At 53.1% G+C, this 57,671-nt stretch carries 46 protein-coding genes (2 of these 46 running past the window's edge); 22 read left to right on the top strand and 24 right to left on the bottom strand.

What is annotated here, in order from left to right; genetic code table 11:
- A protein-coding gene (locus tag MK110_15085) for a sugar phosphate isomerase/epimerase (GenBank protein MCH2212627.1) crosses the window boundary here: on the bottom strand, positions 1 to 236 show its start. 703 nt of this gene lie to the left of the window's left edge; the window shows 236 of its 939 coding nt (coding positions 1-236); its start codon is at positions 234 to 236; the stop codon falls past the left edge of the window.
- A gap of 36 nt (positions 237 to 272) precedes the next feature.
- The gene (locus MK110_15080) at positions 273 to 1,541 is read right to left on the bottom strand and encodes a PQQ-binding-like beta-propeller repeat protein (GenBank protein MCH2212626.1); all 1,269 of its coding nucleotides are present in this window, start codon (positions 1,539 to 1,541) and stop codon (positions 273 to 275) included.
- 242 nt (positions 1,542 to 1,783) lie between these two features.
- Here MK110_15080 and MK110_15075 point away from each other — a divergent pair, with 242 nt between their 5' ends.
- The gene (locus MK110_15075; protein MCH2212625.1) at positions 1,784 to 2,296 is read left to right on the top strand and encodes an NUDIX domain-containing protein; all 513 of its coding nucleotides are present in this window, start codon (positions 1,784 to 1,786) and stop codon (positions 2,294 to 2,296) included.
- Positions 2,297 to 2,330: 34 nt separating this feature from the next.
- Here MK110_15075 and MK110_15070 read toward each other — a convergent pair whose 3' ends face one another.
- Positions 2,331 to 3,086, bottom strand: coding sequence for a hypothetical protein (locus tag MK110_15070; GenBank protein MCH2212624.1), 756 nt, complete (start codon positions 3,084 to 3,086; stop codon positions 2,331 to 2,333).
- Positions 3,087 to 3,565: 479 nt separating this feature from the next.
- On the opposite strand from MK110_15070, the gene MK110_15065 reads away from it, so the two are divergent.
- A complete protein-coding gene (locus tag MK110_15065; protein MCH2212623.1) occupies positions 3,566 to 4,411 on the top strand; it encodes a DUF6159 family protein in 846 nt (281 codons plus the stop codon).
- A 120-nt stretch (positions 4,412 to 4,531) separates the two neighbouring features.
- Positions 4,532 to 5,575, top strand: coding sequence for a tRNA (adenosine(37)-N6)-threonylcarbamoyltransferase complex transferase subunit TsaD (gene tsaD, locus MK110_15060; protein MCH2212622.1), 1,044 nt, complete (start codon positions 4,532 to 4,534; stop codon positions 5,573 to 5,575).
- Between the two features lie 151 nt (positions 5,576 to 5,726).
- Here tsaD and MK110_15055 read toward each other — a convergent pair whose 3' ends face one another.
- Positions 5,727 to 6,860 carry a mandelate racemase/muconate lactonizing enzyme family protein gene (locus MK110_15055; protein ID MCH2212621.1) on the bottom strand — a complete coding sequence of 378 codons (1,134 nt, stop codon included), beginning with the start codon at positions 6,858 to 6,860 and terminating at the stop codon, positions 5,727 to 5,729.
- 90 nt (positions 6,861 to 6,950) lie between these two features.
- Positions 6,951 to 7,151, bottom strand: coding sequence for a hypothetical protein (locus MK110_15050; protein ID MCH2212620.1), 201 nt, complete (start codon positions 7,149 to 7,151; stop codon positions 6,951 to 6,953).
- Positions 7,152 to 7,484: 333 nt separating this feature from the next.
- Between MK110_15050 and MK110_15045 the strand changes: the two genes are divergently transcribed.
- The 3 genes from MK110_15045 to MK110_15035 all read left to right on the top strand — a co-directional run bounded on the left by MK110_15045 (position 7,485) and on the right by MK110_15035 (position 10,579).
- On the top strand, positions 7,485 to 8,192 hold the full coding sequence (locus MK110_15045; protein ID MCH2212619.1) for a phosphoglycerate mutase family protein: 708 nt from the start codon (positions 7,485 to 7,487) through the stop codon (positions 8,190 to 8,192).
- 135 nt (positions 8,193 to 8,327) lie between these two features.
- Positions 8,328 to 9,521 carry an acyl-CoA dehydrogenase family protein gene (locus MK110_15040; protein ID MCH2212618.1) on the top strand — a complete coding sequence of 398 codons (1,194 nt, stop codon included), beginning with the start codon at positions 8,328 to 8,330 and terminating at the stop codon, positions 9,519 to 9,521.
- Positions 9,518 to 10,579: a phosphotransferase family protein gene (locus MK110_15035; protein MCH2212617.1), complete on the top strand. Its 1,062-nt coding sequence runs from the start codon at positions 9,518 to 9,520 to the stop codon at positions 10,577 to 10,579. Before MK110_15040 ends, MK110_15035 begins: the two co-directional genes overlap by 4 nt.
- A 4-nt stretch (positions 10,580 to 10,583) precedes the next feature.
- Here MK110_15035 and MK110_15030 read toward each other — a convergent pair whose 3' ends face one another.
- Together MK110_15030 and MK110_15025 are read right to left on the bottom strand one after the other, a co-directional pair.
- Entirely contained in the window at positions 10,584 to 13,802 is a 3,219-nt protein-coding gene (locus tag MK110_15030; protein ID MCH2212616.1) for a DUF4332 domain-containing protein, read from the bottom strand.
- 105 nt (positions 13,803 to 13,907) lie between these two features.
- Positions 13,908 to 14,957 carry a hypothetical protein gene (locus MK110_15025; GenBank protein ID MCH2212615.1) on the bottom strand — a complete coding sequence of 350 codons (1,050 nt, stop codon included), beginning with the start codon at positions 14,955 to 14,957 and terminating at the stop codon, positions 13,908 to 13,910.
- Positions 14,958 to 15,441: 484 nt separating this feature from the next.
- Here MK110_15025 and MK110_15020 point away from each other — a divergent pair, with 484 nt between their 5' ends.
- Positions 15,442 to 16,101, top strand: coding sequence for a DUF1080 domain-containing protein (locus tag MK110_15020; GenBank protein ID MCH2212614.1), 660 nt, complete (start codon positions 15,442 to 15,444; stop codon positions 16,099 to 16,101).
- Positions 16,102 to 16,471: 370 nt separating this feature from the next.
- On the opposite strand, the gene rplX is transcribed toward MK110_15020, so the two are convergent.
- The gene (gene rplX / locus MK110_15015) at positions 16,472 to 16,807 is read right to left on the bottom strand and encodes a 50S ribosomal protein L24 (GenBank protein ID MCH2212613.1); all 336 of its coding nucleotides are present in this window, start codon (positions 16,805 to 16,807) and stop codon (positions 16,472 to 16,474) included.
- Positions 16,808 to 17,143: 336 nt separating this feature from the next.
- Between rplX and thrC the strand changes: the two genes are divergently transcribed.
- Both thrC and MK110_15005 read left to right on the top strand, forming a co-directional pair.
- Positions 17,144 to 18,553, top strand: coding sequence for a threonine synthase (thrC, locus tag MK110_15010; protein ID MCH2212612.1), 1,410 nt, complete (start codon positions 17,144 to 17,146; stop codon positions 18,551 to 18,553).
- Positions 18,554 to 18,665: 112 nt separating this feature from the next.
- Entirely contained in the window at positions 18,666 to 21,749 is a 3,084-nt protein-coding gene (locus MK110_15005; protein MCH2212611.1) for a c-type cytochrome, read from the top strand.
- An 88-nt stretch (positions 21,750 to 21,837) separates the two neighbouring features.
- Here MK110_15005 and MK110_15000 read toward each other — a convergent pair whose 3' ends face one another.
- The 4 genes from MK110_15000 to MK110_14985 all read right to left on the bottom strand — a co-directional run bounded on the left by MK110_15000 (position 21,838) and on the right by MK110_14985 (position 25,993).
- Positions 21,838 to 23,391 carry a hypothetical protein gene (locus tag MK110_15000; GenBank protein ID MCH2212610.1) on the bottom strand — a complete coding sequence of 518 codons (1,554 nt, stop codon included), beginning with the start codon at positions 23,389 to 23,391 and terminating at the stop codon, positions 21,838 to 21,840.
- Positions 23,392 to 23,417: 26 nt separating this feature from the next.
- Positions 23,418 to 24,761, bottom strand: coding sequence for an ATP-binding protein (locus MK110_14995; protein ID MCH2212609.1), 1,344 nt, complete (start codon positions 24,759 to 24,761; stop codon positions 23,418 to 23,420).
- Positions 24,761 to 25,036 carry a hypothetical protein gene (locus MK110_14990; GenBank protein ID MCH2212608.1) on the bottom strand — a complete coding sequence of 92 codons (276 nt, stop codon included), beginning with the start codon at positions 25,034 to 25,036 and terminating at the stop codon, positions 24,761 to 24,763. Before MK110_14990 ends, MK110_14995 begins: the two co-directional genes overlap by 1 nt.
- 417 nt (positions 25,037 to 25,453) lie before the next feature.
- Positions 25,454 to 25,993: a hypothetical protein gene (locus MK110_14985; protein MCH2212607.1), complete on the bottom strand. Its 540-nt coding sequence runs from the start codon at positions 25,991 to 25,993 to the stop codon at positions 25,454 to 25,456.
- Between the two features lie 14 nt (positions 25,994 to 26,007).
- Here MK110_14985 and MK110_14980 point away from each other — a divergent pair, with 14 nt between their 5' ends.
- On the top strand, positions 26,008 to 27,681 hold the full coding sequence (locus tag MK110_14980) for an aminotransferase class V-fold PLP-dependent enzyme (GenBank protein MCH2212606.1): 1,674 nt from the start codon (positions 26,008 to 26,010) through the stop codon (positions 27,679 to 27,681).
- A 26-nt stretch (positions 27,682 to 27,707) separates the two neighbouring features.
- On the opposite strand, the gene MK110_14975 is transcribed toward MK110_14980, so the two are convergent.
- Positions 27,708 to 28,073 (bottom strand): hypothetical protein, encoded by a 366-nt coding sequence (locus MK110_14975; protein MCH2212605.1) that lies wholly within the window; start codon positions 28,071 to 28,073, stop codon positions 27,708 to 27,710.
- Positions 28,074 to 28,318: 245 nt separating this feature from the next.
- On the opposite strand from MK110_14975, the gene MK110_14970 reads away from it, so the two are divergent.
- Both MK110_14970 and MK110_14965 read left to right on the top strand, forming a co-directional pair.
- Positions 28,319 to 29,023, top strand: coding sequence for an ABC transporter ATP-binding protein (locus MK110_14970; protein MCH2212604.1), 705 nt, complete (start codon positions 28,319 to 28,321; stop codon positions 29,021 to 29,023).
- The gene (locus MK110_14965; protein ID MCH2212603.1) at positions 28,980 to 30,215 is read left to right on the top strand and encodes a hypothetical protein; all 1,236 of its coding nucleotides are present in this window, start codon (positions 28,980 to 28,982) and stop codon (positions 30,213 to 30,215) included. Before MK110_14970 ends, MK110_14965 begins: the two co-directional genes overlap by 44 nt.
- Positions 30,216 to 30,328: 113 nt before the next feature.
- Here MK110_14965 and MK110_14960 read toward each other — a convergent pair whose 3' ends face one another.
- Together MK110_14960 and MK110_14955 are read right to left on the bottom strand one after the other, a co-directional pair.
- On the bottom strand, positions 30,329 to 30,940 hold the full coding sequence (locus tag MK110_14960) for a DNA-3-methyladenine glycosylase (protein MCH2212602.1): 612 nt from the start codon (positions 30,938 to 30,940) through the stop codon (positions 30,329 to 30,331).
- A 38-nt stretch (positions 30,941 to 30,978) separates the two neighbouring features.
- Positions 30,979 to 31,947 (bottom strand): trypsin-like peptidase domain-containing protein, encoded by a 969-nt coding sequence (locus MK110_14955; protein ID MCH2212601.1) that lies wholly within the window; start codon positions 31,945 to 31,947, stop codon positions 30,979 to 30,981.
- Between the two features lie 139 nt (positions 31,948 to 32,086).
- On the opposite strand from MK110_14955, the gene MK110_14950 reads away from it, so the two are divergent.
- From MK110_14950 to MK110_14930, 5 genes are all read left to right on the top strand, one after another.
- Entirely contained in the window at positions 32,087 to 33,460 is a 1,374-nt protein-coding gene (locus MK110_14950; protein MCH2212600.1) for a hypothetical protein, read from the top strand.
- Between the two features lie 65 nt (positions 33,461 to 33,525).
- Positions 33,526 to 35,004, top strand: a complete 1,479-nt coding sequence (locus MK110_14945; protein ID MCH2212599.1) for a hypothetical protein — start codon at positions 33,526 to 33,528, stop codon at positions 35,002 to 35,004.
- A 126-nt stretch (positions 35,005 to 35,130) separates the two neighbouring features.
- Positions 35,131 to 36,930, top strand: coding sequence for a squalene--hopene cyclase (locus MK110_14940; GenBank protein MCH2212598.1), 1,800 nt, complete (start codon positions 35,131 to 35,133; stop codon positions 36,928 to 36,930).
- Between the two features lie 26 nt (positions 36,931 to 36,956).
- Positions 36,957 to 38,834 carry a polyprenyl synthetase family protein gene (locus tag MK110_14935; GenBank protein MCH2212597.1) on the top strand — a complete coding sequence of 626 codons (1,878 nt, stop codon included), beginning with the start codon at positions 36,957 to 36,959 and terminating at the stop codon, positions 38,832 to 38,834.
- A 329-nt stretch (positions 38,835 to 39,163) separates the two neighbouring features.
- On the top strand, positions 39,164 to 40,222 hold the full coding sequence (locus tag MK110_14930) for a sigma-54 dependent transcriptional regulator (GenBank protein MCH2212596.1): 1,059 nt from the start codon (positions 39,164 to 39,166) through the stop codon (positions 40,220 to 40,222).
- 322 nt (positions 40,223 to 40,544) lie between these two features.
- Here MK110_14930 and MK110_14925 read toward each other — a convergent pair whose 3' ends face one another.
- Positions 40,545 to 41,285 carry a sugar phosphate isomerase/epimerase gene (locus tag MK110_14925; GenBank protein ID MCH2212595.1) on the bottom strand — a complete coding sequence of 247 codons (741 nt, stop codon included), beginning with the start codon at positions 41,283 to 41,285 and terminating at the stop codon, positions 40,545 to 40,547.
- 1,043 nt (positions 41,286 to 42,328) lie between these two features.
- Here MK110_14925 and MK110_14920 point away from each other — a divergent pair.
- Both MK110_14920 and MK110_14915 read left to right on the top strand, forming a co-directional pair.
- Positions 42,329 to 43,147: a DUF1080 domain-containing protein gene (locus tag MK110_14920; GenBank protein MCH2212594.1), complete on the top strand. Its 819-nt coding sequence runs from the start codon at positions 42,329 to 42,331 to the stop codon at positions 43,145 to 43,147.
- 485 nt (positions 43,148 to 43,632) lie between these two features.
- Positions 43,633 to 45,000 (top strand): hypothetical protein, encoded by a 1,368-nt coding sequence (locus MK110_14915; GenBank protein ID MCH2212593.1) that lies wholly within the window; start codon positions 43,633 to 43,635, stop codon positions 44,998 to 45,000.
- A gap of 85 nt (positions 45,001 to 45,085) precedes the next feature.
- Here MK110_14915 and MK110_14910 read toward each other — a convergent pair whose 3' ends face one another.
- Positions 45,086 to 45,769, bottom strand: a complete 684-nt coding sequence (locus MK110_14910) for a CDP-alcohol phosphatidyltransferase family protein (GenBank protein ID MCH2212592.1) — start codon at positions 45,767 to 45,769, stop codon at positions 45,086 to 45,088.
- 954 nt (positions 45,770 to 46,723) lie between these two features.
- Here MK110_14910 and MK110_14905 point away from each other — a divergent pair.
- The gene (locus MK110_14905) at positions 46,724 to 47,674 is read left to right on the top strand and encodes a hypothetical protein (GenBank protein MCH2212591.1); all 951 of its coding nucleotides are present in this window, start codon (positions 46,724 to 46,726) and stop codon (positions 47,672 to 47,674) included.
- Positions 47,675 to 47,710: 36 nt separating this feature from the next.
- Here MK110_14905 and MK110_14900 read toward each other — a convergent pair whose 3' ends face one another.
- A complete protein-coding gene (locus tag MK110_14900) occupies positions 47,711 to 48,829 on the bottom strand; it encodes a M20 family metallopeptidase (GenBank protein MCH2212590.1) in 1,119 nt (372 codons plus the stop codon).
- 285 nt (positions 48,830 to 49,114) lie between these two features.
- Between MK110_14900 and MK110_14895 the strand changes: the two genes are divergently transcribed.
- The gene (locus MK110_14895; GenBank protein MCH2212589.1) at positions 49,115 to 49,600 is read left to right on the top strand and encodes a hypothetical protein; all 486 of its coding nucleotides are present in this window, start codon (positions 49,115 to 49,117) and stop codon (positions 49,598 to 49,600) included.
- Positions 49,601 to 49,653: 53 nt separating this feature from the next.
- Complete coding sequence (locus MK110_14890) at positions 49,654 to 49,866, top strand: hypothetical protein (GenBank protein ID MCH2212588.1); 213 nt, start codon at positions 49,654 to 49,656, stop codon at positions 49,864 to 49,866.
- Positions 49,867 to 50,497: 631 nt separating this feature from the next.
- Here MK110_14890 and MK110_14885 read toward each other — a convergent pair.
- From MK110_14885 to MK110_14860, 6 genes are all read right to left on the bottom strand, one after another.
- The gene (locus tag MK110_14885; protein MCH2212587.1) at positions 50,498 to 50,743 is read right to left on the bottom strand and encodes a hypothetical protein; all 246 of its coding nucleotides are present in this window, start codon (positions 50,741 to 50,743) and stop codon (positions 50,498 to 50,500) included.
- Between the two features lie 358 nt (positions 50,744 to 51,101).
- Positions 51,102 to 52,685 carry an amidophosphoribosyltransferase gene (locus MK110_14880; protein ID MCH2212586.1) on the bottom strand — a complete coding sequence of 528 codons (1,584 nt, stop codon included), beginning with the start codon at positions 52,683 to 52,685 and terminating at the stop codon, positions 51,102 to 51,104.
- A gap of 894 nt (positions 52,686 to 53,579) precedes the next feature.
- On the bottom strand, positions 53,580 to 54,491 hold the full coding sequence (locus MK110_14875) for an SDR family oxidoreductase (GenBank protein MCH2212585.1): 912 nt from the start codon (positions 54,489 to 54,491) through the stop codon (positions 53,580 to 53,582).
- Positions 54,492 to 54,541: 50 nt separating this feature from the next.
- Positions 54,542 to 54,718, bottom strand: coding sequence for a hypothetical protein (locus MK110_14870; GenBank protein ID MCH2212584.1), 177 nt, complete (start codon positions 54,716 to 54,718; stop codon positions 54,542 to 54,544).
- A gap of 248 nt (positions 54,719 to 54,966) precedes the next feature.
- Positions 54,967 to 56,424 (bottom strand): DUF1501 domain-containing protein, encoded by a 1,458-nt coding sequence (locus tag MK110_14865; protein ID MCH2212583.1) that lies wholly within the window; start codon positions 56,422 to 56,424, stop codon positions 54,967 to 54,969.
- Positions 56,421 to 57,671: the 3' portion of a PSD1 and planctomycete cytochrome C domain-containing protein gene (locus MK110_14860; protein MCH2212582.1), read on the bottom strand. Its footprint extends 1,116 nt past the window's final position; 1,251 of the gene's 2,367 nt are visible here — the last part of the coding sequence; its start codon lies off the right edge, out of view; the stop codon is at positions 56,421 to 56,423. The genes MK110_14865 and MK110_14860 overlap by 4 nt, the downstream gene beginning before the upstream one ends.

Genomic DNA, 57,671 nt, shown 5'->3' with positions numbered 1-57,671 from the left:
TGATTTCCATGAACACGGGGCCAGATGTCAATCGCCTGTGCCCCGATCTTCCTGACTTCGGGTGCAATTTCCTGCAGGGCGGTGTATCCGTACATGCAGGAGCCAAGCATATAACGAAGTCTGAATGTTGATTTGTCAGGCTGCAATGCGGCATCAGAGACATTCGTGGCGATGATGCTGCCGGCAACGGCTAAACTGAAATCGCGCCGACTGATGGAAGATAAGGTCTGCTGCATTCCGATTACCTGATATCAAAGTGACTGTTGAAGTGTCTACCTGCCGGATTCGGCAATGCAGTACACGAACTCCTGGCGTTTACCATCGATATGTGTGGCAATACGCGCATAGATGCGGCTGTCGCAGATCACGGGCGTAGCAAACACATCGTCACCCAGCTGATTCTTTGCCAGCAACTCAAAGCCGTTGGTTGAAGTGGAATAGACAAAGGTCAGTCCGGATTCGTTGGTCACGTAGATTCTGTCGCCGACCAAAACAGGAGAGCTGCTGAACGTGCCTCCCAGTCGCGCTTTCCAGAGTTCTTCACCGGTCTCCGCGATCCGGCAGGTTGCGATTCCGGCGTCCATAACGGCGTGCAGGACTCCGTTATGAATCAGCATTGAGGGAACGTAGGTACGAACCGGAATCCGCCACACTTCGTTTCCGGCCCCCGCCGCGTCAACGGCTGCAATATGGTTGTCCGGGTATCCTCCACTGGTGAAGACCCGCTTGCCGTCAGTAACGACTGATGTCACACATTCGGTGGTCGCGCCGGTGATTTCCCACAGGACTTTTCCGGTCGCGGGGTTCAGACTCGTGACCAGGTCACAGCCGGTGAGCAATAACTGATCACGATTGGCGACATGCAGAATAATGGGGGAGGGATAATTGGGTTTCACGGGTCTCTTCCGCGTCCAGACGATCTTGCCCGTCTCTGAATTCAGAGCGGACACGGCTCCTCCTCCTTTGTTATCCGCTGACACAATGACAAGATTGTCGTAAAGTGCCGGTGAGCTCGCATATCCCTGGTGGATGACATAGTCGGTAATTTTCTGCTGCCACAATCGCTGTCCTGAATCCAGTTTGAGTGCCGTGGTTAAGACACTGCCGTCGTTATAAAAATTAACGAACACCCGAGTTCCGTCACACGCCGGAGTTGTTGAGGCCAGAGATGATTTTTCGTTGCCGTGATCAGGAAATCCTCCCTGGTGAATGACTTCCCGCCAGACTTCCGTGCCGTCATCTCGGTTGAGACAAATGACCAGCTGTTGCTGAGTCTCATGATCTGCCGCAGTGACCAGCACACGGTCGCCCAGCACGATAGGTGATCCGTGTCCGCGGCCGGGGACTGGAGTCTGCCAGGCAATGTTGTCCGCATCGTTCCAGCGCAGCGGCGGATTTTGATCGGGATGAGCAGCTCCGTTACGTTCCGGCCCTCTCCACCACGGCCAGTCCCGGGCAGAGATCTCCGTGGCTGACAGCGAACTCCCACAGGCGGCGATTAGGGTGATGACGTTTGCACAAACGGAAGACCAATGCGACATGAAGAACACCTGAAACAGAGACAAGAAGAACGGACGAACCGCTGTGTTCAGCCTGTATAAGCCTGTCGATTTACAGTGCCAGCGTCCAGAGACTGGCCGTACGTTCCTGTAATTTCCTGTCTGTCTGCGACATCTGTGGACAAAATTTGTTGACCACAGTCGTTCGGATGTGTGGTTACGGACCTGCTGTAAAGAATCACGGCCAACTGTTATAAGCTGTCAGCTGCGTTCGGGGGAATACGATGGTCGACGTCAGGGACGAATGGTTTGATGTTGTTGATGAACACGATCATGTGATTTGCCAGAAACAACGCTCTGAAGTTCATGAATCACGGATGCTGCACCGTGCTGTCCACATTTTTGTGTACCGGGCAGATGGACGGCTGCTGATTCATAAGAGACCCCGTTCAAAAGAAGAGTTCCCCGGAGTATGGACCTCATCGGCTTGCGGGCACGTGAGTGCCGGTGAAAACTACACGGCAGCAGCCGTTCGGGAACTTACTGAAGAACTTGGCGTCAGCAGTCCGCTGCGTCGGTGTCAAAAATTCCAGGCCTGTCCCGAAACCAGTATGGAATTTACGGTGTTGTATGAATGCCAGTGGAACCGTGAAATTTCACCGGATCCGGACGAGATTGAGCAGGTCAGGTGGGTTAAGACTGATGAGCTGGTTGCCGAAATTCAGGCAAATCCACATGTGTTTTCACCGGCATTCCGGTTGTTGTTTGGCTGGCACTGTCAAAGTCAAAACAGCTAGTCGTTTGCCGTACATTGGCGGGAAGCGTTGTGTCTCAGTCTTCCGACGGACCGGTTGTCGGGTTTTCCAGTGTTTTGATGATTGCCTGAACAGTCATTTCCAGGGCAATTTGTGGCACGGTGTGTGGCCCTGTGAAGCTGGCGTATTCCACATCGAATCCATTTTCGGAAAGTATATCCCGCAACCAGGTTGACGGTTCAATCGGTAATACCATGTCAGCGTTTCCGTGTGTCTGAATCACCCGACATCCTGGATGTCTGTCGGCGAATTTTGTCCAGTCAGCCCTGCAGAGCAGTGTACCGGACATCAGTACCAGTAAAGCCGGACACAGCCCGGTGCGCAGAACAACATCGGTGCTCACCATTGCTCCCTGTGAAAAACCGCCAACGACCAATTGTTCGTTGGTTAGTCCGGTCTCATCCAGCATTATCTGCACCGCCTGAGAAAGTGCAGATGATGCGTCCCTGAGACCCGGCGGTTCAGCTTCGGTGAGCTGACCATAATCTTTAGTCTGAAAAATGGAGGCCAGTTTTTCCATATTGATCAGCCACCAGGCCCGCCCTCCCGGCATTCCAAAGGGGGTTAAATCAACCGGCGCCTGTGGAAATACGAACTTTACGCTTTCGGCAATTTTTGGACTCGCATTCAGTAACTCGTTTGCCAGAGGGACCAGGTCCGTTCCTGGAGCTCCGAATCCATGTGACAGGACAACCAGCAGCCGTGGTGCCGCGCCATTCAGTTGATCGACCACGGTGCATTGAAGATCACCGAATTGTCTGTTTTGGACCATCACAGGTATTCCGGACTCGGGCTAAAGAAAGGGATTCGATGATGTCTGCTCAAAAATTTGGCCACCAGGTGATTGTAGACTATTACCCGGATTGATGTGCGTGCTCATCTCCGGGCCATGGAATCACTGAGACATCAGTCCACAAAGTCGCAGCGGCAGGCACCTTAGTCATCGCCAATCCGGTAGATTCTCAGATTGCAGCTGTTTTGCAGGAACTTAGAGACGCGATTGAGGAGCGTCCGGCCCGGAACAGACAACAAGTCGTGATGCGCGGCGTCCAACAACCACAGGCGCTAACGAGATGTTATGAAGATTTGTGCTGGTTTTGTCCATTTGTGAAGATCCGATTCAGTTCAGCCGTCGTTCATCGTGGATGACAACATTTTGAGATACACTACTTCTGCATACAGGATGGTTTCGGTTCGACTGATGGGTCGGACTGTTTGTGATGCCGTTACGAAATCAAAGAGGATAGGAAGATGTTTCAACGACTGTCGACTGGCTGGCAGCTGGCGTGCCAAAGCTTCCATGTCCTGAGGCTTGACAAAGAATTGCTGTTGTTTCCACTTCTCAGCGGAATGGCCTGCATGCTGGTGCTGGCCAGTTTTGCGGGGCCATTATGGTACACCGACGGCATGGCTGCTCTTGAAGAAGGAGACGTTACAAAAAATCCAGTCGTCCTCGTTGTGATGTTTGCGTTCTATGCGGTCAACTATTTTGTCATCGTGTTTTTTAACTCGGCACTTGTGGCCTGTGCGATGATCCGGTTCAAGGGTGGCGACCCGACTGTGGGCGACGGATTGCGGGCAGCCTCTCGGCGGTTACCTCAAATCGCAGGCTGGGCTCTTGTGAGTGCGACGGTCGGTTTGATTCTACGCATCATAGAGTCTCGATCAGAGAGAGTCGGTCAGTTCGTTGCTGCATTACTGGGTATGGCATGGACCGTGACCACGTACTTTGTTGTGCCGATCCTGGTGGTTGAAAAGGCTGGACCCGTTGAAGCATGTCGGCGGTCTGTTTCGATCATGAAACGCACCTGGGGCGAATCCTTGTCGGCAAGCTTTAGTGCAGGGCTTATTAATTTTCTGTTAGGTCTTCCAGGGCTGATTCTGATTGTTCCAGGTATGTTTCTGATCGTCAACGGCAGTCCGGCGCCGGGAATCGGATTGATTGTTGCAGGTGTGGTCCTGCTGTTACTGGCTTCGCTGGTTTCCTCTGCCGTCAATACGATTCTGTTGGCAGCTCTGTATTTGTATGCGACCGAAGGAAACGTGCCGGAGTACTTCGATCGTGATTTGATTGCACACTCATTTGAACGCACCTGATGTTCTGCGTTCCGCTGTGTGTGACGTTCGGTAACCGACAGGTGAAACAGAAACACCCTTGGCTATGTGTCCACAGGAACTCCGAGCGGACCTCGGGGCCAACATTCGGAGTCTCTGTTTGTGAACGATCGCAGGCTGCTGGCAATTGAATCCTCCTGTGACGAAACGGCTGCTGCTGTCGTTTCCGAAACGGGTGCCGTGCTTTCCAATGTTGTTGCATCGCAATACGAACTGCATCAGGATTTCGGAGGCGTTGTCCCGGAAATTGCCTCGCGTGCACACGTGCAGCGAATCCTGCCGACCATTCACGCTGCTTTGTCGGAATCAAATACGGAAGCATCTGAACTCGCTGCAGTTGCGGTTACATCCGAACCCGGCCTGGTTGGATCGTTACTGGTGGGACTGACAGCAGCAAAGACAGTTGCCATGAGCCTGGAAATCCCGCTTGTCACCGTAAATCACGTCGATGCCCATATCTATGCCTGCGGCATTGGCAGAGAATCCTCGGTTTTTCCCTGCGTTGGATTCGTCGTCAGTGGGGGACACACCAATCTGTATGAGTGCCGCTCAGCGACGGATTTTTCCATGATCGGCAGTACCACGGATGATGCGGTGGGAGAAGCATTCGACAAAACTGCAAGAATTCTTGGACTGCCCTATCCCGGCGGACCGTCCATTGAACAGGCCGCTCGGGCAGGCGATCCCGGCGCATGGCAAATGCCCCGTCCGATGTTAAAAAAACCTGGACTGGAATTCAGCTTTAGCGGATTGAAGACCGCCGTGCTGTACGCGGCTCGAGGCGTGCCCGGTCCGGATCAACTGTCGACCACACCTCCGGAGCGAGTGGCGGATCTTGCAGCGTCATTTCAGGAAGCTGCCGTGGATGTACTTGCGATTAAAGCCCGGCGTGCACTGGCTCAAACGGGACATCGCCGACTTTGTGTGGGTGGCGGAGTGGCGGCGAATCAACGACTGCGAGAGCGTTTGACAGCAATGTGCAGTGAGGCTCGTGTTGAACTTTGTGTTGCGGCGATGGAATACTGTACGGACAATGCAGCAATGGCTGCGATCGCCTGGGAACATCTGCGTGACGGCAACATCGCACAACTGGATGCCGACGTGCTTCCTGGATTGATCAGACAGCCAGCTCTGCGAAAATCCTGACGGACTGGCAGCAGGCGGCTGTCGTGATTGAACGCCGCCGCGTTTGTTTTTTGAGGGAAGTTCTCCGGATGCGCATGTGTACCTGAAGTGATTCAACGCACACCAGGTTCTGCAAAACTTTGTAAATGTGTGTGTGGGTGGCCTCTCAAACTTAACGAAATTCAATGGGCTCCGGACAAAACACGGCCAGACGAGCCGGATCGATGTTGATACCCAGACCTGGGCGGTCGGGAATCGTCAACAGACCTTCGTCGTCCAGAGTGAACGGCTCAGCAGTGAGCTCTTCGATGTATGCACTCGGAGTCAGATACTCAACGTAACGCGCATTCGGCAGAAACGCGGCAATCTGCAGATCTGCTGCCAGTCCGACTGCGGTATTCCACCCATGGGGCACCACTTCAATGTTCCGGTCTTCGGCCATCTGAGCAATACGTCGGAATTCACTAAGGCCACCACACTTGGTTACGTCGGGTTGCACAATGTCAAACGCACGATGTTGCAGGAATGGCTGAAATGCCTGCCGGCGAGCCAAAACCTCACCGCCGGAAATGGGAATGGGCGACACTCGTGTGAGTTCTGCGAACCCTTCCAGATCGTCCGGTGGCAGCGCCTCTTCGAACCAGACAATTCCGTACTCCGCCAGCATCGACGCTGTATTGCGGGCCCAGCTGGTACCGTGTGGCCAGTGCTGTTCACTCCCGCCGGCATCCACCATCAGCTCCACATTGTCTCCCACAGTCTGCCGAGCCGTCTGGATGAGCTGTTCATCGAACGCCCGATCACGCCGCCCGAACGGCCGCCAACCCATTTTGATTGCCCGAAACCCGCGTTCAGTTGTAGATTCCAGGGTCCTGGCGAGCTTATTTGGCTCATCAAACAAAATGGAGCCATAGGGTTTAATTCGACTGCGGTAGTTGCCTCCCAGCAGCCGCGAGACAGGCTGGCCGCAGATTTTGCCCATGATGTCCCACAACGCGATGTCTATTCCGCTGATCGCATGAGTCACCGAGCCCCCGCGTCCCTGCCAGAAGGTTGCCTGGTGCAGTGCCTCAGAAACACGTTCCGGCTCCACGGCTGACTGGTGTTTTAACAGAGGCCACAACAAATGAACGGCGGCAGAAACCAGACTTCCGGACGTAAAGCAGCTGCCATAGCCGGTGACACCGTCATCGGTGTGAATCACAACGATCGCGTGAAGATCATCCTGTGGTTCGTGTCCCTGAGGCCAGCCACCGTCGACCGTGGCTCCGCTCAGGGGACAGACATCAATTCCTGTGATCTTCACGATGCAGGAACTCCAGGTGTTGGGTTGGTTTTCAAATCGTTGCCGTTGGTTATGGCCGCACTGCGGGTGGTTGACCGGCGCTTCTGCCGTTCAGTCAAATTCACCATCGGCCTGGACAGCGTCATCGGTGGCTAAAGCCAGTTGCACTGCCTCTTTGAGTGAAGTCTTCAGCCACGTTTTTTCATCGCCTTCCGGAACACGACCGGCAGTAGTGTAGCCTGCATAAATCGTCGCGGCTGCTTCAAGAATTGCCTGCTCGGTCGGTTTCAGTGTAATGACATGTTTTGGCACGAAAGCGTCTCCGAAAACGGGTATTCCCCATGAAGTGAACGGTGTTTTCAGTAACAGGTCATGTTAACCAGGTCAGACACAGATTCTGTCCCGTTTGTTTTTTTTTGACCGGATGGCCGCCAGGTTGTTACAGGACGGTTTAAATTCCGAACTGCGGACGAAAGCGTAATACCAAATTCTGCAGATTCCGGGCCTGTCGTCAAACCCCCTGAGATGGTTCTGGCGCCCGTTTTTTGTCACGGTTTGGGTCTGATCGATCGAACGATAGAATACACCGCGAGTTGTGTTTCGCCGGAACGCCGTCCCTTTTGTCTCAATCAATGTTTCAGCAGCATGAGCACTCTTGTTTTCGTCCGCCATGCACAGGCATCGCTGTTTGCCGATGACTATGATCATCTGTCACGTCTCGGTGAACAGCAGTCCGGTGAACTGGGGCGCTACTTCAAACGTTACGGTGTCGGATTTGATGAGATCTGCATTGGGCCGCGAAAGCGGCACCGACACACTGCTGCTCTCGCCGGGCAGGTCTGTGGTGGATTTGCTGAGTTTACAGAGTTCCGGGAATTCGACGAGCATCATGTGGATCAGCTCGTCAGCGGACATCTTGACGAATTGTGCGAACAGATTCCTCATCTGCGTGAACAGCGGAACAGATTCCATGGATCAGAAACGTCTACTCAACGTCAGCGCACTTTTGCAAAACTGTTTGAATCGGTGGCGATACTGTGGATAAGCGGCAGATGCCCGTTGTTTGGACTCGAATCGTGGGATGAATTCAGAACGCGAGTGTGCGCCGGCATCGATCAGATAGTGAAGCGCGGTGGCAGCGGTCGCCGGGTACTGGTTGCGACCTCCGCCGGTACAATCGTCGCTGCGCTTCAGCACGCCCTGCAGTGTCCGGACGAAACTGCACTCGGGCTCGGATGGCGTATCTGGAACTGTTCAATGACATCCTTTGCGTTTACAGAAGATCGGTTTACGCTCGATAGCTTCAACTCGATGACTCATCTGGAAGATCATGCATTGTGGACCTATCGGTGATACAGCCTGCGCTGTTGATTGGCGGTAGAGGTTTCGGCAAAAGAGTCTGCACTGCCGGAATCCGGTGGAGATCTAAAGCGGATCTGTCGTTCCTGTGTGAGTTCCGGCAGCATCCTTTAACCCTCAGAGGCCAAAATGGATTTTTCAATTCCCGAAAAGACTCAGGTCATGCTGACTCGGGTTCGCGATGTAATGGAGACCGAAATTTGTCCTTTAGAACGCAGGTTTCTCGGCAAAAGCTTTCCGGAGGCTCGGCCCGTCCTGGATCGCGTACGGCAGAAAGTTCGAGACGCCGGTCTGTGGCTGCCTCAGATCCCCGGTGAGTATGGTGGGGTTGGTCTGAGCTTTATGGAATATGCCATGGCCTGCGAACAACTGGGACGCAGCCCGTTCGGTAACTACTGCTTCAATTCTCAGGCTCCCGATGCAGGAAATATGGAGATACTCATCGAGTTCGGAACGGAAGAACAGAAGGAGAAATGGCTGAAGCCGTTAATGTCAGGCGAGATTCGCAGTTGTTTTTCGATGACGGAACCCGGTCGTGCCGGGTCCAATCCGGTGCATATGGATACCGTAGCGGTCCGGGACGGAGACGAATACGTGATCAACGGACACAAGTGGTTCACCACTTCCGCTGACGGAGCAGCGTTTGCGATTCTTATGGCCGTTACCAACCCGGATGCCGCTCCACATCAGCGCGCCAGCCAGATCATCGTACCGACCGATTCCCCAGGTTTTGATCGGGTTCGTAACATCAGCTGTATGGGACATGAGGGGCATGACTGGGACAGCCACTCGGAGATACGTTACCACGATGTGAGAGTGCCGGTGTCGAATCTGCTGGGGCAGGAAGGTGCCGGGTTTTCCATCGCGCAGGCACGACTCGGACCGGGAAGGATCCATCACTGCATGCGCTGGGTTGGAATCGCAGAGCGAAGTTTTGAACTGATGTGTCAGCGCGCCGTCAGCCGTGAACTGGCACCCGGAGATCCGTTGGCGAATCGGCAGACTGTTCAAAACTGGATTGCGGAAAGTCGGGCAGCAATCGATGCGGCTCGCCTGATGGTGCTGCATGCGGCGTGGAAGATCGATCAGGACGGGGCAAAGAATGCTCGCGTGGAGATCTCCAGCATCAAATTCTACGTGGCCCGAATGATGATGCAGGTTGTCGATCGGGCAATTCAGACGCATGGAGCACTGGGCATCACTGATGACACAGTGCTGTCAACATTCTACCGCAACGAACGCGCCGCCCGCATTTATGACGGTCCTGATGAAGTCCATCGCCGAGTCGTCGCTCGTCAGGTGTTGAAGGAGTATCAGTTGTGATACTGGATCATGCGGGACCGGTTCGTTCAGGCGAACACCTTGACACTCGGCGGCTCGAATCATGGCTGCAGTCGCGATTTCCGGTGCAGGGACCGGTGCGTGTGGAACAATTTCCCAGTGGTCACTCTAACCTGACGTATCTTATCAGAATTGGTGATAAGGATTTTGTACTGCGTCGACCGCCTTTTGGAAACCAGGTGCAGTCGGCACACGATATGGGGCGAGAATATCGTGTGCTGTCATCATTGTCCGAAGTCTACGCCCCGGCACCGCGTCCATACATCTATTGCCAGGACAAGGATGTCATCGGTGACGAGTTTTATATCATGGAACGACGCCGTGGTTTCATTCTTCGCGGTAACAATACACCAAAACGGCTCTCCACTGATCCTGATGCGATGAACAGACTGGGATTGTCTCTGATCGATAATCTCGCGGCGCTGCATTCTCTTGATTTCGAAGCGGCAGGCATGGGTGATTTGGGAAAGCCGCTTGGTTATACCGAACGACAGGTAATCGGCTGGAACCAACGCTACGAAAGAGCCAAAACGGATGACTGTCCTGAAGTTGAACAACTGGGGCAGTGGCTGAAACAATCGATTCCTGCGGACTCATCTCCCGCCCTGGTTCACAATGACTACAAGTACGACAACGTTATGCTGTCCGACAGTGACCTGACCACAATTGTCGCAGTGTTTGACTGGGAAATGGCCACGATTGGAAATCCGCTGATGGATCTGGGAACGTCACTTTCCTACTGGATCCAGGCAGATGACCCCGAAGATGTCCGCAAGCTCGCATTCGGTCCGACAATGTTGCCGGGCAGTCCCCGTCGTCAGGAACTGGCGACTCGATATGCCGACGTCACCGGCGCTGCGCTGCCGGAGATGCTTTACTATTACTGTTTTGGCATGTTTAAGCTCGCTGTGATTCTGCAGCAAATCTATGCGCGTTTTGCTCGCGGTGTCACCAAAGACGCCCGCTTTGCCGGAATGAACTCAGGAGTGGCCGCCCTGGGGCGATTCGGCATTCGGGCCGTTGAGTCGGGGCAATACTGAAAACTCATGCGGCCTTCAAAGGCCGTGACCGCCGCGCCCACGAAATCCAGTCTGAAACCTCCTGAAGATCCGGCTTTTTGCCATCCTGGATAATCCGAGCCCCTTCTGTTGTCTCACAAAACGACTGAACGACTGAAAACAGCTGTTCGGGAGACAAATTGCCGATTTCGTGTGCATCCGTTTTACCGCAGGCAACAAGAATCCTGGCGTCATGCTCGCGGAGCTTTGGGATGGTACAGACCAGAGTCGACTGAGACTTCCACTGCTCGATAATCGATGCCGTGATCCGGCGGTTATCGAGCAACGTCGCCAGGGTATCGGCATCGCTTTCCAGCAGGTCATGAATCGTCCTGACACCGACACGAACCAGTCGCAAAGCCGTTTTCGAGCCAATGGACGGAGCTGCATCAACATCATTGGAACGATTCAGGCAGAACTTCAGTTCAGTGCCCTGCCCGGTGGAGTTATTGATGTTCACCGGGTTGTTCATTCCCAGCTGCAGTCGTCGTCGTGCACTGCGAATTTCACGCCGGCGACGGGTGTCACGGGAGACTCGGGCTCGCACACGCGATTGTGATTCGGGTTTTCCTGAAACACGATCTCTAAGAGGACCAAAGCCTTTTTGACTGCGTTGTGATGATGACAGGATTCCCACACCGTCCGGGGTCCGTGAATTACGGACGGACGCCGCTGCACACGCCCCCTCGATGGTCCGGGCATGCAAAGCCCAGCGGTTCCAGCTGATTGCCTGCTGCCTGTCAATTGTTTTGCCATTGCGCAGAAAGCGTCTTCCTGACTCCGACTGTTGAAACTGCCGGACCAGATCGAAACTCGCTTCAGGCCTTAGTCGAGCCAGTTGTCGTGTGTTCTCGATCCCGGCAGACACCAGCAGTTCAGCATCACGCTGACGCAGCATCGGCACGCATACCGCCAGCACAGCCTGTTTGCGAAGTTCTTCGACCCGATCCTGGGTGATGAAAAAACCGGCACTTTGGATTCCCTCGGTCACGTCTTTCACGGCACAGGTCAGCAGTTGGTCAATCGTGTCAACTGAAACAGCTGTGAGTCCGTTGAGTTCATTGATCTCAATTCCGGAAAGATCGCTGACTGAGTGTTGGGGTTCCAGGTAAAACAACCAGTGAGAATCATGCTGGTGAGAAATCAGCTGAGCCTGGGTGGGTTGGGAACATTCTTCGGCCGTATCGGAGAATGTCTTGAAATCAAGCGAAGGTGCTGTCACTGCATTGGACAGCGGTTGCGAAGTCGGGAACGGATCAGAATTTTGGACTGCGGTGAAGCTGTAAACTGTCGCTCCGCGAATTGCGAGCCGTTCGCGGACATCCTCCTGGCTTGTCAGGACGATGATCTGCTGGCCTGCTGCGGCGACGTCCCGCAGCAGATCAGCCGCTGCGGCACCTCGTTCATCATCTGGCGCAACAAACACGTCGTCGATAATGAGAGGTAATCGGGAAGAAGTTCCGGAGCGTGCCTGAAGCAGCGCCAGACGCAGCACCATGGCAAGTTGCTGTTGTGTTTGCTGGCTTAACTGCGCGATTCGTAAAGGTTCAGATGATGTTGTCGTGTGAACTATGAATTCAGATCGATCCGAATCAACCAGAATTCGGACGCATTCGCCCAGGGTGATTCGCCGGAGCCATGGTGTGGCAACTTCAGAGACCAAACACTGTTGCTGTCGCGGCAGACATTCCACAATCTGTTGCAGCGTCGTTTCTGTTCGCAGCAATGTTTCTCGCTGGCTGACCAGCAGATCCATACGAGCTTCGACTTCTGCCAGACGGGCTTGCAGATCATCAATTTCTTCAAGAGACGGAATTGTCGTAACTTTCTGACGAAGAATCTCGAGACGAGCAGTCAGACGTTCGCTCTCCTCGAGATTCTGAGTGGATTCCTCAATCAGCAGAGAACGGTGTTCCTTTACGGCTTCCGGCTCTGATTCGAGCGACTGCCGGCTGGAAACCGGAAGGCTGTGATCACAACGATAGTCGCTGTGCCACGAAGACCCGCAGCCGGGAGGATCATGGTGCATCGAATCAGCCAGAATGTTATTCGCTCGAGTCAGTTCTTCCTGCAACGCCAGTATCTGATCCTGCAACTGCGATTCGATGCGGTGGATACTGTTCGATGCCTCAGCGGCATGTTGCGATTCGAACCGTCGCTCGAACGCCTGTGAGGCCTCCTGTTGTTGCGTCACGAATTGACACAAAGCAGCGACTTCCTGTTCCACGTTGCTGTGCCAGTGATCCGAACGACCGGTTCCCTGCTGGCGCATTCTTTCTTCAAGACGGCTCACCAGCGCTCGAACCGAATACGCTGACCGATTGCCCGCCGCAGATCCGAAAGATTGAATTGCCCGAGTTTCCTGATCGATCAGGTCACGAATTTCACCCCACTGGTCACGTCGCGAAGTCAGTTCCGCCTTCAGGGCCCGCAGGTGCTGCTGATTCAGTGCCAGCAGATTCTGAGGATCGGATACTGCTGTACAGGACTCCAGGTCTATCGGTTTCTTACCAGTTCCTTCAAGCTCGTTATCAATCTGGAGACAGCGTGTCTTCAATGCGGAAATTCGATCTTCGATTGAGCAAATTTCAGCGGGCATCGCGGGATCGCACTGCCTGAGGCTGCTGAGTTCATTGTTGAGAGCGTTTCGCTGATGTTCCAGTTCGGAGATTTGCTGATTTAAACCAGGTTTCTGTGCAGTGCCCTGGCGTTCCCCACGGGCCTGTTCCATCGCTTTTTCTGCCCGGCCGATTTCTGTTTGATTCTCCTTCGAACTTCCGGTTTCCAGACAAAGCGCAGTGAGGACCGCAAACTGATCCGCCTGCTGATCTCCCGGGCAAAGGACTTCCTGAAACACCTGGTGAGAGACCCAGTCAGGAAAACACGGTTTTGGGACGGCAGAACGTTCGGAATTTTCATCGCACTGCACGGACGTTTTTTCGTTTCCGTCGGCTGATACAGAACGCAACAGCGTCCAGCTGTGACCAGACTCTGAATCTGAAACGCGGACACTTCCGATCGTTGTTTCGTCCGGTCGCTGTGTTGTTTGTAAATCCGCACAACACAGCATGTCGGCAATAAAACTGACCAGAGTCGTTTTGCCACAGCCATGGCCACCGTGAATAACACTCAACTCCGGAATGCTGTCCACAGAGAACTCCTGCAGAACACCCGACTGATTCACGTGAATCTCGTTCAATCGCATTTCTACATATTCCTTTTGCCGGCAGATCGGGGTCATGTCGACGTCAAGTGGGAGTTACGGTTATCCGATGAACACAGTCCCGCAGAGGATTCGTGTTTGTGTTAGTCAGGCCGCCTGACGCAATAACCTCGTTCCGGTGACCAGTTCCGCAAAAGCAGCGGTTGTTCTTTGATTTGTGTCTCCGGTGTTATCGAACAACAACGAAGCCAGTTCGTGAGCAGCCTGTGAATCGAATGGATCAGCCAGACGTACATCTGAAGCTGTAATCTTGATCCGCCTCGGCCAGACTCCCAGGTGCCCCTTCTGTAACGTGCTGCGCACGGACTTCAGAATATTCTCTTCACGCCACGAATCGATGGCGCCTGTGCATTCGAAGGGGCTGTCGAAAAACCAGTCGACGATAGTCGTCCGGCGCTGCCGACGAGCCATTGCACGTGACTCTTCGATGATCGCATCGGCAATATCCTGACTTGTGATGATCGATGATTTCTGAATTCTTCGGGTTTCGAAACGCAGTGGATCTGTTGGCTCAAAAACCACGTCGATCTGTGCGGTGTCAGGATTGGCTTCTGCCACAAGACAACCGAATTCGCCCTGTTCGTGCGGGCCGTGTGATTGTGGTGCTCCGGCTGAATAGACAGGCGAATGATCGTGTGATGCGCCAATGCTGTATCGGATCCCGGAACGAATCAAATAGCTGCATTTTGCGCGGGAAGAAACACCGGATGACGCAGTCCCGATTGCAAGTTCTGATTCCAAAGGGAGGTCTGCCCTACCCACTGTCAGTTGAACGCGATTGGCATTCCGGGTCGCGTAGAGGCACTCATCCGATTGAATTATATAGTCTGCCGGTAATTTCGATTCCGGGTGTCGCGTTGCAGCGATCACGACCTGAATGCCATGTTCACGCAGTTTCTCAACAGGTGCCTCCAGCCAGCGTATGACGCTTGAATGAAACGCATCTGCCTGACCACAAATGGCGCCGATCAAGACAAAGTCCACATTCTGAGTAATGGCGATATCAAAGATGCGGGAGACTGCTCCCCGGGTGGCATCACGAGCCAGACGCCGGAGCCAGTCCGGGGCCGCTGCCAGTCCGGCGATACTTTCGGCGAGGCGCAAATGATCTGTGTGGACGAAACGTATTCCGTTCATGGTTGCATCCCTGCTGAACGTTGTCCCTGTTGATTGTTGTCACCGATACATCTGGCAGCAGAGTCACTGGAATCGCTTAACACTTCCTGTGGAGCGACAGTGACTCACCGAGCCGACTCACAGAAACCGGCGAGTCAGGTGGGAGGAAGTTATTGGAACGGGAAGGGTTTGGCCATACGGGTTCGGCACAAAATGCCGGCCGGCCTCAGGCCGGGATATTCGCGCCAATTCTCACCAGTCATCCTAAATTAACTAATCCAGGTGCAGTTCTGATTGGCAAACGGGTGAGTGGTGTTGCTATTGTTTGGTAAATGTCCGCGTGGTTTGTCAGGCGACCGGCGGCGAAAAATTGGTCCGGTGAACTGTTGACGTGATTCTCCTGTTTCGACTTGAGACTTTACAGCGGGAATTGACACTCAGCGAACAGCACCGTTTTGTTTCCTATTGAGCGTCTGATCACTGTTTATCTGCGGAAAGACTGAACGTGAACGCTGTTGTTGCAATGACTGTCACCGTTACGGCATGTGTGGTTTACGGTGGTGTCTCAGAAGCCCAGTACACCGACCTGTTACTGAACCGATCCCTCGATCACTGGATGACACAAACGGGTGAAAACGTGCAACAGGGCTGGGTCTTTGATGCGGACGGGACGCTGCACCTCAAAGAAAAGGGCGGCAACATTATTACGCGGAAAAAATATGGTGACTTTGAATTGTGGTTTGAATTCCGCATTTCCGGCGGGGGCAACAGCGGCATCAAATACCGGGTTCAAAAATACGGAACATCTTTGCTGGGCTGTGAATATCAGATACTCGATGACGACGCGTTTTCTCATCTGGACCGGAATAAACTGACAGCGTCGCTTTATGATGTTTTTGCGCCCAGGCCTGATCGAACTCGACGCAGGATGGATGATCAGTTCAATGTTGGCAAAGTTCTTGTTCAGGGCAGTCGGATTCGACACTGGATCAACGGACAGTTAACAATTGATGAGTACACAGGAACTTCCCGCTGGAATGACGCAATTGCGAACAGCAAATTCAGTGAACGTGTGGGCTTCGGACAGAATCGCTGTGGTCACATCATGTTGACGGACCATAACAGCGAAGTTTGGTACCGAAACGTGTTTATTAGACAACGTTAACTGGACAGGGTGTGATGTTCTCCGGGTTTTGAATACGCTCGGGCCGGTCGGAATGCGTTGAGGAAACAAAATTTCAGAACGGTGCAGGACGATTTAAGAAATACACGAACCTTCTTGGGTGTGAAGTGTGCTTCCGACTGCAGACAACCTCCTGTCACGGTCGTAAACCTCCGGGTCCTGTTGGCGAACTTCCGACCCTGGATTGAACGTGGCACTCGATCGCCCTGGCGCTTCGGGGCATTCAGTAGCAACAGAGGAAACTCCGGACCGGACACCCGTCATACACGAGACGACGTCAACGAGACTGCAGGCGAACAGAAACTTCAGTCAAGCCGCGAGGGGGCTGTAAACAGGCAGACCGCGGACTGATTTACTTTGATGCCGGCGAAAGCTGACGAAGTGTGGCTCCGGAACGACGTGCGAACAGTTCCCGACTTCCGTCGTCTGCGACACGCACACCGACGCGAGTGGGTTTGTTCGTTTCCGGACAAATCAGCTGAACTTTTGACACATCAATAGGAAGCTCAACATGCAGACGACCGCCCTGGGGACTCTTCGGATGACCCCGGCGGACATGCTTATAAACGCGGTTTACACCTTCGACGGTAACTTTGCCGCCGGACGGGTCGACATCCAGAACGGAACCGCGACTTCCTTTGCTGCTGCCGCTAATCACTTCAACGGTGTCACCCTTGCGAATTCTCATTGATGTGACTCGTGGCTAAAACCACCCGTAAAACGGGTTCTGGATAGACTATGACTGTAATTCAAGCAGATAACTGACGACAGTTGCCGACAGCAGAGCGAGGCAGAATGACAACTTTGGGGCATTGTTTCAAGGGCTGTATGGGGCAATTGGCACTGCTGACCGGATTCGGGAGGACTTCCAGGCTGAACAGTTCATTCTTAACGTCTGAATCCACAGTAATCGGTGATGAACCGACGCCTCGATCTGCGTATAAGATCATTATCCCGGGTTCCTGTTACTGACAGTCCGTCTGCCGAATTCGGGATTTGAAGTTACCTGCCAGGATTTGAGTTCATGAATCACTCGCATCAGGCCTGCATTCATCCTGAATGTGGAGCAACTTACGATATTGGCGAGATCCTGACCTCGTGCAGAAAGTGTAGCGGGTTGCTGGACATCCGTTACGACTGGGACAAACTCACCGTTCCCAGGTCACTCGCTGAATTTGAATCGCGCTGGAGCACTCGTCGGCAGCCTCTTGATTTCAGTGGCGTCTGGAGGTTTCGGGAACTGCTGCCGTTCGCTCCTGATCACCAGGTCGTAACGATTGGAGAAGGACAGACAATTCTGCAGAAAAATGACCGTCTGGCCGCACAACTTGGAATGAATACAGGTCGTCTGTTTTTGCAGTATGAAGGCCTGAATCCCTCCGGCAGTTTCAAAGATAACGGGATGACTGCTGCATCCACTCATGCGCATATGGTTGGCGCCCGGATAACGGCCTGTGCCTCCACGGGCAATACAAGTGCTTCCCTGGCGATTTATGCAGGTGTTTCCGGCCTCTTTCAATGTGTGGTGTTTGTAGGTAGCGGCCGGATCGCATATGGCAAATTGTCGCAGGCACTGGATTACGGCGCCCGCACGTTGCAGATTCGAGGAGACTTCGACGATGCTCTGGCTCGTGTTCGTGAGATCTGTGAACAGCACCCGATCTATCTGTGTAACAGCGTTAATCCGTTCCGCCTGGAGGGTCAGAAAACGATCATGCTGCGGGTGCTCGAAGGACTCGGCTGGGAGGTTCCGGAGTGGATTGTGGTACCCGGCGGAAACCTTGGCAACTGCAGCGCTTTTGGCAAAGCGTTCATGGAACTCAAACAACTGGGGCTGATTGATCGGGTACCGCGTCTGGCAATCATTAATGCAGCGGGCGCACACACACTGGAACAACTGGTCAATACACATGAATTGGAATGGGATTCGGGTCATCCGGACTCATCAACCATCGGTGATTACTATCAATCCATGAATGACCGCAGTGAACGAGCCCGCACCCTGGCGTCAGCGATTGAGATTAATCGTCCGGTTAACCTTGAAAAGGCACTGCGTGCTATCGATGTCTGCGACGGTGTGGTCCGCAGTGTAACTGATCAGGAAATCGTGGACGCACGAGCTATGATTGCCGGGGCCGGATTCGGCTGCGAGCCGGCCAGCGGAGCCACGCTGGCCGGGGTACGTCATCTCAGGGAGCAGAATCTCATCGGTGCAGACGATCGTGTGGTGTGTGTACTGACCGGTCATCAGCTGAAAGATCCGGATCTTACGGTAGCCTATCATTCTGCAGACCAGGACCTGCGCGCAAAGAAACTCGTTTCCAGCGGTGTTACCGAAACTCCTCACGCCAATCCCCCTGTTGTGGTCGACAACGACGTGGCTTCCATTTTGGAGGCACTGGAACTGCCTGCAGAATCAGCTTCCGGCAATTGAATGCTTTGCCAGCAACAGTGCAACGGGTGCCCCGTACCTCTCGCTTGAAAATCTCTGCTGAAATACGAGTAACAAACCCTGTTTCTGTCTTCTGTTATTTAAGGAACGCCGCATGCGTTCGACCACGATCACAAACAAACTGATAATGGGTGTGATGCTGATCAATGTTTCAGCATTGAATGACGCATTTGCCGACGATTTTCCGGATCCGATCAACAGTCAGGCTTCCGGTGAACATCCTCCGGCCCCAGGGGAAATGCCGGGGCTGTTTGAGCTTCCTGATGGCTTCCGGGTCACATTGTTCGCCGGTGAACCGGACGTCAGACAGCCGATCGCCTTCGAGTTTGATGATCGCGGCCGCATCTGGGTTGCCGAAAATTATACGTACAACAAGCAGGGAAATTTGGATCCCGATCACCGTGACCGGGTGATTATTCTGCACGATCACGATGGTGACGGACGGCACGACTCTCGAAAGGTATTCTGGGATGATGGCAATATGCTGACCGGTCTGACCTGGGGTTTTGGTGGTCTGTGGGTCCTTAACGATGGCACCCTGTCTCTGATTCCGGACAGGAACAATGACGACATCCCTGACAGTGAACCGATCGTCATGATCAACGGCTGGACAAAAACTGCCGCTCACAATTTTGTCAATGGATTGCTGTGGGGCCCGGATGGCTGGCTGTATGGACGTCATGGGATCACCGATTCGTCACTGCCGGGGACACCAGACACGCCGTCAAAAGACCGCAATCCGATGAATGCGGGTATCTGGCGATTTCATCCGACACGACGAATCTTTGAGATTGTTTGCCACGGGACGACCAACCCCTGGGGACTGGACTACGACAAGCACGGCCAGTTGTTCATGACCAATAATGTGATTGCTCATTTGTGGCATGTCATTCCCGGAGCCCACTATGAACGCATGTACGGACAGGACTTCAATCCCTACCTTTACGAACTCATGGGACCCTGCAGCGATCACTATCACTGGGACGACAACGTCCGGTGGACCGAGAGTCGGGACGGTAAAGCCAAAGACTTTGGCGGAGGACACAGCCATTGTGGTGGCATGATTTACCAGGGCACCAACTTTCCGGAGGAATACCGTGGAAAAATATTTATGTGCAATACACACGGTCGATGCATCAATATTGATCGGCTGCAGAGAGACGGGGGCACTTACGTTGCCAGTCACGAGCCGGATTTTTTAAGAGTCAACACTCCGTGGTTCCGGGGTGTTGAATTGAAGTACGGACCGGGTGGCTGTGTCTTTTTGAGCGACTGGTCCGACAATGGTGAATGTCATGACCGCGACGGTGTCCATCGAACCAGTGGGCGAATTTATCGGATTTCTTATGGCTCCGAAGCGCCGATTGTCCCTCGGGTAAATGTTCAGAACGATGATGATCTGCTGGAAACCGCAATCACGGCCGGCACTAATGAGTGGCACAGACGTCGAGCCGCGCGGCAGATCATGGAACGACATGCTGTCGGGTCTTTAGAGGGCGTCAGGACGACGTTGACACAGCGTGCCGTTTCTTCGGAAGGCAGTGATCCTGGGAGACGAACCCGCCTGAACGCGGCATGGCTGCTTCTGTCCCTTAACAGTATGTCCGGCAACGTGATTGACGCTAACGTCGGCGCCCGACTGCTGGGGTCTCCGCACGAACATATCAGAGGGACTGCCATTCGTTTTATCACAGAATCTCCCGGTCTCACGGAAGAGCTTGGTGATTCCCTTTTCGATATGAGCCGACGTGATGGGTCAGCGTTTGTTCAAATGTGCTTTGCAGCTTCGCTGCAAAGGCTTCCGTTCGAATCTGAATCAGCACTGGGCCCTCGTATCGCCACGGCGTTACTCGGCCGGTCACCGGATCCGAAGGCAACGGAGTCCGAGTCGCAGTTGAGACGAATGATCTGGTATGGCATTGAATCCGACTGTGTCAAAATAGCGTCTCATACCGGATTACCGCTTCGGGGAAAGATTCGGGATCCGATTCTGCGAACATGGATTTTGCGACGTCTGGCCAGTGACTGGGATCGAAATCGTGTGCTTGTGGCGAACGTGCTGCATCGAAACAGTATTGACGCATCCGTGCCGTCCACAGATGAACAAAATAATCGTCTGGAAGAAGCGAAACTGATCCTGAATGCGGTACTGACGGGACTGCGAGGACAAACTCATCTGAAGCAGCCCGATAACTGGGAGTCGACAGTTCAACAGTATCAGCAGTTCGACGATCCACAGGTCAGTCAGATGGTCGGGGAACTCGCGGTACTGTTCGGTGACGGAGTCGCCCTCAAAGAACTGCGCGAACTGATTGCCAACCGCAACGGGGATCACACGTCACGCCTCCGTGCCATCGATGCACTCGCAGCAGATGGCGACCCTGAAGCGGTCGACGTGCTTCTGTCAGCACTTGATGATCCTGGCGTCTATGTCCGGGTCGCAGGAGCCCTCGCCGGCTTCGACGATCCTCGTGTTTCACAGGAACTGATCAGACGCTGGGAACGATTGCGGCACGGCAGCAGAGAAGCAGCCACTGACACACTGTGCAGTCACCGGTCTTACGCACTTGATTTCGTTCGGGCGATTGTCGACGGTCGGATTGATGCGACACTCCTCACTGCCTCTCAGGTACGCCAGTTGCTCTCGTTTGGTGACTCTGAAATCAAAGAAGTACTCGAATCTCACTGGGGAACCCTTAACGAATCACCGGAGTCCCGTACGGCGGCCATTTTAAAATGGAAGACCCTGCTGACACCCCAAAACCTGGCAGCGGCAGACACGGACTCCGGTGCCTCCCTGTTCAGGAAATCCTGTGCCGCGTGCCACAAACTTTACGGAGAAGGCGGTGCCATCGGCCCTGACCTAACAGGAGCCAACCGCAACAATCTTGACTACGTGCTGAAGAACATTATCGATCCAGGTTCGGTGGTTCCCAAACAGTTCACAATTTCGGTCATTGCACTGAAATCCGGACGGATTATCACGGGGGTTGTGGTAGCAGAAACTCCAAACACCGTGACTGTTCAGACGGAGAAAGACAAGCTCGTGTTTGGTATCTCAGATATCGAGGAACGCGTGCGTACAGGACGCTCTTTAATGCCCGACGGTCTGCTGGATTCACTGAACAAAGAACAGGTGCGGGACCTGATTGCGTTTGTGATGAAACGTCGAGGCTAATCAGTGTTTGCTCATCGTGTTCTGTATGGCCGGCCGTTCGGGAGTGAGTAACTGACCGGTACGTGACCGGCAGGCCGGAGACAACTACTCACTGGCCGTTGTCGGTCAGCGCAGAAGCTTCGTGTATCGTGACAGCATACGATCCCGTATTTCCGGCACGACTCGCGGCGCTGTCATTGATCTGCAGCCACAGACGACCGGCCTGCGGTGTCGTGAGTTTTGAGTCACTTCCCACGATGATCCGCTGAGAAATCCATTGTGCTTCAGGACTGACAAGTGCCGCAACTACCTGTCCCAGAGGGTGTCCCTGACGGTATTCCAGAGTCACCCCGTCGGGTTCGGAAATCCACGGTGACGTTGTTTCTTCGATGGTACACCGGCCGGTACAGGTGATGGACAGTACGTCGCCGGATAACATGTCCCGACCGCTGTCCTGCCAGCCTCGTTCTGCAAAGAGAACCAGTTGTTTGGGGGCTGCCTGATCCGGATCACGATGTTTGGCAAACGCCCGTCCAGGATCGAATCCTTCACATAAGGACTCAGCAAACAGCAGCCAGTCGGCTGAAAGTCGCAGACCATGTCGTTCGCGGATTTGTGTCATTTTTTGAAAAAATTCGTTCTGTCCCCGGCTGTAACACAATCCTGCCCAGTCGTCTTTGTATTCGGGGTGGTTGCTGAGCATCCAGGACAGTGCCCACCACCAGGCGTAACGCACATCGTCAACGGGCGGGTTGACTGTCGGAAACTGAACCTCCTGCATGGACGGAATCTTCCGGCGTTCGAAAATCGGAGTTGAACGAGCCCGCCGTGGAGGCCGAATCGCCGAAATTCGTCCCCAGCCCCCGAATTCCGTCGTCTCGGACGGCATGACACCGAAAGTCGTCCTGCCATGGAACGTCGAATGAGTTGCAAATACTTCGGCGGCGCCTTCCATAAACCAGCCATCGGGAATATTACTCAGCCCCGTGTCACAGGTCATGTAGACGTGTGCGAATTCATGCAGCAACAAATGCCGGCGGTAGTATTCGTCAGCCTGGTTCCGCATCCAGAATTGATATCCGACCTGCTGACCGTGCCGCATACTGACGACCCGATCCGGAACCAGACCTGCAGACTGAAACAATTCAAAGTCGTTGATCAGGCAGCCGATCGCCCTGAAGTCGACTCCGGACCTTGCCGGTCGGATTTTTCCGCAGACCTGCTCCAGGAACTCAAAATAGTGATCGGCAAGCTGAGGCAGATCCTGAACGATTTCCGGGGGCAGATCTGTCAGCAGGATCAGACGGCGGGATTCGAGAACATGAATTCCCGCAGCAGCGAGTCGCCGATGATTCAGTTCGGGGGAGTTTTGGGGAATTCTGTAGAGCGATTCCCGATTGATTTCTGCACGCTTCGGATCGTTGCCATCTGACCGGGGAACGGTGGCATCAGTGGAAGATTCGGGAGGAGATGCGTCAGATTCCGACACTGTGACCGCAGAATCGGCAGCAGCCACCGGCAAGTCATCTCCTTTAGGCTCATGTGTTATCTGACTTCGCTCAGACGAAGATCCTGGAACAGCAGACTTCGAGCAGCCGCCAACAACGGCTGTGCCCGCCATCAAAAACCAGATCAGTACGAATTGTGCGGGCGACTGTGGCATTCCGTCTTGATCAACAGGGCCAGGCATCACAGCGGAAGCCGAATACGAAAAATGGTGCCGGAGGAATCGGAACGCACCAGATCGATGCTGCCGCCAAGTTCGGTTTCAGCGAGTTGACGGCAGACGAACAGTCCCAGTCCGGTTCCCGTGCTCTTGGTCGTGAAGTAAGCATTAAAAATCTCCTGCTGGACTTCCAGTGGAATCCCGTGCCCCTGATCTGAAATCGTAATAGCAACCTGTTCGTCATCCGCGAGCACGTCCGTAGAAACGGTGATTGTGGCGCCTTCGGCTGTTGCGTCCAGGGCATTCAGAACCAGATTGAGCACCAGTTGGACAAGCTGGTCATAAACAGTGCGCAGGATCGGCATCCCGGGACTGAATTCCGTGACGACCTTTTTCCCCTTCCAGCGTTTGTAGTATTTGGCAATGTTGAGTGCGTCCGAAATCACAGCATGAAGATCCACGGTCGTGACGTCCTGACTGGCCGGCCGACTGAATCCCACCAGTTCCCTCAGAATCTTCTGAATCCGACGAAGTTGAGCGTCCACCATATGCAGTCGGCCGGCTGTGTAGTCGTCCTGCCTGCGACGATTCAGCATCTGGACAATTGAGCTAATGGACGCGAGCGGGTTGCCGACTTCGTGTGCAATTCCGGCAGCCAGCAGTCCAAACGCCGCCTGTTTTTCCTGCTGTACCATCCTCGCCTGGGATTCCTGGAGTGCCTGCGTTCGTTCGGAAATCCGTGACTCCAATGTGGCCTGATTATTACGCAGCTCCAGATTCAGTATCTCCAGACGTTCACCGGCCGACTTCAGAAGGCCGGTGAGAGCGTTGATCGCCCAGGAGGCCCAGCCCAGAAAGAGTACCGTGAGGGCAAGTGTGACCCATGTTTTCGGGGTCATTTGAGTGGCCGTGAGGCCCAGAAAACAATAGCTAACTGCGTGCATGCCGAACGTTGTAAACGTCAGTGACGGCGTATGACGGATAGCACAGACCAGCAGCGACAGAAAATAGTAGAATCGAAACGGACTCGGCACACCATCGTCAAAGAAACACAGCAGCCCGATGAACAGTGCCTCCATTGCAGACACTGCGAGTTGAAATTCTGACAAAAACACCTTGCCTCGGGCGCTCCACCATGTATCAATCACTGCATAAACCGCTCCAAGCGACAGAATGGCATTCAACGCCAACTCGTTTCGGGAATCTGATTCATTGAGAAAACCACCGAAATTGACAAGGATGTAACCGACGCATAATCCGAACCAGCGAATGCGCAGAGTAATCGACTCGGCTCGCAGGTCGGTCGCGATTCCTGTGATCGTGAGGTCGTCAGCAGGAGGAATCGAAAGTGGGTCAGACTGATCCATCAGCGGGATCTCATTGTGTAAACGGACAGAACGTGAATTCGGATGCGGATTCTCCTGCGCCTAAGCCACATGTACTTCCCGTGATTGAGTCGTGCGATGACTGTGGTGCCTGCTGCATGATGACTCCTGTACCGCCCTTCGAGCCCGGAGAAGACATCGCACTCGGTGTCAGCGACCTGCAGCGAAAGCCGATCGACGACCGGATCGCTGCCGATCAGCATTTCGATAATCTTCCATGCGTTTGGTTTGACCTCCGAACCCGACGTTGTCGCCATTATGATCAGCGGCCCTCAGCCTGCAGACGGTTTGAAATTGGTACTGATCTTTGTCGACTGTCTCGTTGTGATATGGGTTTACCTGGTTAGTGCATGTTTCAGGCTTGGTTTCGCGCCGTCGTTGTCAACAAAATCGTTAGACTTTGAAATTCAGGGCGGTTTGGAATTTCAGTCTCAGTGCAGTTCCTGGGGCTGCCCTAAAATTCGGACCGGTTCTGTCCCCGGCGGGCCGACAAACCGGTCAAGGTGATTGACCAGTGGTCCGGCCGCCATGCCGTCCCGGATTCCTGTCACCTGTGATTCGTTCCGAGTGCTGCCGGAGATCCAAAACGGTAAACATCGATTCACATCTGTGTGTTGGCCAAACGTGGGACCGAATCTGAGGGACGCTGTGGCATCTGCGGATGTTGAGAACAGCTAACCTTTGTATTTCTCTTCGGATTTTTCACTGCCGCCAAATGATTTACGAAAAGCTGTTGACTGGGCTTTTACCGTCGCATCTTTGCCGGTCATCTTGAGGAAGTAGACGCCTTTGTTCAGTTGTAAAATTACAGCCAGCATTCGTGAACCTTCAACAGGTCTGGTCTGGCGCCGGATTGGCGGCCCCACTGACTTGTTGTACGTTCCGGACACTTCCACCACGTAATAGTCGTGGTCACCGGCTTTACCTTTGGTGATCTTGTGTTCTCGTCCCTTGCTGTCAAACTGGCCCACCCAGCGACTGATGTTCTGACCAACGCCTCCACCTCCACCGGGAAAGTTAAAAATGGCAAGTTCACCTGACTCTTTGTCACCCTTCACCGCCGGGATCTCATAAGTTGCCAGCCGCATTGAGTTTCGTTTTCCGGTATTGCTCCAGTTTTCCGGGACGTTCAGCGTCAGGTCTTTGTGTTTGACTTCCTCGGTTTTGGCCGGTGCATCAGCTCCGAACACGAATCCCGAAGTCCCGGAAAGCATTACGGCGACTAGAGTTGTTCTTAGCATGTGAAGATCTCGTGGAGGCAGGAATTGAAGAATATGACTGGTGGCAACACCGGACTCAGAGTTTACTGCAGGAACCGCCAATTCGCGAGACTGCCGACGCCAGAAACATCTGCAGCGGGTTCTCCGGATCGCTGGTCCGCTCAACTGGAGCGATTGCAGGATGGAAACCGGTTGTAGTACTCCGTGGTGCCGCTCAGATTTTTCGACAATTTTATGAGTTTTCGAGTGTTGTCCGTATGGCTGACTTACCAAATCATCCGAATTCCCGAAGAGAACGACTTGATCCATCTTCGCAGGAGATGCGTGTACTGGGCTATCGGCTCGTGGATGAAATCATCAGTCATCTTTCTGATCTGCGCCGGCAGCCGGTTGCCAGACGGGGCACTCAGGCTGACTTCAGTTCACTGGTTGATGAGCCGCTCCCGGAACTTCCCTCAACACACGACGAGTGTCTGGAGTTCTTTTTTGAACGTATTCTGCCGGATCTGACGTCCATCAATCATCCGCGATTTCATGCCTATATTCCGGGACCGTCCAGTTTTGCAGGAATGCTTGGGGCAATGCTGGCAGCCGGGACGAATCCGTTCGTTGGCACCTGGCTGGGAGGCGCCACCGTTAGCGCCCTGGAGATCACTGTGATCCGCTGGATCGCTGAGATGCTTGGTTACGATCCTGCAGCAGCCGGCGTCTTGACCAGCGGTGGTTCCATGGCCAACCTGACGGCTCTGGCGGCAGCCCGTACTCGTCGAACAAATCGCGACACACCGGTGTCGATCTATGTGTCCAGTGAAGGACATGCGTCCGTTACGCGAGCTGTATCAATTCTTGGATTTGACGATGACACGGTTCGAACCGTGCCCGTCAATCAGTCGTTTCAGATGGACGTGAATTGGCTGTATTCCGTGTTACGCGATGACATAAACGACGGCCGAGTGCCGCTGTGTCTCATCGCCAACGCGGGGACGACTAATCTCGGAACAATCGATCCTCTTGCTGAACTCGGGGAAATCTGCAGAAAACATAATATCTGGTTTCACGTGGATGCAGCCTATGGTGGATTTGCAGCGTTGACCCCCAATGGACGGCAGCTGCTGGCCGGAATACAGCAGGCGGACTCACTGACCCTGGACCCTCATAAATGGCTGTACTGTCCGATGGGAATCGGCTGTGTGATTGTGCGGGACCGAAATGCACTGACATCGGCTTTTCGCACAGCAGGTGACTATCTTAAAGATCTGCCGACCGACGAAATTAATTTTTACGAATACGGCCCCGAACTGTCACGGCCCGCACGCGTGTTACCCGTATGGATGGTGATCCGCACCTGCGGACGTGCTCAGCTTGCGCATCAAATCAGCGAAGACATGCGACTGGCCAGAATGGCTGCTGTGCTGCTGGCCGAAGACCCGCGACTTGACGTCATTATGCCGACATTATCTGTGGTTGGATTCAGACATCGACCGCGCAGAGGTGAAACAGAACATGAGCGAGCCGCTCGTGATACGAAACTCATGGAGGACAGTCTGGCAAGCGGTGAGTTGATGCTGTCCACGACCCTGATTAACGGTCGCAGCATGCTTCGATTCGTGGTTTTGAACCATCACACCTCGGAGGCCGATATTCATCATTCCGTCAGCCGCATTCGGCTCTACGCGGTCTGAACCTCAGCGGCCACTGACGTTGGTGTTCACATGTTCTGCTGCCGACGAAATTCCTGGAGTGGATATTCAGAAAGGGGCAGGGTTTGAGCCTGCTGTGCTAACTCCTGCAGTCGATACCAGCCGCGAGTAATCAGTTCGGTTTGGGTCTGAACAGATTCTTCGTCCAGTTCGCGTCGCGAGAATGGTCCCTCAGCGATAATCGGATCAAAATCCGGGGAATCGATGAACTGTGCCGTGACAACATTGCAGCGGAGGTGCCGCTCGGGACTACTCATAAGCTCACGAGTCGCGATCCGACCGATCACGTAACGCAGGTAGAGGTCACTTTCACGAATGGAGCTGACCTGTTCACCACAGACATCGCAAAGATAACCCTGATCGCACCGTGCCATGGAAAGATCTCACTGATTAACGTCACACTGTAACCGACCGTCAGGCTGCCTGATGAAGAACAGCAGCACCGGGATCGGGTTCTACACGGATGTTTCCGCAACGGAGTCGCTGGAAACGAAGATATCTCAGTCTTCGCGGGACCGACAGGCCCGGCAGACCGGCAGAACTGGTAAACTGCACCCGATGACACGGCCGGTTGATTGTGTCTGGTATCAGTCGGACAGAAGTCGTCAGGATTACAATAATGCATGAACCCATGATAGCAATTCGTGATCTGCAGTTCTCGTGGCCTTTTGGTGACTTTAAACTACAGATTCCGTTACTTGATGTCGCGCCCAGTTCAGCAGTCGCAGTTACGGGGCCGAGTGGTTCGGGAAAAACAACGTTATTGAACATCATTGCTGGAATTTTGCCGGCTACAGATGGTTCAGTCGTTGTTGCTGACCGGGAACTTTCAAAGCTGACAGCGAACCGACGACGAGCATTCCGTCTAAATACAATCGGACTTGTGTTTCAAAGCTTTGAGCTGATCGATTATCTCAATGTCCTGGATAATGTTTTACTGCCGGCACGAATCAGTCCTGCACTGGAACTGACCTCCGTACTTCGCAACCGAGCACGTGATCTGCTCACACAGGTTGGCTTAAACCAGGCGGGCCACCGTTCTGTGACGCGATTGTCACAGGGGGAACGACAACGTGTCTCAATCTGCCGGGCTTTACTGACAGACCCTTCACTGCTGCTGGCGGATGAACCAACCGGTAATCTTGACCCCGAAAGTACGCAGCAGATCGTGGAATTACTGATTCGTCATGTCCGGGATTCCGGAGCTACGCTACTGATGGTTTCTCACGATCATTCTCTGCTGTCCCGGTTTGACAGGACGATTAACTTCAGCAGTCTGTGTGTCAGCGGGCGAACAGACGCGGGAGGCTCCGGTGCTGCGTAACGCGTTGTTTCTTGCCCTGCGCTCTTTGGCGTGGTATCGGGGTCGTTCTGTCACGATCACTCTGTGTCTGGCCACGACTTTGTGGCTTCCGATCACTGCGCGAATGTTTGTTCATGAGTTCCAGAATGAAATCGTGCTCAGGGCCGCATCGACCCCGTTAATCATCGGAGTTCGTGGCAGTCGGATTGATCTGGTCCTTCACGGACTGTATTTCCAGACTGCGGCACCGGCCCCATTAACAATGGAGGAATCGGATTACATTCGTGACACTGGATTCGCCTCTGCCATTCCGCTGCATATTCGCTTCAGGACGCAGGAGGTGCGGCATGCTCCGGGCGCCCCGATCATAGGAACCTCACTAGAATATTTTGAGTTTCGCGGGTTGAAGATCTGCAGGGGCGATTCTCTGACTCGCCTGGGAGACTGTGTGCTTGGTGCGAGATTTGCCGAACAAAGCGGATTGATACCTGGAGATTATCTACTGTCGGCTCCACAGAATGCGTTTAACCTCGCCGGCGACTATCCGCTGAACATGAGAGTCGTGGGAGTTCTGGAAGAATCGTGGTCCCCGGACGACGATGCCGTTTTTGTGGACATCCACACGGCATGGATCATTGAAGGTATCGGACACGGCCATCAGGCACTGTCCGTGGACGCAGAGGAGCAGTTACTGGAGGCTGATCCTTCGGGACCTCTTCAGGCTAATGCCTCAGTCCTTTCGTACACTGAAATCACCGATGAGAATGAATCATCGTTCCATTTTCATGGTGACGAATCGGAATTTCCCGTTACGGAAATCATTGCCGTACCACAGAATCGTCAGTCACAGACAATGCTTCTGGGACGTTATGCGTCCGCAAGAAGCAGCAGAGCGATCTGTGTCAAACCTGGTCAGGTTGTCGATGAACTGCTGGCGATGGTGTTCAGAATCGAACAGCTTTTCCGAATTGCGGCCATACTTTCCGGCGTAATTACCGGAGTACTTCTGGGGCTGGTGATATTTTTAAGCGTTCGATTGAGGGCGCCCGAGATGAAAACAATGGAACGTATTGGGAGTGCCCGAGGCACCACGGTGATACTGGTGAGTACAGAAGTGTGCCTTCTGCTGGTAACGGCGTTCTGTCTGTCGCTCGGCGCAGCAACAGTCACGAATGTACTCGCCGGCAACTGGCTGCGACACTATCTGTTTTGATCCCGTTATATTAAAGACCCGTTGCCTCACAGACGAACAATCTCTCTGCCACAGCCTGCAGAGTTCACTCCTCGTCTGGTTGTCGGAGCCCGCCGGATTAATTCTTACTGTGGTCAGCATTCGTCGGGCTGGTTATCCAGATATCTCCACAGGTACCAACTGGCGACGCTTCGATGAGGACTCCAGCGGGCAGCCACTGCGTTCAGATCGTCCGATGTTGGATTTGAGAGTGAATAGATGCGGACCATGGCATTGCGCAGGCCAAGGTCATCCGGTGCAAAAACATCCGGACGTCCCAGGCCAAAGATTAAAAACATCTGGGCCGTCCAGCGTCCGATGCCTTTAACCCTGGTGAGTTCACTGATGACTTCTTCGTCGGGAAGTCGAACAAGTCGGCGGAAGTTCAGCTGACCGTCGACAACATGCTGCGACAGATGCCGAAGGTACTCCCGCTTCTGACGGGACACCCCGCAAGCCTGAAAATCGGCGTTTGACAGGCCCAGCAGTTCTTTGGCAGACAATCTTCTGCCAGGCAGCCGGGATTGCAGTTTTCGACGAATCGTTTGGGCGGCAGCGACGGAGATTTGCTGCGAAAGGATCGCACCGGCAATCAGCGAAAATCGTCCGCCTCGCGGTTGCAGGCTGCAGCGTCCAATTCGATCGATCTCTGGTCTGAGCAAACTGTCACGGCGCCGCAAATGCCTGACTGCTTTGAAATGTGACATGGCGGTTCCGTGAAGTGACGATGCGCCGATTCGAATTGTCACCGGATGTCGAATCTGTCCGGAGGCATGTTTGGGTTTCTGCGACGCGGAGGTGTCAGGTAGTGATATCCGGTGTTTGGATTTGTTCGATCGAATGCAAATGCATCACGATTGTTCAGAAAATGTTTCAGATAGGCAACAGGAATGGCAAATCCAAGTCCTTCTCCGAACAGCAGTTTCATATTAATGACGCCGACGACTTCGCCGCGGTTGTTGAACAACGGGCCTCCGCTGTTGCCAGGATTGATCTGCGCCGTCGTCTGTATGTACACAACACCTTCAATGTTCCGATTTCGAGTACTCACGATCCCTTCGGAAACAGACCGTTCCAGTCCCAGTGGACTCCCGATCGCGAACATAGGATCGCCTTCCCGAACGGAATCGTCTTCAGCGAGATACACAGATTGGAACTGCATGTCCTGTTGAAGCGGGATCTCAAGAAGCGCAAGGTCGAAGAAAGGGTTAAGAGCCAGAATCCTGACGTCACGAATCGACCGGCGTTCGAACTCTCCATTATCCCGCCGACGATAAATGGTCACACCGATTCGAGTCTGACCTTCCACCACGTGATAGTTGGTGACACAGAATCCCCGGGAATTAATAATGAATCCGGAACCAAGTCCTGCTGGAGTCTGGATGCGAACTACGCCCTCACCGAATCTGACAACGTTGTCTTTGACCGAACCTTCAGACAGTTCTGCCGATTGAAAGATACCTTCATCGCGTACTGCAACCGGTCTGCCTGCGTCCGAAGTCTCCTGTTGGCGACTTTGAATCTGAACAACAGGAATTCGGATGATGTCGATGCCAATATCAACAAACAGGGTGTCGGGTTGAACTTTCAGTACCTGTCCCACGATTTTTTGGCCGGATTTCAGCACGATGGCGTCACCGGCAGCCAGTCCAGGGAAGGCCCCTGCAGCCGTACATGTTGCCAGAAGGAGCGTTAATCGGAACCTGTTACCCATTTGTAATGACTTTCACGCGAATATCATCGAGGAAACAGCGAAACAAACATGCGTTGTGTACGGGGACGAACGAAAGGTATTCGTTCTGATTTTTCGGGAACATACTGTCTATAATGTCCGTCACCGTCGCAAGATTCGGATGAAAACAGTTGCTGCTTTCCTGCAGATTGCCGGAATACAGCCCCTTGCCGATCTGATCTTCTCTACAATCCTGTTCAAAGTTTTGTACCGGTCTGAATTATTCGTCCGGAGCACACACCACCAGATCAACATGTCCGGGGATATCAGCAAATTCAAACGTGCTCGTGCTCGGTTACGAGGGACCGCAGCTGCGGAGATCCCGGTGCCGTTTGACGTCAGTTGTGAATGTGGCGGTCGCGTTACGGGGATTCGAACTTCGTCGTGGCAGCAAACCAGCTGTCCGTCATGCCATACTTCGTGTTTCCTGCTGCCTGCAAATGTGTATCCGTCCACGGATAGTGTCGAAAGTCACGTGATTGGGGGCACATTCGGACATCGACTTCGGGTGGTTGCCGGCGAAGTGCTGGTTCCACAAAAGCGTCGGCTGCGCAGCCAGGGTGACGTTCTTTCGAAAAACAGATCCCGGACGGAAAATGATTCAGCAGCAGGAAACGAGCCTGCCTCCACTCAGCCGCGGCGATGGCGGTCACCCCGCCGTGTGCTGTCCGGGTTTCATCCTGTCCGTTTTGTGCGTCGTGCCTTTTCGCCTTTCCGGTTACTGCTGGCAGGGATAATCATGATCGTCAGTACGACCGGCTATTGGGTCTACCAGAGCAGGCAGTACGAAGCAGCTCGTACCACATGGCATAAGGAAACGGATGCCATTCCTTCACTCGTTGAGCAGTATCAAATTGAAGAGCTGGAACAGGCACTTGGCAGAGCAGCCAAGGCCGGACGACTTCTCGGTCTGAGTGGTCAAAAATGGAGATATGTGCTCAATCTGCTGGACGAAACACGGGCAGTCAGGTCCATTTACAGAACAACAGTACCCGAACTGATATCAGAAGTGAGGGAACAAATAGAGACTGGCAGTCAGTTGCCTGATTCACTCCGGCTGGAATTAAAGAGAGTTTCATTCGTCGTTGACGGTTACATTGATCCTGTGGACAGCCGCTCGGGCAGTTACCTTCTGGACATTCCGGCCGGCTCCGCCGGACACGCGGTTTCGGTTCAGATGCGACTGCCGCAACTCGGTGATTATCTGAACCAAAATGAAACACATCGGTTCGTGTTCGCATTTCGACTGTCGGATATTGAGTTAAACGGCAACTCTGCACGGCAGACCTGGACCCTGACGGTTGCACCTGAATCATTCGTGTTACTCACAAGCGTGAAATATTGCGAGCAACTGGGATTCCCGGTTTCGGATGATCCATCGCTGACTGATATCCTTTTGAGTCAACGAACATTTATTGAAGAATCTGAGTCATGGGCCGAGCGTCGCAAACAGCACCTCCGGCAGCACATTGCACGCAGGAGCAGTCACCACTGACTTTTCGAATTATTACAATATGTCTGGTTATGGCTTTCCCCGCTTCTGCAACAAGAGCTGAAGTGATGACTGCGATGTCACTGCTGCAGGCAAAAGGACACTGGAAAGACTGGGCGGCTGAAAAGCGTAAAGTTCAGATAACCGGACGCTATTTGGGTCGCAGTGCGTCACAGATTCGAATGCAAAATCTGAACATTGTTTTTTTTCCTGAAAAAGGAGTTCGAGTACCGGAACGAATACGACTGGGAACACCGCTGGCAGTTTCCGGATATTTCGTAGACGGCAAACGCAGGCCGAAGTTTCAAATGACGCGTCTGATCATCGAGCCGTCTGATGTTGAACGAATGAACCAGCAACTGTCAAAGATATCTGAAACGGACGCAAAGGCACGTTATAAACTGGCAGACCAATACGAGGCGATTGCGGGGTTCTATTCCGATCGCGAGCTCGGGGCAGCCATTGAACTTTGTCGCACGACCACATTTGACTTGCAGCTTGAGCGACACCGCCGTGATCCTGCAGCGCTGTGGGCCCTGGTCGAACCAGAGCCTCCGATCGAGATTTCCCGCAAGATTCAGGAGGATATTCGGTTCAGAGTCTTCTGTCTGCGAGCCGCGAATGATGCGGACTGGACGATTCTCGAGGACCTCAAACAGAAAGTGACCGGTTGGAATATGCCAACCGTAAATATCAGTGAGTCATTGTTGTCAGCATTCGAAACGGATCAGTCACGGGCATATGAGAATGCCGATCAATCGGAACGATGGCAACTGGAGCGGCTGCTCTACCGACAGGTGCGGCTTAAGCAACTGCTTGCGGATCTGAAGCCCGATCACAGCAATGCGTTAAACCTGTCATCGTATGTTGATGATGAACTTCCCGAAGAAACGACTGCGATTCGAATGTTAAAATCATTATGGGCTGACTATCGCCTCCGGGACATAAGAGCACTGAAGCGTCGTCAATTGGATGTGGTTATCGGCCTGTTACTCGAAATTCAGCGCGTTAACGATGTGCAGCAGGCGGCAAAAACATGGCTCAGCAAACAGGAATCAGTCGCCGCGACCAGCGGGCTGGACGGTCAGATGCGACTGGCAGGTGACTTTCTGCACGCCTCGACACAATGGAAACTGCCTGCACACCGGGAGCGGGGAATTGAATATCTCAAGCGGGCCTGGACGTCTGCTTCCAGTGAAGCTCCTGCAGTTTCAAAGGAGATTCAACGGAGACTGGAACAGTTGGGGGTCATTCGTATACACGGACGCTGGATGACAAGTGAGGATCTAAAAAAGCTGCCGCAAGGTGATGTTGAACTGGCACAGCGGGAAGAACGTGTCGTCCGGGGAATGTCTTTGGCCCAGGTTCAGGCTATATTGGGGTTTCCGACCCGTCGGATTCGTATGGCATCGTCGAGATCTGTGGAAGATGTCTGGGTATACGGCGAACGGTGGTCCAGCCGAATGATCGTCCGATTTCGTCGCCCTACAGCGAATTCGGATCATTCTGCAAAGGTCATCGAGATTCGACAGGTCAGAGGGCAATAGCAAAAATTGTTTTGGACCGGTGACTGTGTCAATGAAGCGGATAACAGATCATCGTTTCGTGAGTCTGTCCGCTGATACGGCGAATAGGCTTCGAAAATTCTTCCACTCTTCCAGGTGAATTCAAACGTGTCCGAATCTGCGACACATATGTCCGTCATCGAGGCCGCAGATGTTGTGACAGACCTTTTGGTTTCCGCACGCAGTCCACAAGGGGGGTGGACTGGTGAATTGTCAACATCAGCACTGTCAACGGCAACTGCCGTGATGGCACTCGAACTGGCTCGACGTGCAAATCTACGGCAGTGTGACAATCTGATCACGAATGCCGTACAGTGGCTGGCGAATCACCAAAATCCTGATGGCGGCTGGGGTGACACGAATCTGAGTCACAGTAACATTTCGACATCAATGCTGGTCAACGCAGTATTTTGTGCAACGCCCGATGGCAGGCACTACCGCACGGTAATCGAGTCGTCTGATCGTTACATCAAAGAACACGGCGGAGTTGACGCTGTGATTGGTCGTTACGGCAAAGACCGTACGTTTTCGACTCCCATCCTGACTCATTGTGCGCTTGCCGGAGTGGTTGACTGGGAACGCGTCCCGCCCCTGCCGTTCGAACTCGCCTGTATTCCGACCGGGTTCTACCACGCAGTCCGTATGCCGGTCGTGAGCTACGCGCTGCCTGCGCTGATTGCAATTGGTCAGGTCATTTTTCACCATCGTGGCCATTGGAATCCAATTCTGCGCAGCATCCGTCGTCGCGCGGTTAAGCCGTCGCTGAGTGTGCTGGAACGCATTCAGCCGGCGAATGGTGGATTCCTGGAAGCAACTCCGCTGACAGCTTTTGTGTGTATGAGTCTGCTGGGTTGTGGCCTGAACGATTTGACTGTGACACATCGCTGTCTGGATTTCATTGTCTCATCGGTTCGAAAAGATGGCAGCTGGCCGATCGACACAAATCTGACAACCTGGGTGACGTCACTAAGCATCAACGCACTGTCTGATGTGGGAAAGAGTCATTCTTCAGAACAGGTACTCAGTGAACCGGAGCGACAGCAGGTTCGGACCTGGATTCTGGATCAACAGTACCAGGAGCCGCATCCTTATACACATGCTGATCCGGGTGGATGGGCGTGGACGGATCTGCCAGGAGGGGTTCCGGACGCAGACGACACACCGGGAGCGATGTTAGCACTGCTGAACCTGCGTCCGGCGAATGAGGATTTCAGCGATCGGGAAATATCAGCGCTGAGTGCAGCGGCCCGGTGGTTACTTAACCTGCAAAATCGTGACGGTGGCTGGCCAACATTCTGCCGTGGCTGGGGCACACTGCCGTTCGACCGCAGTTCCAGTGATCTGACGGCTCATGTGTTGCGTGCTTTGCATCACTGGCTGTCTCGTGTTCCTGCAGTCCCTGCGTCACTGCGGGAGCGTGCGGTCAGACAGTCTGCCCGGGGGCTCGACTTTCTTCAGAAGCATCAGACATCCGATGGGGCATGGCTGCCACTGTGGTTCGGCAACCAGTGGAATGAAAACGATGACAACCCGCTGTATGGAACGGCTCGAGTTGTCCTGGCGCTCTGTGAAACGGGTCGTCAGGAACTGGATTCGACCCAAAAAGGCCTGCAATGGCTGCTCGACAACCAGAATTCCGATGGTAGCTGGTCCGCTCGAAAAGGTTTACCTGGATCGATTGAGGAGACTTCTCTGGCGATTGAAGCTCTGAGCGGACATTTTCCGGGCCGGCATAGTGTCAGAAGCGGTACAACGTGGCTGATAGAGCAAATTCGGGGCGGACGGATTGCAGAGCCGTCTCCAATCGGTTTCTATTTTGCAAAACTCTGGTATTTTGAACGCCTGTACCCGATCATATTTGCAACGGCCGCCCTGCGGCGAGTCTGCCAAACCAGTCAATTGCAGTGAATTCTGAAGGCCCACGGAGCCATATCGTGTCGATATCGCCTGTTGAGGACATCCTGGCTGAATCCGAGTTCCCACCGGATGACCCAAAGCCCGTTCGTAAAAAGGGACGCCGACGCAGCACCAGTCACCTGAAAGCTGTTCCGGAGACGCTGGAGGAACGTACACGAGTTAAAGAAGCTGCCGAAGAGTTCACGCGCACGCTGGACAGGAGTCGGGCTTTTTCAAAGGATGATCTGGAAACACAGTCGCGTATGCTGATGGATCAGCTGGGGCTCCCCGAAAAATTCCTTGGTTTCACCATGGTGATGATCGGGAATTTCTTTTGGAAAACACAGTTTCTGGCCATTCCTTTCGAACGCCGCATGCTGCTGCTTCCGCATTGCCTGAAACATGCGGAAGGCTGCCCTGCCGAATACACAGAATTCGGTCTCGATTGTGAACGGTGCGGAGCATGTTCAATTGCTGACTACAAGGTCAGAGCCGAACAGCTCGGTTATAAGGTGCTTGTGGCCGAAGGCTCGCCGGTTGTCCTGAAAATTATCGTTTCCGGATATATCGACGGGATTCTGGGGGTGGCGTGCCTGAATGTCCTCGAGAAGGCCATCGACAAAATCCTGATCGCAGGAGTACCTTCCTATGCAGTACCTTTGCATTCAGGTGACTGCATGAATACCACCCTCGACCAGGCGTGGGTCTGGGATGTGCTCGAAAAGTATGAACCGCTGCCTGTACGTCCGACCACAAGCTATGTTCCAATGATGCGCGCATCGAGTCAGGTGTTCGAGGACGACTACCAGAGACTCCTGCCTCCGGTCAGGACCAGGGAACCGCAGCGAGCCAGTCATCCGGTAGCGTTCACTGAAAAGGCTGCATACGACTGGCTGGCAGAGGGAGGCCGTCGATTCCGTCCGTTTATTACAATGGCTGCCTGGTACGCAGCATCGAATGACGAACCGCTTACGGCCGGAGATGATACTCCCCGAATTCCCGATAATGTGGCCCGTGTTGCCATGGCAATCGAAGCATTCCATAAAGCTTCCCTGGTGCACGATGACATCCAGGATGATGATACATGGCGTTACGGTCGCAAAACACTGCACCGTGAATACGGTAGTTCACAGGCAATCAACATCGGAGACTATCTGATTGGCCTGGGATATCGGTTGATTCATTCCGCTCGTCATATTGATCCGGAAATTGCAGCTGACATTCTGGACAGTATGTCAACGGCTCATATTCGACTGTGTGACGGGCAGGGCGCAGAAATGACCTGGCAGCAGTCGCCCGACTGGAGTCTCACTCCCCTGGACGCGATGCAGATTTATGCGTTGAAAACGTCACCGGCCTTTGAAGCAGCGCTCTACGCCGGGTTGCGACTCGCCGGTCACAGACTGGCCGATTCTGAAATGGTCTCACTGTTCTGTCGTCATTTGGGTGTCGGTTTCCAGATCCTGAATGATCTGAAGGACTGGCAGGGTGATGCCCACAATAAACTGGTTGCCGGTCAGGATGCCCTGGCACGAAGACCAACTATTCTGCTGGCCCTGGCGCTCGACAAGGCGAGTGATGCACAGCGAGTTCAGATGGAACATCTTTTGTCAGAAAAAACATCTGATGAACACGATGAGGAATGTATTGCGCAACTGCGTGAAATTTTCGAACGGTGCCAGGTGTTTGAGAGAGCTGAAATACTGGTAGAACGATGCGCAGAACGTGCGTTGACGTTGATTGAGCAAGTGGACCGTCAGCCCCTTCGCGACCTTCTGCATTTCTTCCTGGAAACCGTTCTGGCTGCGGATAGTGGCCCGTCACCGGCGGAGCACCTTGACCCCTCAGAACCGGTTTTCGCAAATCTTCAGGTGCCCGCTCCACCTGTGGTTCAGCTGCAAATCCCTCAAGCTTAGATCAACAACGTGTGAGAACATTCGGGATTCCATTCGGCAAACCCTCTGGAAGTGTTATCAGCAGTTGAGGATAACAGGTACCTGACGGGCAGTGATCATCGCTCTAATCTGAGATCAAACTGGCCTGACAGTCTGATACATGTGGTTGTTGCATTCTGTGTGCCGGGTGGGCAGAATCGCCTGGCGTTGCTGAATAAATCAGCTCCTCGATGTGAGGCACACACGGTGAAGTCACAATCTGAGAATTCCTAGCCTATAATCGCGGGACTGGCTGTCCTTTTCTGTGCAGATGTGTTGCACTTCTTGCGTAAAACTTTGGCACGGGATTCGTGAGCATTCGGCGTACCATGGCCTCAGAGAAGACACTTATCGACGGATTGATCGGACACGGCCCGGCTATGCAGGCTGTATACCGGATCACTCGGAAAGCCGCCCCCTCCAACGCGACGGTGTTGCTGACCGGTGAAACAGGTACAGGAAAGGAGTTGATTGCACGGGCCCTTCACGAATTAAGTCCTCGCGCCACAGGACCGTTTGTACGAGTTAACTGTGGGGCCCTGTCGGAAAGTCTGCTGGAAAGCGAATTGTTCGGACACATCAAAGGAGCTTTTACCAGTGCCCATGAAAATCGGACCGGCCGATTTGAGGCCGCACACGGCGGAACCGTTTTCCTGGATGAGATCAATTCGATCAGTTACCAGTTGCAGGTCAAGCTGCTGCGAGTTCTTCAGGAGCACGAGTTCGAACGTGTCGGTGACACCCGAACAATTCAGGTAGACTGTCGAGTGATTGCGGCAACGAATACTGATTTGCCGGACGAAATTTCAGCCGGTCGGTTTCGGGACGATCTCTATTATCGACTCAATGTCATCCCGATCGATCTGCCTCCACTGAGGGATCGACCGGAAGACGTCGAGGCGTTAGTGAAGTTTTTTTCGGGAAGCTTCGCGGCAGCAAACGGACAGGAACCAGTACAGTTTTCGACGACCGCCCTTGGATTGCTGTCGAGATACAACTGGCCCGGTAACGTCCGTGAACTGCAAAACTATGTGGAACGGGCATTGGTGCTTTCGGACGGAGATTCCGTAATTGTCGATGATCTGCCGGAGCACGTTCGCGGAATACCAAGCGTACGAACAGCTCGCGTTCATGCGGATTCGATTGAGTCACTCTGTACTGAACTGGTCAGTCGCACAGTCACGGAGGCAGGACATGACTCCGGCGAGTTATACAGTGCCGCAGTGAGTCGTGTTGAGCGTGAGGTCATTTTGCAGGTTTTACGACACTGCCAGGGAGTCCAGACACGTACTGCCACCCGTTTGGGAATCAATCGAAACACGCTGCACAAAAAGATTGATGAGTACAAACTGCATGCTGAATCACGTTGAGACACTGATAAGAAACGAATAGCGATCATCACAACGACTGCAGGTGGGACTGTCAGCAATTTGGAATCACCGTCAGCGAATGAGTGATTTGCCGTTTGGTCGAACGACTCTGAAAAAATGTCCGGAACGGAAATGCCGACGGCCAGAAGACGTTAACGTCTGTTTGTTCTGGATCGGGTCGGGGCCGGATAGCCTCCGTTGAGACGTGGTTGACCGCGGACAGCGGATTTCGCACTGTACGTAAAGGATGGTGTGAATTCGGGCGGCACGACAGACTGGTGAAATTCTGCCTCTGCTGCATTCCGTCTGATGGAGCCGCGTGTTACAGCATGGATTCCAGAAGCAGCCGCAGCTTTCGCAACTCCAGCAATCTTTCTTCTCCGGACATCGTTTTCGGCAACAGATCAACGCACAGCGAGCGGTCAAAATCAAGGCTCTCAAGTGTTGCCGTAATGCGATTGAAATCAGCGTCTCCGAGTCCACAGGACACCTGAGCCTGACTACTGGATGAATCCCGCAGATGACAGTGTAGTGTATGGTCGAACACCATATCCCACGAAACCTGGTCGCTACCAAAGATGTAACAGGTTGGATCCAGTGTAATCCCCAGTCCCTTGACGGACTGACACAGCTCTGTTGCGGTCAGTGGGTCCTCCGTGAGTAAGCCACGACGGGTCAGAATCGACAGTCGAATTCCGGCCTGATGACAAATCTGGTGACGTTCACGCAGTCGATCAATTTCAGTGTTGAAAGGGGTCCCAAGAGGTGAAGCCTCAATCGTCATTTGCGCAATTCGCAGGCTGCGGGAAAACTCCACGACCTTGTGGAATTCGTTCAGCGTGACCTCCTGATCCAGGAAGATCGCAACGGGACTGACGCGACTCGACTCGCGCAGTTCAGTAACCACACTGTCTGAGTTGGAAACGACATCGGAAACCTGGAGCTGATCGAAATTGTCATTCAGCCACAGTTCACACTTGTCGAAGCCCAGATCCTGCAACTGTGAGCACGCCTGCCCAGGCGACATCTCCCAGAGACTGCGGGTTGATCCAGCGATCTGCACAGTTTCTTGTCCTTCTATTCACACAGTGGTCTCGGGAAATCGAACACTCCGCCAAACAAAGACGTGACGGTACGCAATATCAATTTAACACCAATTGCCGCAATACATTACGGCACAAGATGCGTCCGATATGTTCAAAGCACACGAAGCGCACTCTAGAATGCTCATCCAGTTTCCGCAAGATCACTCAAACTACCTGTTTCACCATCTGGTTGATTTACAGGGATTATGCATATTTCACAGGTACTTTTGCCGATAACGATAATCAGCGGCTCTCAGCAATGGTTCTCAATCTGTCAGGTCGCCGTTCCGCAGGACTGATTCAAACAGTCCTGACGTTGGGTTTTCAGGAGGATGATATGTCTCAGCGATTCGCAATGCTGCTGCTCTCGGGAGCGCTCGGTTTTTCTGCGGCCGGATGCGTGAATACATCTCCGTTGACACGAGCACAGAGCCCGCAGGTTCACTCAGACAACTGGGGACAGACCGCAGTTGTAAATTCATACTGTCAACAGGGCCACGGACAAAATGTCTTAGGGTGTCCGGCGTGCAGTGACCCCAGTCAGCGGATCAATCTTCCGTTTCACCCGGTTCATCGGAATTCGTTTACCGTCAATGCACCAAAAAATATGATGTACCCGCCTTCTCCTTCACAGGCAGGTGTCGTTCAATATCCTTATTACACTTTCCGCGGTCCGACCGACTTCTTTATGCAGTAATCCCGGGAATTGGTAACAGGTGATTTTAGATTGAGGCCTTGTTGATGCTGAATCGACAAGGCCTTTTTGCTGCGCCTAAAGCGTTGACACGAACTTAGGTAGGTAGATGTACGCGTTGTTGACGGTGTTTGTCATCAGGCCGTGTAATTGGCATGTTCGCACTTGCCGATACACAGTCCGAATTTCGGTAGATAGAGATCCCGGAAGGGAAGATTTACATCTGTCGTCCGCCTGCGGCACGATAGTCTTTTGTTGGAAATCGAATGTCAAACACGATCGGTGTACGGTCGGTCAGGATTCGTTAAATCTTCTGAGGAAAGACGAGTGACAGCCAAATTGATTACAGCAGGTAGTGTCGCAGTATTGTTCAGTGTGATGGCTAATGCTCAGGAATGGAAAAGTGGAGTGGAATGGCAGGAGCCACCAGTCGTTACGCCGGGCGATCGCGACAGCGACGCGCCATCTGATGCGATTGTGTTATTTGACGGTACCAATCTTTCGGCATGGGACAACGGTGATGCGTGGCGAATCGAGGAGGGCGTTGCCATTCCAACAGAAACCAGCATCTCGACTAAACAGCATTTTGGTGACATTCAGATGCACATCGAGTGGTCCGCTCCAAATGCAATTGAAGGAGAAGGCCAGGGGCGGGGGAACAGTGGTGTGTTCCTGATGGGTTTGTATGAAGTGCAGGTTCTGGATTCCTACAGGAATGTAACCTACTTCGACGGCCAGGCGGCGTCTGTATACAAACAGACACCACCGATGGTGAATGCTATGCGCCGACCGGGAGAATGGAATACGTATGACATTTATTTCAAGGCGCCAACGTTTCGTACAAATGGCGAACTTGAAACGCCCGCCTACGTGACAGTAGTGCACAACGGAATACTGGTGCAGCATCATTTCGAACTGCTGGGCCCGACAGCGTACCTGGAGGCACCGCACTATGTTGCGCACGCAGAGACCGGCCCTGTTATGTTGCAGGATCATCACGATGCGGTACGGTATCGCAACATTTGGGTCAGGCCGCTCGTATCACCACAGGGCCGCCGAGTGAGTGCGCCTTTTAAATTGGCCAGGGATACCGACAAGAAACCGGAAATCAAGGTCGACGCCCAGGCAGAAGATAGTGCTAAATAATCTGTATCCCTTAACCGGAATCAATTCTGATGTGGGCCTGTCAGGAACTGATTTCAGGTAACGCAGTAGAGTTCGATGACAACGAACTGCGGACGATTTCAAAGTGAGGGGACGTCCGATAATTCTGTGTGGGTGAAAGTGTGATTTGGAATCATGGCTGCCAAGTGGAATGACAGACGACAGGCAGAAGCGCATACCAAAGATTGGGGCAGGCACAATGGCTGATGCTGTTGGTCAGCATCGTGTGCTAAACGGTTTGAGTCGTGATCTTGTATTCATTACGTTTACCTGGGCAGTGCCTGCAGATGAGAGACAGGAAGTGGTGTTTCCGGTCCATCTGCGACTCCGTTGAGACTAAGCCACCAAAATTAAATTTTGTACATGCTGACGTTATCCATTCAGGGGACGCCGACGAGTGACTGTATTCCCATATTAAAAATTCCCTGGCAACGGTCCAGCGCCGACAGATCATGAGAACCTCTGGAATGAAATTTGTCACTCTCGATATCGGTTCGACATCGATTAAGGGAGTGGTCTGGGATCTGGATCGGATGCAGGTCGTGGGTGAATCGGTTCGAGTCGCCAGCCCGTCTGCACTGACAGGTTTGCCGGCCGGTTATTTCGAGCTTGATCCGCGAGAGGTCACCAGGCGGGTTGGTAAGGTTGTGGAGACGCTGTCGGCAGCATGTGATTGTGACGGAATCGTGAGTTGTACTCAGATGTCCGGAGTCGTGCTCGCTGACACACAAGGAACACCGCGGACCAACTACCTTTCCTGGCGTGACCAGCGTCTGCAGACGGAACACCTCGATGCAGGCGAAAGCTGTTACGAACGTCTGTGCGGCCGGCTTGGTGAGGACGTACTCAGACAACTTGGACAGGAGTGCAAAGTTGGATCGTCTCCGGCACTCCTGTTCTGGCTCCGGCAGAACGGTCAGCTTCCAACCGAAGCAATTCCAATGTCACTGGGTGATTTCGTCGGAATGCAACTGGCTCAGGCAGAGCCGGTTACTGAATATACTAATGCCCTGGGCGCGATGAACCTGGAAACACGGCAGTGGCACAGAGAGGCGTTTTGTGAACTGGGCATCAATGATTTGCGCTGGCCCCGGCTTTGCGATCCGTACAGTCCTGTTGGACATATTATGCTACGAGGCAAAAAGGTTCCGTGGTTTCCATCTGTCGGGGACCACCAGTGTGCCCTGGTCGGCACCCAGCTTGGAGAAAATGAACTTTCAATCAATGCTTCGACCGGTTCTCAGGTCAGCATCCTGAGCGGTGACTACAGTCCTGGTGACTATCAGGTTCGTCCCTATTTCGAAAAACAGTACTTGAATACGCTGACTCACCTGCCCGCCGGTCGATCGCTAAACGTCCTGGTAAATCTGCTGAGCGAACTTGCCGAATCGCAGGGAAGGAAACTCGACGACCCCTGGACATATATTCTTTCGGAGGCAGAGAAAGTCAAAACAGACCTCGACGTGAAGCTGACATTTTTCACAGGGCCTTTAGGTGATCGTGGCAGCATTCAGAACATGTCCCTCGAAAATCTAACGATCGGGCATCTATTTCGGGCAGCTTTTGACAACATGGCTGAAAATTTCGAGACAGCCGCCTGTCGTCTGGGGCTTGAGAAGATCAAAAACCTGGTTGTCTCCGGTGGTCTGGTGCGGCGAAGCCCTCTGCTGCAGGAGAAGATTCTCCGGCGACTCGCATATCCAATTCGGATTGCAGAAGCTGAAGAAGAGACAATGGTTGGCCTGCTGCTTCTGGCGCTCGTCGCCAGTGGCAGACACTCAGAGCTTGCTTCGGCATCAGCATCTCTGCGTCTCCATAATCCGGCTGTGTCATAGGCCGAATACTGCCAGACACAGTATCTATCGCTGGTGCCGGTCTGAACTTGGTACAGGAATGTTCACTTAACACGCTTGGTGCTGCCTAATTATCACGTTTTGTAATCCATTCTGTGGTGTCCGGTGGAGTTGCATGTTTGTTTACTTCCTGCACACTGACCCAAAGTGCGACGAGCAACTGCAGGACACCACACAGAATAAGAATGACAAAAAATCCCTGAGCCCAGTTCTCAGGAGTAACAGACGGAGACGCAGAACTCACCAGGGCTGTCATAAACATTCCGTACAGGATCAGTAATGTCTTAAACTCAGTTGGTCCAAATCTCGCCAATGCAAACTCTCCGATGATTTTTGCTTTAATATTTGTCAGCACAGCGGTGGCATACAGACAGATCACAGCCGCCAGTCCCAGGTCCAGGCGGGAACATGAGACACTGATTCCAACAAGCCAGTAGGCAAATGAAAGTGGATCTGTAAAGTGGTCCAGAAGTTCACCACCATTTCGACACTGTCCGGTAACGCGGGCGTGGGTTCCGTCGAGACAGTCTGCCGTGTGATTTCCGAGGACGCCCAGTCCGGCCAGGAGCCCGCCCCACCAGCACCGGGTTGAATAAGCAAATCCCACTGCCGCCAGAATTGCCAAAAGATGTCCGATCAAAACAATTCCTTCGGGCGGAAAGCGACGGGGGATCGGCAGAATTTTGTAAAGGCTTTTCAGGGGAGGTCCCAGCCACGGGTCCAGGAGGCTGTATGAAATTCGTTTACTCATGATTCTGAGTGTCTCACGTCATTCGAAACTAATGCAGACCTTGATTGTCGAACGGCTTCGAAGGGACTTCCAGTGAACCTTCAACAAAGCACGACGACTGAAGCAATCCCCTATTATATTCAGCAAACAAATCCCTGCGAACTGTGCAAGGACTTTCACGGCGCTCATATACGTGCTTGATTCACAACGAAGCCTGTCTCCGGGGCGTTAAATGTGAACGTTCAGGAACCGATGCCGTTCACCACAAAAGATCCGACCACACATATGGTTGGATTATGTTTCAGGTGGCACAGATATCGATAGGAATGAACGTCCGAAAAAAAAGGTTTGTTTAATTAAACAATACCGTGGTCGCCCTGCCGCGCAGGCCGCGCAACATCGTTGATCGGTTTGCATCCTGAAATTCCTGTTGGCTGTGTTGATTTGTTATCGGGGCTCCGGCGTTAGTCAGTTCAGATAACCGGCCCTTCTCTGCCTGGTGTGCATTCGAGGCATGGATCGTTTCATCGCTAACGATCGCATTCGCTAATTGATATTTCTGTTCAACTCACAGAATCAGTCAAAAACATTACTTCATGAACCGAAGGCGACGGAAAAATCGCTGACGCGCCATGTTTATCTATTGGCGATTTTCTTCTGCAGTGTCTTTTTCGCCGTTACCAGTCGAGGAGACAGCCACTCGACATCCATGACGGGCTTGCAATCCGGCATCTCCACCCAATTTGCCCAGTTGATACAGCGACGCGGGATGAACTGATCCAACTATTACACTTGAGAGTCGCGGAATTAGACGTATCTCCCGGCAGCTGAGACGATCAGAATTGACTTTATGAATTGCGCGGCAAAGTTTTCACGTGTTGGAACTTACCTTCCTGTACAGGACAGATTTATCGTCTGTGCCTGAGATCACAGCAACTCGTACTTATCCGCCCTCTTCTGTTTACACATGATTCCATGAGCCGTTCGTCTTCCCGAAAAACATCAGGCCCTGGTCAGCTGACGACAGCCCGGCGATTCATTCGCTGGGGTTTTCAACCTCGGCGACTGGTAATAGCTGCTGCCGTCTCGCTGGGATTTGTTGTGTGGCCTCATTTTCGGCAAACCTTTTCTGAGGTAAAATTGCTGCCGGAGTACCAAGTGGAAATTGCGGAGATTTCGGTCACACCGCCACCGCGATGGATTCCGGAAAATCTGGTTGCTGAAATTCTGCATCGAGTGGATTTGGATCTTCCGATGTCACTTCAGAACCCAAATTTGAGTGAGCAAATCGCAGCCGCATTTGTTACACACCCGTGGATCAGACAGGTTCATCGTGTCACGAAGTCGTTTCCGCCAAGGGTTCATGTTGATGTTACCTATCGCAGGCCGGTTGCAATTGTCGACGGGGCCGGAGGATATTATGCGATTGACGAATCGGGTTGTGTGCTGCCTGGGAGTGATTTCAGTCGTTCCGATATCGCACGTTATCCGATTATTGAAAACGTCAGCAGCGTGCCGCAGGGTGGTCAGGGGGGAGCCTGGGGGGATTCGGTTGTCACAGGGGCAGCACAACTTGCAGCGCTGCTCACAAAACCTGAGGAATCCGGCAGTTCGCGATGGGAGATCTGGGATCTGAAAGCAATTCAGGCACCGTCAGACGCTGGAAGTCCGGACGAAGGATCCGGTCTGCAATACCTGCTCAGAACAGCGGGAGGATCGATTATTATCTGGGGACGTTCACCTGAGACACAGCATCCAGGCGAATTATCAGCGGACCGAAAGTTGCAGCGTTTGAGCGAATACTATGAAGATTTCAGGGACGACGGAGGATTCGACAACGCTCCGTACGCACGAGTGATCGACGTACGAGGCTGGCGCGGCATAACTTTAAGCGACAAACGTGACGGCGATACAATGTCCCGGTAGTCGCACGCTTTGTAATTTTCTGCGATCTTCGATCAATCAGACGCACCAGTGCCGAATCAGTTTCTCGTAAACGTCAACTCCCTGGGCAAGCTGGTCCAGCGAAATCCACTCGTCGTCCGTATGTGCCTGATGGATATCACCTGGTCCCAGTACCGCCAAATTTTGTATTTCTCCGAACAACGATCCATCGGTGCCATACGTCACTGTGGTGGTGTTACTTCCAGTCAGGTCACACAGTTCACGAATAAACGCAGAATCCGGGTCAGTGAACAGACCATTGGCTGACATCACGACTTCAAATTCCAGGCCGTGACGATCAACAAGGCCACGAATCTCATCGATCAGACGATCACCGTCCTGGCCCGGCATCGGACGAAAGTAGAAAGTGCAGACGCTCTGCGGCGGTGTGATATTCACGGCACGCGTATGGTCATTGACACCTATATTCATGGAAATCACCGGCGGATCAAATCGCTCATCTCGCCACTCCGGAGCATTTTCACATTCCAGACTCAGTAACCGCAGATCGTGTAGAAACGGAATCATCGCCATATTGGCATTGAGTCCGCGGGAGGTCGAGGAATGAGCGGCAACTCCTCGCGACACTATTCGTCCGACCCGCCCCCCCTTGTGTCCGTGGACAACACCCAGTCGTGTGGGCTCGCCAATCAGACCACAGGATCGGCTATCGACAATTTCACGATAAATTTTCGATTCAGCAGCGACTTTGGCAGCACCGTGATAACCAATTTCCTCGTCTGCAGTGCAGACGACAAACACAGGTAAAGACGTAGTTTCAACTCTTTCGATAGCGTTGAGCACACATGCCAGAGATCCCTTCATATCACAGGATCCCCGACCATAGATCCTGCCATTCGACTGAAATGCCGTCCAGGGTCCACTTTCCGAAAATGACCAGCTGTCAGCGGGCACGACATCAGTATGGCAAAAGTATGCCAGCCCTCTGCCCGCCGGACCACGTCGCCCACAGATGCAGACTTTCACAACCCCTGCCGGGTCTGTATATGTCAGCCGCTCGGTTTCGAATCCGAGTCGCTGCAGCTGCGACTCAGCGAATGCGCTGACCGGTTCATTCGTGGCCGTGCTTACAGATGGAAACTCGATCAGTTGTTTCAGTAGATTAACAGCAGACATAGACCGGCAAATTTCGTGTTAGCAGTTGAGTAGGTAATGTTGTCAACTGTGTACTGACAGTCATCTTTGTTCATGTTGTCAATTCGCACTGAAAGGCACAAAGCCCCCGAACAGGCGTGTTGACAAACAGTGTTCTCATCTGGACTAAAACTCAGGAACTTGTTGAATTCGAACGACTGATGAATGAACAGAGACAGTAGATTATCCGGAAACTTGTCTCGTCCCAAGCCAGGGCAGCCGTAATTGCGATGAGAGGGCTGCCGATTCGTGACGTGGAAACAGAACATGAACCAAAACCCGAATCGAAGTCATCGAACCGTTTCGGGACGCGCTGTTGTAATCACGCTGTTTACTTTTGGCTCTTTGGCAACTGCGTTTCTTTGGGCCTACTGGACAGTTCGGATGACACCGTTTATGCCGCTGCAACAGGCGTTGGAGCGTGAATTCCCGAAGTCTAAACCGTATGCAAGCGGAGGGACACTCAGGAAATCGGACGAATCTGTCCTGCTGGTCGTACTGAAGACAGACTTTGATCCCCGGAGTAACTCTCAGGCGACTCTATCAAAGATTGAGAGTCGCCTGAAAAGGCTGCGGTCGCTGAGTTCAACTCTGGGAGTTCTGGTTAACTACCAAGTGCTGGCACTTCATCTTTACCGGCTTCAGGAAGAACATGCGATCAGTCAGAAAACATTCTTCCGTCAGATTGACACATGGGAGAAGCGGGATTCGGCCCAATTAGCGGGAGCAGAACTCCGGCCGTTTCAAAAATAGTCTTCAATCCGTAGCCTCGCCATACCATGACGAGTGGTTAATGGATGTACCGCATGACGACCATTCACATTGACTGGCAGGAGCAGACACCTGCCGTGCACCCTGCACCTGCTGTCATTGTTTGTTTGCTGTCGGATTACTTTGTGACGTTGTCTGACAGGCGTCTCGCCAGGGACCGACGAATACATTCATGCACCGGCCAAAATCAGTTGTCGATCTTTGACTGGATTTGCGATCGTCTTTCACTGAACGGCGGAGATATGTGAGGACTCCGCGACAGGGTTTCGTGCGGCGTGTCAGTTGGGGATAACTGCATCCCTCTGAAGGCTCCTGCCGCTTCTGTGCCCCGATCTGGCCATGATCATCGCGGAGGTGGGTATGACACGTCAACGCAGTGATTCACTAACCGCCGTGGACTCGCTGACAAATCGTGTATTACATCGGTGGACGGTGGTTACACCAGGTCTAATGCAACATTCGAAACACTGTATGGTGTCGGGTTTGTTACTGTCTGGACGATCACACCCTCTTTTTTCCTGCGCTCAAAACAGTCATCCACAATATGGTTGAGCAGGTGTTCCGTTCTGTGAACGGTGTCTGGTTAAACGTGTGTCCGGAAAAGAAAATCGGTGCACCTCGATTGTGTTTAGTCGCAACATCATAGACGGACGAAGTCTCTGCTGTTGGCTCCTGCAGTCGAATGCGGGAAACCGGACATGGTGCTGATGTTGAGGCTTCTTATGAGCAACTGCCCTGAGTTCTGAACACCACACTGCTAATCAAAGAAACTCAGGGCTTTCAGAACCGGTTACGCCGTTCATGCAAACTGTATCGAAGATGACTCTGTTCAAACCCTGGATGCCGGACAATGCATCGGAGCCGAGCAACAACGGCACCTCAGTGAGGTATAGATACCGTTAGTGACTCAGAAATCTTCAGAGTCATCAGCGAATACCCGGCCGTTTCGTTCCCTGTCCATACGTCGGTAATGCGAAGTTCCATGCCACCGAGACTCTTCCAGGCGGATATAAGGCTGCATACCGCGAATGCGGCCCTTGCGGTGTCATCATTAGTCCTTGCGACATGGATCCTGCTGTCGACAGATCCGCTGAGCAGATTTGGCCGCACGTCGACAGTTTTCATTCGTTCAATCGGTGATTTTGTGATTCATCTGAGTGTATACGCAGTAATTACTCTGAGTTTAATGCTTCCGATTTCACACTGTCGGTCCGATGTTCGGCGAGTGTGTCTCGCTTTGCTGATGGTTCACGCTGTGATTACAGAATTACTGCAGACAATGATCCCCCGTCGCGTATGTGACCCCATCGATATGCTTGCTAATTGTTTGGGAATTGGACTGGCAATTATGGCGACAGGGCAGTGGACGCGAATCATGTCGTCCCAGCGACAGATGACCTCATGACAATACTCCGCAACAGCCCCTTATGCTGGCTGAGGTGAGTGTCACAGTTCATCGGCAGTTGACAGAGAACGTACCGTTTTAGTCAATGTCGTAGGTGCGTCCGCAGGCATTCGAATTCTGAGCTAATTGATACTGCTGCCTGCCGGCAGCTGTGGGATATTCACGGGTTACGCACGCACGGCAAAGATGGTCTTCCGGCAATCCCACACATTCTGCCAGCGACTCAACGGGCAGATATCGCAGGCTGTCCGCACCGATCGCTTTCGCCATGCATCGTTCATCAGCTTCCGTCAACACATCTCCGGCCATATGTCCTGGCGCAAACAGTTCCTGCACGGTGGACATGTCAATGCCATAGAAACATGGAGCGATGATGGGCGGACATGCGATTCGAACGTGAATTTCTCTGGCCTTACCAGTGTGTCGCAGCAGAGTCAGCAATTCCCTGAGGGTGGTTGCACGGACGATGGAATCGTCAACCAGAAGAACTTGTTTTCCTTCCAGAATCTCCGGCAGAGCTGTGTACTTTGCGCGAACTTTGTCGGCGCGGTTTGAGCCTTCGATAAAGGTTCTGCCGATATAACGATTTCGCAGGAGACCTTCCTGGGAGGGGACACCTAGTTTGTAGGCCATGCTGTCCGCGGCCGCTTTAGCCGTATCCGGAACGGGGACAACAACGGTGTCATCACCTGGAACAAGGTCTTCTTTCAGAGCCAGTTGTTCTCCCAGTCGTTTCCGGGACTGATACACGCCCGCGTCGTCAAATCTGCTTGCTGCATTCGCAAAATAGATCCATTCGAAGAAACAGTGCGCCGGTTTGCCGGTGTTTGCATATTTCTCCAGACGGACTCCGTTTTTGCTGTCAATGATCGCGGCATGTCCGGGAGGAATATTCTGAATCGTGTCTTCTTCGAAGCCAAGATGTGTCAGTGCGACGCTTTCACTGGCTGCGGCGAAGAGTGAGTCGTTCACGGCATAGCACAATGGACGAATGCCCGTCGGATCCCTTGATACAAACATGTCACCGTTTGCGTTCAAAAACGCCAGGTTCCAGGCTCCGTCCACTTCATCGGCCAGTTCCCGCAGAATTTCCATGCCGGAAATACCAGGAGAATCCGAAAGTTTGCGAGAAATCAGGTGATTGAGAACCTCTGTGTCGGTTTCGCGAGTGAGGTGAAAATCCGTGGTAGCAAGAATCTCACTGCGAAGATCCTGATAATTTGCCAACTGACCGTTAAAAACAAAACTGAACCATTTGGAACGTGCAATGTGATGACGCTCGAACGGTTGTGCATAACTGCGATCGTCAGACCCGCAGGTAGCGTAACGGACATGACCAATCGCTGCCCGCCCTGCATATTCCTCCATCAATTTTCTGAAACGGCCGGAGTGGTTCATGCGAAACACTTCCGCGACACCACCAACATCCTTGTGAGTATCGATGAGCTGACTGCGATCAGGATCGTAGGTTGTAAATCCGGCCGCCAGCTGACCTCGATTCTGCATGTCCAGTAACATGCGTGGCATCAGTTGTGAGGTTGCACGGTAATCGTCAGCAGGCACCAGTTCACTGGTGCGGTCGGTGGTCAGATGATAGACCGCCGCGATTCCACATTCGTGCTGCATTTCGTCCATGGCAGGTGATTCAATGTCTGTTGACAAGTCGAACGTATTTATCTGACCGACTGTCCGGACAGCCAGATTTCTGGTTTCCTGCGATGAGTTAACGGTCCTCTGTAAGAGCAGATCATATTCAGTTCGGTAAAACCAGCAAGACAGAGGAGCGCGATAATAATACTGCTGTTGCTGCAACACCATTGACCACGCCATCTGTTGTCTGTGGTTCCCAAAATTCGGCGACAACTGCGACAGCATTGACAATTGTACCAACGAGCATGGTTTTGACTCAGTATCGACAGCCCGTTACTGACGGTCTCCGACCTGATGGTCCGGATTAACCGCTCAGTGGTGTCTTTCGGCACACCACCGGTTCGTGGCCGAATTTTATGTCGTGCCTGTAGTCACAGATTTTACCCAAACTCGTGCCGCTCAGCTTAAGGTAAGCCTGTGATTATCTACATTGAATACAGATCACTGCCCTTCAGGTTCGCAGTCGTCAGGTTGACTGGGGTTGAGATCTGTAAACCGCATTTGACTGGAGTCACGGCGATGACCCCGGATAAGCACTGCGACCACGCATCGGCTGCCGATCAGTTAGCTTTGTTTTCAAAATGACGTCGATCGATAGACTGGCCAGAATGTCAGAATATCTGGCGGGGCCGCTCTCGTCCGGACACGCCTTGGGCAACAGAATTCCCGTAGTCCGGACAATCGACTGGTCTGTCGGGCTGCGGACAGAACGTGTTGGCGCACCAGTTAATGATGATCTGCGAATTTTCGACACGGTGCGGGCGGTCCATTCCAACCAGAAAAAAAAACGGGGATGTCATCGATGGGCGGCACCTCCATTTACAATCATCGCGTTCGTCGACAAAGTGCAGCAGCGCGTTCTGCCAATTCAGCAATATTCATTGCAGTGCTGCTGTCTGGTCACAGTCAATTCAGGGGGACCGGATTCCGGTTTTCGCTGTCCGCACGGACGTCGGAATCTGATGAGTCGTGCAGGTTGGCAAGTCGTTGCTGTTCTCGAAACAGTCTTTCCTGACGTCGACGTCTTTTGCTGCGACTGAATCCACTCACCGCATCCAGCAAACCCGGCAGGAAACGCTTAATTTGAAACAATCCATGTGCCAGAGGTGTCACCAGCACCATGCGACGATTTCGCTGAATGGCCGTGATTGTGAGTTTCGCAACCCGTTGGGCTGAAGCACAAACGATTGCCGGTGGTTGTGGTATCTGGCTTCCGCCGGTTGCTCCACCGGCAGACTGATAAAGTTGAGTCCGTACGGGACCGGAACACACAGCCGTTACTCCGATTCCGGCTCGAGCATATTCGGACCGAATTGCTTCTGTGAAACCGACCAGCCCGAACTTTGTGGTATGATACGCCGTGAATCGTCCTCCGGCGACGAGTCCGGCAATGCTGCACATATTGACGATGTGAGCGTCAGGCCGCTGCAGAAGACCTGGCAGCAGCAGACGCGTGACTTGAATCGGTGCCTGCAGGTTGATCGACATCAATCGGTCCCACTGTTCCTGAGTCATTTCGTGAGTGGAACCGTACCAGGCAACACCGGCATTATTAATCAGCACATCAATCGGTTCTGCGTCCCTGACGGCCGAATTCACTGTACGTTCGACGGCGGTTCTGTCCATCAGGTCACAGCGGTAACTGTGTACTTTCACACCGCAGGCGGCAGTTAGCCTGGCGACGTCATCAAGGCCCGTCTGATTGCAGTCAACAAGAATCAGATTGCAGCCAGCATCAGCCAGCTGAAGTGCAAGTTCTCGACCAATTCCTGAGGCTGCACCCGTCAAGAAAACGGTTTTGCCACGCAATTCGCGCATACAGTCGTCCTTCCATGACGTGCGTGAGGCGTGCTGGTACGCTGGTGAAGTTAAGCGTTGGTTGTTTCTTCAAGAGTCACAAACGGACTCATACGTCGTGCTTTGGCGAGAATCTCTGCCTTTTCGGACTCCGAATTCGCTGCTGCGAAACGAGTTCGAAGTTTTTTGAGCTGGACTCTGCGTTTCCGGCGACGTGCGATTTCTCGTGTTCGTTCGATTCGTCCCATTTGGATTGATTGCCTTTGAGCTCTCTGTCAGCAGTTCTGATGGTGCGAAAGCATATCGATGAAGTCACAAATGTCAATTCGGGAATCGGTCTGCTGCCCGGTAACGCTGCTTCAGACCAAACCGGCAGGTTGAACAGCAGCCTGGTCTCATGAACAAAAACCTATGCGGCCACAACCCGGTTGGCTCTCCTCATTCCGTAATTTCGGTCCCCACAAGAGAGTCCAATACACATTTTATTCAGATATTTTCAAGCCAGCAGGGATTGAACAACGTTGCCATGAACGTCGGTCAGACGATGGTCCCGACCCTGAAACCGATATGTCAGCTTCCGATGATCGATGCCCATCAGGTGCAGCATCGTTGCGTGGAGATCGTGAACCTGGACCGGATTTGCGGTTATATTGTAGGAAAAATCGTCTGTTTCCCCCCAGGTCATGCCCGGCCTGATTCCACCACCTGCCATCCATATCGTGAAACAACGCGGGTGATGATCTCGTCCGTATTTTTCTCGTGACAGATCGCCCTGGCAATAGGTGGTGCGACCAAATTCTCCCCCCCAGACGACCAGCGTTTCATCGAGCAGTCCCTGCTGTTTGAGGTCCCGTACGAGTGCTGCCGAAGGTTGATCCGTGTCTTGGCATTGGGCACGAATTGCTTTTGGAAGATTGCCGTGCTGATCCCATCCCTTATGAAACAGCTGGATGAATCGTACTCCTCTTTCTGACAATCGACGCGCGAGAAGGCAGTTCGAAGCATAGCTGCCACGACTATGGACCTCCGGTCCATACATTTCTGTGACATGCCGTGGTTCGTCCGAAAAATCAACCAGGCCAGGAATTGAGGCCTGCATACGGAACGCCATTTCATATTGAGCAATCCTCGTGGCGATTTCAGGATCGCCGGTCACGTCGAGACGCTCTCGATTTAACTCTGCTATGTCGTCCAGCATACCGCGTTTCACGGCGGATGAGACGCCCGCCGGATTGTTCAGATACAGCACAGGATCTTTACTGCCTCTCAGTTTGACTCCCTGATGGGTTGTTGGCAGAAAACCGCTGCCCCAAAGACGGTCGTACAGTGGCTGAGCACTCCTGACACCGGTGCCCTGGGAGGTCATCGCAATAAAATCCGGCAAATTCGCATTTTCTGACCCCAGTCCGTAACTGAACCAGGATCCGATGCTGGGGCGCCCCGACAACTGAGACCCGGTCTGCAGGAACGTGATGGCGGGATCGTGATTAATAGCCTCAGTGACCATAGATTTTACGAAGCACAAGTCATCGGCCACTGTTGCCGTATACGGTAACAATTCGCTGATCAAAGCATTGCTGTGACCGTGGCGACGAAAACGGAACACTGAGGGCGCAATAGGAAATCTCTCCTGCCGCGAGGTCATTGTGGTGATCCGCTGCCCCTGGCGAACGCTGTCCGGCAGATCGCTGTCGAAATAATTCTGCATCCGGGGTTTGTGATCGAACAGATCCATCTGTGACGGCCCGCCACTTTGAAACAGATAGATGACTCGTTTAGCTTTCGGAGCCAATGACGGAACAACCGCAGGAACGCGGTCTCCCGCTCTGAGTTCCTTTGAAAACATGGATGCTAACGCGGCCGAACCAATTCCGGTGGCTCCGCGTCCGAAAAAATACCGGCGAGTAAGTTGCAGCAGTCGATTACCGGTGATTGCCTGAATTTGGTGATTCATTCTCGTGTGATCGTTTCGTCCAGATTGAGAATCGACAGAGCCACGATCGTCCATGCGGCATGGACTGGTCGATCGAGTTCCTGGTTAAGTTCAGATTCACCGTTGGCAAGCAGCTGATCCGCCTGTGTCGGATTGGCCCGAAATAAACTGAGATTACGCTTGAGAGCACGCTCGAGCTGTTGCAGTTCATTCGGCGAAGGCCACCGTGTCACAGCCAGTCGCCAGCCGTGTGCGAGTCCTTTCGAAGAATTGTCGAACCCGACGGTGAGCATGCGTTCGCCCAGATGTCTGGCTGCCTCCACAAAAGTGACGTCGTTTTGAAGTGTTAGCGCCTGGAGTGGTGTGTTTGTGGATTCACGGCGGACACGACACATCGCACGTGAGCCACCATCGAACACGGCCAGTCTTGGCGGTGCTGCGGTTCGTTTCCAAAAGGTGTAAAGGCTGCGGCGGTAGAGATCCGAACCGTGATCCTGTACATAAAAATCAATGGTGGTCTTACCTGTCCCGAAAGAAAGCTCTTTCCACAATCCTTCGGGTTGATACGGCTTGACCGGCGGGCCGCCGATCACGGAGTTCAACAAACCACTGATCGCCATTGCCTGGTCGCGTATGGCGGCTCCGCTGAGCCGTCGCCGCGGGGCGCGGCCCAGCAGACGATTATGAGGATCCTGTTCCAGCTGGTCGGGTGTCAGTGTTGATGTTTGACGGAATGTGGAACTAGTAACAATCAGCCGGTGCATGGCTTTGATATCCCAGCCGGTTCGCACAAACTCAATGGCCAGCCAGTCCAGCAGATTCGGATGTGAAGCCGGTTCCCCCCGCGTGCCGAAATTTTCCGACGTTTTGACGATTCCTGAACCAAAATGATGCTGCCATAACCGATTGACGATCACGCGAGCTGTCAATGGATTGTCTCGACTGACAATCCAGTTTGCGAATTGCAGGCGATCATCGGGAGTTGCAGCGGTTAAAGACTGAAATACCATCGGCAGTGCGGGTGGGATAATTTCGCTTTTATCAGGATGATCGTATGCCCCTCGCTTCAGCAGGTACGCCGGTTTCCGCGGTTGCTGTTCCTGCATCACCATCACCGGTGTTGTCATTTTCTTACGCAGTAACTGAGCCTGTTCCTGGACTCGTCGGAGGTGTTCCGTATCACCCGAGAGTTGATCCTTTAAACGGTTAATTTTGGCGGTTAACTCTCGTAGTTGACGCTGAGCGTACCTGTTTGTGACGTTGATGAA

The organism is Fuerstiella sp., assembly GCA_022447225.1.
In the GTDB taxonomy this organism is placed as follows: domain Bacteria; phylum Planctomycetota; class Planctomycetia; order Planctomycetales; family Planctomycetaceae; genus S139-18.
This window is presented reverse-complemented; position numbering and strand designations above follow the sequence as displayed.

Excerpts from the sequence above, each read along its gene's own strand:
- MK110_15080 (MCH2212626.1), bottom strand. The coding sequence starts at position 1,541 with ATGTCGCATTGGTCTTCCGTTTGTGCAAACGTCATCACCCTAATCGCC.
- MK110_15075 (MCH2212625.1), top strand. The coding sequence starts at position 1,784 with ATGGTCGACGTCAGGGACGAATGGTTTGATGTTGTTGATGAACACGAT.
- MK110_15070 (MCH2212624.1), bottom strand. The coding sequence starts at position 3,086 with ATGGTCCAAAACAGACAATTCGGTGATCTTCAATGCACCGTGGTCGAT.
- MK110_15065 (MCH2212623.1), top strand. The coding sequence starts at position 3,566 with ATGTTTCAACGACTGTCGACTGGCTGGCAGCTGGCGTGCCAAAGCTTC.
- MK110_15045 (MCH2212619.1), top strand. The coding sequence starts at position 7,485 with ATGAGCACTCTTGTTTTCGTCCGCCATGCACAGGCATCGCTGTTTGCC.
- MK110_15040 (MCH2212618.1), top strand. The coding sequence starts at position 8,328 with ATGGATTTTTCAATTCCCGAAAAGACTCAGGTCATGCTGACTCGGGTT.
- MK110_15030 (MCH2212616.1), bottom strand. The coding sequence starts at position 13,802 with ATGCGATTGAACGAGATTCACGTGAATCAGTCGGGTGTTCTGCAGGAG.
- MK110_15025 (MCH2212615.1), bottom strand. The coding sequence starts at position 14,957 with ATGAACGGAATACGTTTCGTCCACACAGATCATTTGCGCCTCGCCGAA.
- rplX (MCH2212613.1), bottom strand. The coding sequence starts at position 16,807 with ATGAGAATTCGCAAGGGTGACACCGTTGAAGTGATTAGCGGCAGCAGC.
- thrC (MCH2212612.1), top strand. The coding sequence starts at position 17,144 with ATGAATCACTCGCATCAGGCCTGCATTCATCCTGAATGTGGAGCAACT.
- MK110_15005 (MCH2212611.1), top strand. The coding sequence starts at position 18,666 with ATGCGTTCGACCACGATCACAAACAAACTGATAATGGGTGTGATGCTG.
- MK110_15000 (MCH2212610.1), bottom strand. The coding sequence starts at position 23,391 with ATGCCACAGTCGCCCGCACAATTCGTACTGATCTGGTTTTTGATGGCG.
- MK110_14995 (MCH2212609.1), bottom strand. The coding sequence starts at position 24,761 with ATGGATCAGTCTGACCCACTTTCGATTCCTCCTGCTGACGACCTCACG.
- MK110_14990 (MCH2212608.1), bottom strand. The coding sequence starts at position 25,036 with ATGGCGACAACGTCGGGTTCGGAGGTCAAACCAAACGCATGGAAGATT.
- MK110_14985 (MCH2212607.1), bottom strand. The coding sequence starts at position 25,993 with ATGCTTTCCGGGACTTCGGGATTCGTGTTCGGAGCTGATGCACCGGCC.
- MK110_14975 (MCH2212605.1), bottom strand. The coding sequence starts at position 28,073 with ATGGCACGGTGCGATCAGGGTTATCTTTGCGATGTCTGTGGTGAACAG.
- MK110_14970 (MCH2212604.1), top strand. The coding sequence starts at position 28,319 with ATGCATGAACCCATGATAGCAATTCGTGATCTGCAGTTCTCGTGGCCT.
- MK110_14960 (MCH2212602.1), bottom strand. The coding sequence starts at position 30,940 with ATGTCACATTTCAAAGCAGTCAGGCATTTGCGGCGCCGTGACAGTTTG.
- MK110_14955 (MCH2212601.1), bottom strand. The coding sequence starts at position 31,947 with ATGGGTAACAGGTTCCGATTAACGCTCCTTCTGGCAACATGTACGGCT.
- MK110_14950 (MCH2212600.1), top strand. The coding sequence starts at position 32,087 with ATGAAAACAGTTGCTGCTTTCCTGCAGATTGCCGGAATACAGCCCCTT.
- MK110_14945 (MCH2212599.1), top strand. The coding sequence starts at position 33,526 with ATGACTGCGATGTCACTGCTGCAGGCAAAAGGACACTGGAAAGACTGG.
- MK110_14915 (MCH2212593.1), top strand. The coding sequence starts at position 43,633 with ATGAAATTTGTCACTCTCGATATCGGTTCGACATCGATTAAGGGAGTG.
- MK110_14910 (MCH2212592.1), bottom strand. The coding sequence starts at position 45,769 with ATGAGTAAACGAATTTCATACAGCCTCCTGGACCCGTGGCTGGGACCT.
- MK110_14905 (MCH2212591.1), top strand. The coding sequence starts at position 46,724 with ATGAGCCGTTCGTCTTCCCGAAAAACATCAGGCCCTGGTCAGCTGACG.
- MK110_14900 (MCH2212590.1), bottom strand. The coding sequence starts at position 48,829 with ATGTCTGCTGTTAATCTACTGAAACAACTGATCGAGTTTCCATCTGTA.
- MK110_14895 (MCH2212589.1), top strand. The coding sequence starts at position 49,115 with ATGAACCAAAACCCGAATCGAAGTCATCGAACCGTTTCGGGACGCGCT.
- MK110_14890 (MCH2212588.1), top strand. The coding sequence starts at position 49,654 with ATGACGACCATTCACATTGACTGGCAGGAGCAGACACCTGCCGTGCAC.
- MK110_14885 (MCH2212587.1), bottom strand. The coding sequence starts at position 50,743 with ATGAAAACTGTCGACGTGCGGCCAAATCTGCTCAGCGGATCTGTCGAC.
- MK110_14875 (MCH2212585.1), bottom strand. The coding sequence starts at position 54,491 with ATGCGCGAATTGCGTGGCAAAACCGTTTTCTTGACGGGTGCAGCCTCA.
- MK110_14870 (MCH2212584.1), bottom strand. The coding sequence starts at position 54,718 with ATGGGACGAATCGAACGAACACGAGAAATCGCACGTCGCCGGAAACGC.
- MK110_14865 (MCH2212583.1), bottom strand. The coding sequence starts at position 56,424 with ATGAATCACCAAATTCAGGCAATCACCGGTAATCGACTGCTGCAACTT.